At 53.1% G+C, this 52995-nt stretch carries 76 protein-coding genes (1 of these 76 only partly in view); 17 read left to right on the forward strand and 59 right to left on the reverse strand.

Annotated features, from left to right (window positions below; all coding sequences use genetic code 11):
• Window positions 1-451 precede the first annotated feature (451 nt).
• On the forward strand, window positions 452-1006 hold the full coding sequence (locus tag FNY10_RS22450) for a gamma carbonic anhydrase family protein (RefSeq protein WP_131050676.1): 555 nt from the start codon (window positions 452-454) through the stop codon (window positions 1004-1006).
• Here the strand turns inward: FNY10_RS22450 and FNY10_RS22455 are convergent.
• From FNY10_RS22455 to dprA, 6 genes are read right to left on the reverse strand one after another with little or no spacing between them, the layout of a single operon-like run.
• Complete coding sequence (locus tag FNY10_RS22455) at window positions 982-1239, reverse strand: DUF1488 domain-containing protein (protein WP_141963266.1); 258 nt, start codon at window positions 1237-1239, stop codon at window positions 982-984. The genes FNY10_RS22450 and FNY10_RS22455 overlap by 25 nt on opposite strands.
• Window positions 1236-2054 carry a shikimate dehydrogenase gene (aroE, locus tag FNY10_RS22460; RefSeq protein ID WP_100686334.1) on the reverse strand — a complete coding sequence of 273 codons (819 nt, stop codon included), beginning with the start codon at window positions 2052-2054 and terminating at the stop codon, window positions 1236-1238. Before aroE ends, FNY10_RS22455 begins: the two co-directional genes overlap by 4 nt.
• Window positions 2055-2057: 3 nt before the next feature.
• A complete protein-coding gene (gene tsaC, locus FNY10_RS22465; protein WP_141963264.1) occupies window positions 2058-2630 on the reverse strand; it encodes an L-threonylcarbamoyladenylate synthase type 1 TsaC in 573 nt (190 codons plus the stop codon).
• Entirely contained in the window at window positions 2623-3177 is a 555-nt protein-coding gene (locus tag FNY10_RS22470; protein ID WP_100686336.1) for a type I DNA topoisomerase, read from the reverse strand. Before FNY10_RS22470 ends, tsaC begins: the two co-directional genes overlap by 8 nt.
• A gap of 26 nt (window positions 3178-3203) precedes the next feature.
• Window positions 3204-3677 (reverse strand): DUF494 family protein Smg, encoded by a 474-nt coding sequence (gene smg, locus FNY10_RS22475; RefSeq protein WP_100686337.1) that lies wholly within the window; start codon window positions 3675-3677, stop codon window positions 3204-3206.
• On the reverse strand, window positions 3649-4773 hold the full coding sequence (dprA, locus tag FNY10_RS22480; RefSeq protein ID WP_160704345.1) for a DNA-protecting protein DprA: 1125 nt from the start codon (window positions 4771-4773) through the stop codon (window positions 3649-3651). The genes smg and dprA overlap by 29 nt, the downstream gene beginning before the upstream one ends.
• Before the next feature lie 128 nt (window positions 4774-4901).
• Here dprA and def point away from each other — a divergent pair, with 128 nt between their 5' ends.
• From def to mscL, 5 genes are all read left to right on the forward strand, one after another.
• Window positions 4902-5411 carry a peptide deformylase gene (gene def, locus FNY10_RS22485; protein ID WP_160704343.1) on the forward strand — a complete coding sequence of 170 codons (510 nt, stop codon included), beginning with the start codon at window positions 4902-4904 and terminating at the stop codon, window positions 5409-5411.
• A 14-nt stretch (window positions 5412-5425) separates the two neighbouring features.
• Complete coding sequence (fmt, locus tag FNY10_RS22490; RefSeq protein ID WP_131050672.1) at window positions 5426-6373, forward strand: methionyl-tRNA formyltransferase; 948 nt, start codon at window positions 5426-5428, stop codon at window positions 6371-6373.
• Window positions 6374-6425: 52 nt separating this feature from the next.
• On the forward strand, window positions 6426-7721 hold the full coding sequence (gene rsmB / locus FNY10_RS22495) for a 16S rRNA (cytosine(967)-C(5))-methyltransferase RsmB (RefSeq protein WP_141963258.1): 1296 nt from the start codon (window positions 6426-6428) through the stop codon (window positions 7719-7721).
• Between the two features lie 13 nt (window positions 7722-7734).
• The gene (trkA, locus tag FNY10_RS22500; protein ID WP_032690486.1) at window positions 7735-9111 is read left to right on the forward strand and encodes a Trk system potassium transporter TrkA; all 1377 of its coding nucleotides are present in this window, start codon (window positions 7735-7737) and stop codon (window positions 9109-9111) included.
• 142 nt (window positions 9112-9253) lie between these two features.
• Entirely contained in the window at window positions 9254-9667 is a 414-nt protein-coding gene (gene mscL / locus FNY10_RS22505) for a large-conductance mechanosensitive channel protein MscL (protein ID WP_100686342.1), read from the forward strand.
• Here the strand turns inward: mscL and FNY10_RS22510 are convergent, their stop codons facing one another.
• The 31 genes from FNY10_RS22510 to rpsJ all read right to left on the reverse strand — a co-directional run bounded on the left by FNY10_RS22510 (window position 9668) and on the right by rpsJ (window position 24497).
• Window positions 9668-9883: an alternative ribosome-rescue factor A gene (locus FNY10_RS22510; RefSeq protein WP_131050670.1), complete on the reverse strand. Its 216-nt coding sequence runs from the start codon at window positions 9881-9883 to the stop codon at window positions 9668-9670.
• A gap of 57 nt (window positions 9884-9940) precedes the next feature.
• Window positions 9941-10366: a Zn(2+)-responsive transcriptional regulator gene (gene zntR / locus FNY10_RS22515; RefSeq protein ID WP_131050669.1), complete on the reverse strand. Its 426-nt coding sequence runs from the start codon at window positions 10364-10366 to the stop codon at window positions 9941-9943.
• A 2-nt stretch (window positions 10367-10368) separates the two neighbouring features.
• Window positions 10369-10737, reverse strand: a complete 369-nt coding sequence (locus tag FNY10_RS22520) for a DUF1992 domain-containing protein (RefSeq protein WP_141963255.1) — start codon at window positions 10735-10737, stop codon at window positions 10369-10371.
• Between the two features lie 108 nt (window positions 10738-10845).
• Entirely contained in the window at window positions 10846-11232 is a 387-nt protein-coding gene (gene rplQ / locus FNY10_RS22525; protein WP_004868344.1) for a 50S ribosomal protein L17, read from the reverse strand.
• Between the two features lie 40 nt (window positions 11233-11272).
• Window positions 11273-12262, reverse strand: a complete 990-nt coding sequence (locus tag FNY10_RS22530; RefSeq protein ID WP_002919219.1) for a DNA-directed RNA polymerase subunit alpha — start codon at window positions 12260-12262, stop codon at window positions 11273-11275.
• Window positions 12263-12287: 25 nt separating this feature from the next.
• Window positions 12288-12908, reverse strand: coding sequence for a 30S ribosomal protein S4 (gene rpsD / locus FNY10_RS22535; protein WP_004868345.1), 621 nt, complete (start codon window positions 12906-12908; stop codon window positions 12288-12290).
• Window positions 12909-12941: 33 nt separating this feature from the next.
• The gene (rpsK, locus tag FNY10_RS22540) at window positions 12942-13331 is read right to left on the reverse strand and encodes a 30S ribosomal protein S11 (protein WP_004138423.1); all 390 of its coding nucleotides are present in this window, start codon (window positions 13329-13331) and stop codon (window positions 12942-12944) included.
• Between the two features lie 16 nt (window positions 13332-13347).
• Window positions 13348-13704 carry a 30S ribosomal protein S13 gene (rpsM, locus tag FNY10_RS22545; RefSeq protein WP_004106333.1) on the reverse strand — a complete coding sequence of 119 codons (357 nt, stop codon included), beginning with the start codon at window positions 13702-13704 and terminating at the stop codon, window positions 13348-13350.
• 146 nt (window positions 13705-13850) lie between these two features.
• Window positions 13851-13967 carry a 50S ribosomal protein L36 gene (gene rpmJ, locus FNY10_RS22550; RefSeq protein ID WP_000868187.1) on the reverse strand — a complete coding sequence of 39 codons (117 nt, stop codon included), beginning with the start codon at window positions 13965-13967 and terminating at the stop codon, window positions 13851-13853.
• A gap of 31 nt (window positions 13968-13998) precedes the next feature.
• A complete protein-coding gene (gene secY, locus FNY10_RS22555) occupies window positions 13999-15330 on the reverse strand; it encodes a preprotein translocase subunit SecY (protein ID WP_004868351.1) in 1332 nt (443 codons plus the stop codon).
• 7 nt (window positions 15331-15337) lie between these two features.
• Complete coding sequence (gene rplO, locus FNY10_RS22560) at window positions 15338-15772, reverse strand: 50S ribosomal protein L15 (protein WP_041142964.1); 435 nt, start codon at window positions 15770-15772, stop codon at window positions 15338-15340.
• A 3-nt stretch (window positions 15773-15775) separates the two neighbouring features.
• Window positions 15776-15955, reverse strand: a complete 180-nt coding sequence (rpmD, locus tag FNY10_RS22565) for a 50S ribosomal protein L30 (RefSeq protein ID WP_001140434.1) — start codon at window positions 15953-15955, stop codon at window positions 15776-15778.
• A gap of 3 nt (window positions 15956-15958) precedes the next feature.
• Window positions 15959-16462, reverse strand: a complete 504-nt coding sequence (gene rpsE, locus FNY10_RS22570) for a 30S ribosomal protein S5 (RefSeq protein ID WP_004106339.1) — start codon at window positions 16460-16462, stop codon at window positions 15959-15961.
• 14 nt (window positions 16463-16476) lie between these two features.
• Complete coding sequence (gene rplR / locus FNY10_RS22575) at window positions 16477-16830, reverse strand: 50S ribosomal protein L18 (protein WP_000358960.1); 354 nt, start codon at window positions 16828-16830, stop codon at window positions 16477-16479.
• A gap of 9 nt (window positions 16831-16839) precedes the next feature.
• The gene (rplF, locus tag FNY10_RS22580; RefSeq protein WP_041142965.1) at window positions 16840-17373 is read right to left on the reverse strand and encodes a 50S ribosomal protein L6; all 534 of its coding nucleotides are present in this window, start codon (window positions 17371-17373) and stop codon (window positions 16840-16842) included.
• A gap of 12 nt (window positions 17374-17385) precedes the next feature.
• Window positions 17386-17778 (reverse strand): 30S ribosomal protein S8, encoded by a 393-nt coding sequence (gene rpsH, locus FNY10_RS22585; protein ID WP_004106343.1) that lies wholly within the window; start codon window positions 17776-17778, stop codon window positions 17386-17388.
• A 33-nt stretch (window positions 17779-17811) separates the two neighbouring features.
• Window positions 17812-18117 carry a 30S ribosomal protein S14 gene (rpsN, locus tag FNY10_RS22590; protein ID WP_002919667.1) on the reverse strand — a complete coding sequence of 102 codons (306 nt, stop codon included), beginning with the start codon at window positions 18115-18117 and terminating at the stop codon, window positions 17812-17814.
• Window positions 18118-18131: 14 nt separating this feature from the next.
• Complete coding sequence (rplE, locus tag FNY10_RS22595; protein ID WP_100686347.1) at window positions 18132-18671, reverse strand: 50S ribosomal protein L5; 540 nt, start codon at window positions 18669-18671, stop codon at window positions 18132-18134.
• Between the two features lie 14 nt (window positions 18672-18685).
• Complete coding sequence (gene rplX, locus FNY10_RS22600) at window positions 18686-19000, reverse strand: 50S ribosomal protein L24 (RefSeq protein WP_100686348.1); 315 nt, start codon at window positions 18998-19000, stop codon at window positions 18686-18688.
• 10 nt (window positions 19001-19010) lie between these two features.
• Complete coding sequence (rplN, locus tag FNY10_RS22605; RefSeq protein ID WP_002919748.1) at window positions 19011-19382, reverse strand: 50S ribosomal protein L14; 372 nt, start codon at window positions 19380-19382, stop codon at window positions 19011-19013.
• A gap of 161 nt (window positions 19383-19543) precedes the next feature.
• Window positions 19544-19798 carry a 30S ribosomal protein S17 gene (rpsQ, locus tag FNY10_RS22610; protein ID WP_100686349.1) on the reverse strand — a complete coding sequence of 85 codons (255 nt, stop codon included), beginning with the start codon at window positions 19796-19798 and terminating at the stop codon, window positions 19544-19546.
• A complete protein-coding gene (gene rpmC, locus FNY10_RS22615; RefSeq protein WP_004868359.1) occupies window positions 19798-19989 on the reverse strand; it encodes a 50S ribosomal protein L29 in 192 nt (63 codons plus the stop codon). Before rpmC ends, rpsQ begins: the two co-directional genes overlap by 1 nt.
• Window positions 19989-20399 carry a 50S ribosomal protein L16 gene (gene rplP / locus FNY10_RS22620; RefSeq protein WP_002919759.1) on the reverse strand — a complete coding sequence of 137 codons (411 nt, stop codon included), beginning with the start codon at window positions 20397-20399 and terminating at the stop codon, window positions 19989-19991. The genes rpmC and rplP overlap by 1 nt, the downstream gene beginning before the upstream one ends.
• Before the next feature lie 12 nt (window positions 20400-20411).
• Window positions 20412-21110: a 30S ribosomal protein S3 gene (gene rpsC / locus FNY10_RS22625; RefSeq protein ID WP_002919766.1), complete on the reverse strand. Its 699-nt coding sequence runs from the start codon at window positions 21108-21110 to the stop codon at window positions 20412-20414.
• A 17-nt stretch (window positions 21111-21127) separates the two neighbouring features.
• Complete coding sequence (rplV, locus tag FNY10_RS22630) at window positions 21128-21460, reverse strand: 50S ribosomal protein L22 (RefSeq protein ID WP_002919773.1); 333 nt, start codon at window positions 21458-21460, stop codon at window positions 21128-21130.
• 14 nt (window positions 21461-21474) lie between these two features.
• A complete protein-coding gene (rpsS, locus tag FNY10_RS22635) occupies window positions 21475-21753 on the reverse strand; it encodes a 30S ribosomal protein S19 (RefSeq protein ID WP_001138115.1) in 279 nt (92 codons plus the stop codon).
• A gap of 16 nt (window positions 21754-21769) precedes the next feature.
• A complete protein-coding gene (gene rplB, locus FNY10_RS22640; protein ID WP_002919786.1) occupies window positions 21770-22591 on the reverse strand; it encodes a 50S ribosomal protein L2 in 822 nt (273 codons plus the stop codon).
• Window positions 22592-22608: 17 nt separating this feature from the next.
• On the reverse strand, window positions 22609-22911 hold the full coding sequence (gene rplW / locus FNY10_RS22645; RefSeq protein WP_004868363.1) for a 50S ribosomal protein L23: 303 nt from the start codon (window positions 22909-22911) through the stop codon (window positions 22609-22611).
• Window positions 22908-23513 carry a 50S ribosomal protein L4 gene (rplD, locus tag FNY10_RS22650; protein ID WP_000424395.1) on the reverse strand — a complete coding sequence of 202 codons (606 nt, stop codon included), beginning with the start codon at window positions 23511-23513 and terminating at the stop codon, window positions 22908-22910. The genes rplW and rplD overlap by 4 nt, the downstream gene beginning before the upstream one ends.
• A gap of 10 nt (window positions 23514-23523) precedes the next feature.
• Complete coding sequence (rplC, locus tag FNY10_RS22655) at window positions 23524-24153, reverse strand: 50S ribosomal protein L3 (protein ID WP_004868374.1); 630 nt, start codon at window positions 24151-24153, stop codon at window positions 23524-23526.
• A gap of 32 nt (window positions 24154-24185) precedes the next feature.
• Entirely contained in the window at window positions 24186-24497 is a 312-nt protein-coding gene (gene rpsJ / locus FNY10_RS22660) for a 30S ribosomal protein S10 (protein WP_001181005.1), read from the reverse strand.
• A gap of 379 nt (window positions 24498-24876) precedes the next feature.
• On the opposite strand from rpsJ, the gene FNY10_RS22665 reads away from it, so the two are divergent.
• The gene (locus FNY10_RS22665; RefSeq protein ID WP_160704477.1) at window positions 24877-25344 is read left to right on the forward strand and encodes a prepilin peptidase; all 468 of its coding nucleotides are present in this window, start codon (window positions 24877-24879) and stop codon (window positions 25342-25344) included.
• Here the strand turns inward: FNY10_RS22665 and bfr are convergent.
• The 11 genes from bfr to fkpA form a co-directional block, all read right to left on the reverse strand.
• Window positions 25328-25804, reverse strand: a complete 477-nt coding sequence (gene bfr / locus FNY10_RS22670) for a bacterioferritin (RefSeq protein WP_004868378.1) — start codon at window positions 25802-25804, stop codon at window positions 25328-25330. The two genes, FNY10_RS22665 and bfr, sit on opposite strands and share 17 nt — an antisense overlap.
• Window positions 25805-25877: 73 nt before the next feature.
• Window positions 25878-26072, reverse strand: a complete 195-nt coding sequence (gene bfd, locus FNY10_RS22675; protein WP_004868381.1) for a bacterioferritin-associated ferredoxin — start codon at window positions 26070-26072, stop codon at window positions 25878-25880.
• 180 nt (window positions 26073-26252) lie between these two features.
• Window positions 26253-27437, reverse strand: coding sequence for an elongation factor Tu (gene tuf / locus FNY10_RS22680; protein WP_047663733.1), 1185 nt, complete (start codon window positions 27435-27437; stop codon window positions 26253-26255).
• Between the two features lie 70 nt (window positions 27438-27507).
• Complete coding sequence (gene fusA / locus FNY10_RS22685) at window positions 27508-29622, reverse strand: elongation factor G (protein ID WP_100684399.1); 2115 nt, start codon at window positions 29620-29622, stop codon at window positions 27508-27510.
• A 96-nt stretch (window positions 29623-29718) separates the two neighbouring features.
• Window positions 29719-30189, reverse strand: coding sequence for a 30S ribosomal protein S7 (rpsG, locus tag FNY10_RS22690; protein WP_004106370.1), 471 nt, complete (start codon window positions 30187-30189; stop codon window positions 29719-29721).
• A 95-nt stretch (window positions 30190-30284) separates the two neighbouring features.
• Entirely contained in the window at window positions 30285-30659 is a 375-nt protein-coding gene (gene rpsL, locus FNY10_RS22695) for a 30S ribosomal protein S12 (protein WP_002920115.1), read from the reverse strand.
• A 124-nt stretch (window positions 30660-30783) separates the two neighbouring features.
• Entirely contained in the window at window positions 30784-31071 is a 288-nt protein-coding gene (gene tusB / locus FNY10_RS22700) for a sulfurtransferase complex subunit TusB (RefSeq protein WP_131049117.1), read from the reverse strand.
• 7 nt (window positions 31072-31078) lie between these two features.
• Window positions 31079-31438, reverse strand: coding sequence for a sulfurtransferase complex subunit TusC (gene tusC / locus FNY10_RS22705; RefSeq protein ID WP_100684401.1), 360 nt, complete (start codon window positions 31436-31438; stop codon window positions 31079-31081).
• The gene (gene tusD, locus FNY10_RS22710) at window positions 31438-31824 is read right to left on the reverse strand and encodes a sulfurtransferase complex subunit TusD (RefSeq protein WP_100684402.1); all 387 of its coding nucleotides are present in this window, start codon (window positions 31822-31824) and stop codon (window positions 31438-31440) included. Before tusD ends, tusC begins: the two co-directional genes overlap by 1 nt.
• A complete protein-coding gene (locus tag FNY10_RS22715; RefSeq protein ID WP_004868391.1) occupies window positions 31824-32546 on the reverse strand; it encodes a helix-turn-helix transcriptional regulator in 723 nt (240 codons plus the stop codon). Before FNY10_RS22715 ends, tusD begins: the two co-directional genes overlap by 1 nt.
• Before the next feature lie 357 nt (window positions 32547-32903).
• Window positions 32904-33734: an FKBP-type peptidyl-prolyl cis-trans isomerase gene (gene fkpA / locus FNY10_RS22720; protein WP_100684403.1), complete on the reverse strand. Its 831-nt coding sequence runs from the start codon at window positions 33732-33734 to the stop codon at window positions 32904-32906.
• A gap of 222 nt (window positions 33735-33956) precedes the next feature.
• On the opposite strand from fkpA, the gene FNY10_RS22725 reads away from it, so the two are divergent.
• A complete protein-coding gene (locus tag FNY10_RS22725; protein ID WP_100684404.1) occupies window positions 33957-34175 on the forward strand; it encodes a protein SlyX in 219 nt (72 codons plus the stop codon).
• A 188-nt stretch (window positions 34176-34363) separates the two neighbouring features.
• Here FNY10_RS22725 and slyD read toward each other — a convergent pair whose 3' ends face one another.
• The 4 genes from slyD to kefG all read right to left on the reverse strand — a co-directional run bounded on the left by slyD (window position 34364) and on the right by kefG (window position 37612).
• Window positions 34364-34948 carry a peptidylprolyl isomerase gene (gene slyD, locus FNY10_RS22730; RefSeq protein WP_160704341.1) on the reverse strand — a complete coding sequence of 195 codons (585 nt, stop codon included), beginning with the start codon at window positions 34946-34948 and terminating at the stop codon, window positions 34364-34366.
• Between the two features lie 94 nt (window positions 34949-35042).
• Window positions 35043-35243, reverse strand: a complete 201-nt coding sequence (locus FNY10_RS22735) for a YheV family putative zinc ribbon protein (RefSeq protein ID WP_015585624.1) — start codon at window positions 35241-35243, stop codon at window positions 35043-35045.
• Window positions 35244-35256: 13 nt separating this feature from the next.
• Window positions 35257-37062 carry a glutathione-regulated potassium-efflux system protein KefB gene (gene kefB, locus FNY10_RS22740; protein WP_160704339.1) on the reverse strand — a complete coding sequence of 602 codons (1806 nt, stop codon included), beginning with the start codon at window positions 37060-37062 and terminating at the stop codon, window positions 35257-35259.
• Window positions 37049-37612, reverse strand: coding sequence for a glutathione-regulated potassium-efflux system ancillary protein KefG (kefG, locus tag FNY10_RS22745; RefSeq protein WP_160704337.1), 564 nt, complete (start codon window positions 37610-37612; stop codon window positions 37049-37051). Before kefG ends, kefB begins: the two co-directional genes overlap by 14 nt.
• Window positions 37613-37785: 173 nt before the next feature.
• On the opposite strand from kefG, the gene FNY10_RS22750 reads away from it, so the two are divergent.
• The 5 genes from FNY10_RS22750 (at window position 37786) to FNY10_RS22770 (ending at window position 42604) form a co-directional block, all read left to right on the forward strand.
• Window positions 37786-39690, forward strand: coding sequence for an ABC transporter ATP-binding protein (locus tag FNY10_RS22750; protein WP_160704335.1), 1905 nt, complete (start codon window positions 37786-37788; stop codon window positions 39688-39690).
• Window positions 39691-39803: 113 nt separating this feature from the next.
• Window positions 39804-40256, forward strand: coding sequence for an ester cyclase (locus FNY10_RS22755; RefSeq protein ID WP_100684482.1), 453 nt, complete (start codon window positions 39804-39806; stop codon window positions 40254-40256).
• Window positions 40257-40463: 207 nt separating this feature from the next.
• The gene (locus FNY10_RS22760) at window positions 40464-41486 is read left to right on the forward strand and encodes a hydrolase (protein ID WP_100684483.1); all 1023 of its coding nucleotides are present in this window, start codon (window positions 40464-40466) and stop codon (window positions 41484-41486) included.
• Window positions 41483-41701 (forward strand): YheU family protein, encoded by a 219-nt coding sequence (locus FNY10_RS22765; RefSeq protein WP_004868412.1) that lies wholly within the window; start codon window positions 41483-41485, stop codon window positions 41699-41701. Before FNY10_RS22760 ends, FNY10_RS22765 begins: the two co-directional genes overlap by 4 nt.
• 36 nt (window positions 41702-41737) lie before the next feature.
• Entirely contained in the window at window positions 41738-42604 is an 867-nt protein-coding gene (locus FNY10_RS22770) for a phosphoribulokinase (RefSeq protein ID WP_100684409.1), read from the forward strand.
• 60 nt (window positions 42605-42664) lie between these two features.
• Here FNY10_RS22770 and FNY10_RS22775 read toward each other — a convergent pair whose 3' ends face one another.
• Window positions 42665-43069 carry an OsmC family protein gene (locus tag FNY10_RS22775; RefSeq protein ID WP_100684410.1) on the reverse strand — a complete coding sequence of 135 codons (405 nt, stop codon included), beginning with the start codon at window positions 43067-43069 and terminating at the stop codon, window positions 42665-42667.
• Window positions 43070-43375: 306 nt separating this feature from the next.
• Between FNY10_RS22775 and crp the strand changes: the two genes are divergently transcribed.
• Both crp and FNY10_RS22785 read left to right on the forward strand, forming a co-directional pair.
• A complete protein-coding gene (gene crp, locus FNY10_RS22780; RefSeq protein ID WP_000242758.1) occupies window positions 43376-44008 on the forward strand; it encodes a cAMP-activated global transcriptional regulator CRP in 633 nt (210 codons plus the stop codon).
• A gap of 51 nt (window positions 44009-44059) precedes the next feature.
• Window positions 44060-46138 carry a YccS/YhfK family putative transporter gene (locus FNY10_RS22785; RefSeq protein WP_160704475.1) on the forward strand — a complete coding sequence of 693 codons (2079 nt, stop codon included), beginning with the start codon at window positions 44060-44062 and terminating at the stop codon, window positions 46136-46138.
• Here the strand turns inward: FNY10_RS22785 and argD are convergent.
• From argD to ppiA, 5 genes are all read right to left on the reverse strand, one after another.
• Window positions 46128-47348 carry a bifunctional acetylornithine/succinyldiaminopimelate transaminase gene (argD, locus tag FNY10_RS22790; protein WP_100684413.1) on the reverse strand — a complete coding sequence of 407 codons (1221 nt, stop codon included), beginning with the start codon at window positions 47346-47348 and terminating at the stop codon, window positions 46128-46130. The genes FNY10_RS22785 and argD overlap by 11 nt on opposite strands.
• A gap of 89 nt (window positions 47349-47437) precedes the next feature.
• Complete coding sequence (pabA, locus tag FNY10_RS22795; protein ID WP_131049122.1) at window positions 47438-48001, reverse strand: aminodeoxychorismate synthase component 2; 564 nt, start codon at window positions 47999-48001, stop codon at window positions 47438-47440.
• A 44-nt stretch (window positions 48002-48045) separates the two neighbouring features.
• Window positions 48046-48636 carry a putative adenosine monophosphate-protein transferase Fic gene (locus FNY10_RS22800; protein ID WP_131049123.1) on the reverse strand — a complete coding sequence of 197 codons (591 nt, stop codon included), beginning with the start codon at window positions 48634-48636 and terminating at the stop codon, window positions 48046-48048.
• Complete coding sequence (locus FNY10_RS22805; RefSeq protein WP_100684416.1) at window positions 48626-48793, reverse strand: YhfG family protein; 168 nt, start codon at window positions 48791-48793, stop codon at window positions 48626-48628. Before FNY10_RS22805 ends, FNY10_RS22800 begins: the two co-directional genes overlap by 11 nt.
• 106 nt (window positions 48794-48899) lie before the next feature.
• On the reverse strand, window positions 48900-49469 hold the full coding sequence (gene ppiA, locus FNY10_RS22810) for a peptidylprolyl isomerase A (protein ID WP_004868429.1): 570 nt from the start codon (window positions 49467-49469) through the stop codon (window positions 48900-48902).
• A gap of 276 nt (window positions 49470-49745) precedes the next feature.
• On the opposite strand from ppiA, the gene tsgA reads away from it, so the two are divergent.
• Window positions 49746-50930, forward strand: coding sequence for an MFS transporter TsgA (gene tsgA / locus FNY10_RS22815; protein ID WP_160704333.1), 1185 nt, complete (start codon window positions 49746-49748; stop codon window positions 50928-50930).
• Here tsgA and FNY10_RS22820 read toward each other — a convergent pair.
• Window positions 50927-52252, reverse strand: coding sequence for a cytosine deaminase (locus FNY10_RS22820; RefSeq protein ID WP_131049125.1), 1326 nt, complete (start codon window positions 52250-52252; stop codon window positions 50927-50929). The genes tsgA and FNY10_RS22820 overlap by 4 nt on opposite strands.
• Before the next feature lie 240 nt (window positions 52253-52492).
• On the opposite strand from FNY10_RS22820, the gene nirB reads away from it, so the two are divergent.
• On the forward strand, window positions 52493-52995 hold the beginning of the coding sequence (gene nirB, locus FNY10_RS22825) for a nitrite reductase large subunit NirB (protein ID WP_160704331.1). The gene runs 2041 nt beyond the window's last position; the window shows 503 of its 2544 coding nt (coding positions 1-503); the start codon lies at window positions 52493-52495; the stop codon falls past the right edge of the window.

The raw sequence follows: 52995 nt of genomic DNA on the forward strand, positions 1-52995 counted from the left end.
AACTTCGTAATGAATTACGTATGTTCACTCACTGAGACTTGGTATTCATTTTTCGTCCGAGGACGTTAAGAATCCATGTCACTTTGAGTGCCCACACAGATTGTCTGATAAATTGTTAAAGAGCAGTTGCGACGGCGCTTAGCGCTCTGTCGCGAGGTGGCGTATATTACGCTTTCCTCTTTCAGAGTCAACCCTGAATTTCAGATTTTTTTCTCTGCCGACCCGGCTTACTCTGTGAACTCGTTCACATGTGCCGTGTCAGTGGGAGCGCATTATAGGGATCCCATTTTATTGCACAAGTCTTTTATCGATCTTTTTTTTCAAGTGATGGTTTTTCGCCCTTTTCGCGGCGTTATTGTTCAGATTGCTCAATTTTCACCACAATAAGGGGTTGCAGGTGGCCGCAAAAGCCACCAGAGTCTTGGTACAACCCAGGTTCATTGAGGTAACCATGTCCGCTAATTTACGTCCTTATAAAGATTTATTCCCTCAAATCGGCCAGCGAGTGATGATCGATGCCACCAGCGTAGCGATCGGCGATGTCCGAATGGCTGATGATGTCAGCATCTGGCCGCTGGTTGCGATTCGCGGAGATGTTAACTATGTAGCAATCGGTGCCCGCACTAACATTCAGGACGGCAGCGTGCTGCATGTCACCCACAAATCCGCCTCTAACCCTCAGGGAAATCCGCTGATCATTGGTGAAGAGGTCACCGTTGGTCACAAGGTCATGCTGCATGGCTGTACTATTGGCAATCGGGTGCTGGTTGGCATGGGCTCGATTTTACTGGATGGCGTAGTAGTAGAAGACGATGTGATGATTGGTGCCGGTAGCCTGGTCCCGCAAAACAAACGGCTGGAAAGCGGCTATCTCTATTTTGGCAACCCGGTGAAACAAATCCGCCCCCTGACGGAGGCGGAACGGGCAGGTCTGCTCTATTCAGCAAACAACTATGTGAAATGGAAAAACGATTATCTGGATCAGGATAACCATACCCAGCCCTGATTATCTTCCTGCTGGTCGCGGATCAATACTTCAGCTTCTTCTTCCAGATCCCAGCGATGTCCACAAAACGCGGCCAGCCACTGCCCGGGGGTATCACCACCGAAGCGCTGTTTTAACGTTACGCCTCTGATTGCGCAGGTGAGCTGCATACCATTAGCCAGTGCGGGAAAGGTGACACACTGCCGGTCGCTATCCCACTCCTCTCTGTCAGGAAACTGAATCGACTGATTCACGTATTCAGTTCCTTATGCAAGGCCTGAATAACCGGTGTAATCTCGGGCAGAACTCCATGCCAGAGCAAAACGGCGTGGGCGGCCTGCGCCACCAGCATACCCAGCCCATCGGCACACATTTTCGCACCATGCTCCTGGCACCAGTGTAAAAACGGCGTGCTGCCCTTCTGATAAAACATGTCATAACAATAGACGTGCGTGTTGATTAGGGACGCGGGAACTGCCGGCACATCGCCGCTGATACCGCTGGAAGTTGCATTAATAATGAGATCGAACTCATGCTCAGCCAGCGATCCCATCTCAAGCGCGCATACACTACCGGTATGCGCAAACAGCGTCGCCAGCTCCTGCGCGCGGGAATAAGTCCGGTTGACGATAGTGACAGCGCAATCCAGTGACAGCAGGGGTAGCAAGACACCCCGCGATGCCCCGCCAGCCCCGATGAGCAATACCCGATAGCCCGGTTTAATGAACCCCAACCGCTCCAGATCGCTCAGCAGTCCAATCCCGTCGGTGTTGTCCCCTAGCAAACGTCCATCGTCCAGCCTTTTTAGGGTATTCACCGCCCCCGCCAGAGCCGCACGTTCGGTCAGTTCATCCGCTCGGGCAAACGCTTCCTCCTTGAACGGAACGGTAACGTTAGCGCCCTTTCCCCCTTCGGCGAAGAAGGTATCCAGAGTAGAGCGAAAATCGTCCAGCGGCGCCAGAACTCGCCCATACGGATGCACAATCTGCAACTGCTGCGCAAAGCGCTGGTGAATAGAGGGGGACTTACTGTGGGCGATCGGATTGCCGAAGACAGCGTAGGTTTGCATAAATTACCCCTGGCGAAAGAGTTCGCCCGTCAGGGCATCGCGAATTTCAGACGGATTCTGACGCCCACCCGTTGCACCATCGACGACCGGGAAACTGGCGCCAAACTGAGCCAGAACTTCAGCCGTGGTGCGGCAAGGCGGCTGACCGGATAAATTCGCGCTGGTTGAAACCAGCGGTTTGCCATAAGCCTCGCACAATTCGACCACCAGCGGATGATCGCTGACGCGTACCGCCAGGGAATCAAAGCGCCCGGTCAACCAGCGTGGCGTTGTGGCGCGGGCCGGAAAGACAAACGTGACCGGTCCCGGCCAGCAGGAGAAGATCGCCGCTCGCTGTTTATCATTAAGCTGCGAATCATCAATATAAGGTGTCAGTTGTTCGTAGCTGGCCGCGATCAGAATGAGCCCCTTCTCGACGGGGCGTTGTTTAAGCGCCAGCAGGTGCATGACTGCCGTTTCGCTGTCAGGATCGCAGCCTACGCCAAAAACGGCTTCTGTCGGATAGGCGATGACATGTTCGTTAAGCAGTACCGTCACGGCATGGGCGACGGTTTCTGATTGCAGGTTCTTATTCACTGATTTGTTCCGCCGGGATCGGCTTTCCACATTGTTTACTGGCACAAAAGCGTTTTACGCCCTGCGCCGTTTTCTTTTCGATTAATAGCGGATAGTGGCATTCAGGGCATTCACCCGCTACCGGTTTGAAGTTGATAACGAACTGGCAATCGGGATAACGATCGCAGGAATGAAAGGTTTTGCCGAAACGAGAACGACGCTGAACCAGCTGCCCTTGCCCACACTGCGGGCAGGAAATCGCTGTTTCATCAGGTTTATCAATAGTTTCAGTATGTTCACATTCCGGGTAACGGCTGCAGCCAATAAACATACCGAAGCGTCCCTGACGTAACACCATAACGGCACCGCAAGACGGACATTCCTGCCCCTCCAGTACCTTTACGATATGTCCGTCCGCCTGATTTTTCAGCGGACGGACATAGTCACAGTCCGGATAGTGTGAGCAACCGAGAAACGGCCCGTGTTTCCCGGAGCGAATTACCAGTTCAGCCCCGCACTGTGGGCAGGGCTCATTTTTACGCACCGAAAACAGTGCTGATTTGGTCATAACAACTCGATGTTGCCGCAATAAGATTAGTGCAGCATACCTTCATTTACTTCGAAGAGTAATTCTTCCATTTGTTGATAGGCATTTTCGCAGCCCGGAATATTAAACAGTACCATCAGGATCACCCATTTCAGGTCTTCCAGATCGAATTCTGCTGTATCCAGCGCCAGCACGCGCTCTATCACCATTTCCCGTGTTTCGAGGTTCAACACCTGAATCTGCTCGAGGAATAATAAAAATCCCCGGCAACTGGCATCCAGACGCAGACACTCTTCTTCGGTATAAATCCGCAAAGAGAGCGGGTCAGAAGCAAGCTGCATGGGAGCAACGAGCCCCTCCTGATAGTCAGCCAGTTTCTCTAGCCACATCAACGCGTTATAAATATCTTCCCGATCGAATCCTGCATCGGTGAGATCCCGGGTCAGTCTATCCTGATCCACGCGCATTTCTGCTTCGTTTTGGATGTAAGTCTCAAACAAATACATGAGTACGTCGAACATGGCTTGCCCTCCTTAATCGGACATAGCCGCCGGGTACAGCTGCGATCCAGCCTGCTAACTCCAGTTCAAGTAGCTGAGCTACGGTCACTGGCACAGATTGGCCGGCACGTTCAGCGACAACGTCAACAGGTGTTACCTCATCTCCTACGTTAGCCAGGAGCTCTGGAAATGGCAATGCCAGGGGAGGCGGATCCATGCAATTATTTATATTGTCAGGCACATCCTGGAGCCATCGCAGTTCCTGCTGGCAATAGTCGATGATATCTGCCGCTGATGTCACGGGGATGGCACCTTGTTTAATCAGCCAGAGTGGACCTTCGGAACCCGGATTACCTACCGGCCCAGGTAGGGCAAAAACCTCTCTTCCTTGCTCCAGCGCACAGCGAACGGTCACCAGCGAGCCGCTTTTCAAAGCGGCCTCAATCACCAGCACGCCAATACTCAGTCCGCTGATAATTCGATTCCGACGAGGGAAGTTTCCCGGCCACGGGGAGGCTGAAAGAGGGAACTCAGACAGCAATGCTCCCCCGCTCTCCACTATATTCCCGGCTAATGCATGATGACGGCGTGGGTAGATTGCGCCTAATCCATTGCCAAGTACGCCGATTGTCTTCCCGCACGCCTCAAGTGCGCCGCGGTGAGCGACACCGTCAATGCCGATCGCCAGACCGCTGGTAATGGTGATACCGAGACGCGCCAGGCTTTCACTGAACAGTTTCCCCCAGCGAGCACCGTACCAGGAGTGGGAACGGCTGCCGACAATGGCCAGTTGCAAACTGCTCAACACGGTCAAATCTCCACAAACGAAAAGCGCGCCGGGATAGTCAGCAATGGCGCGCAGTCGGGGTGGGTAGAATGGATTATCAGCGAGTAACAGGTGGTGCCCGGGTTGCTCCAGCCACAATAGCGTAGACGCAAGCTCTTGTTGGCCAACGGATAGAAATTGCTTCGCTTGCGCTGCGCTCAGACCACAGGCGTACAATGCTTCGCGATCTGGCACCGAGGCCGCGCGCAGTATTCTGGCAGCCATCACCATGTTGTCACCATAAAGGTTGCTCACCTTCATCAGACGCAGCCAGATCTCCGTAGGTGTCATCCTTGTCCCCTGCCATAAGTGGCTTTAACAATCTTTGCGATTGGACAGCGAGACTGTCAATTACAGGGGGTTTTGTCTAGAATAGAGCTAATAATCTTATCAACTCCTGAATACGACTCTGGATCTTTATGGCAGTTTTGCAAGTGTTACATATCCCGGACGAGCGCCTTCGCAAAGTCGCTGAACCGGTAAAAGAAGTCAATGCAGAAATTCAACGCATCGTCGATGATATGTTCGAGACGATGTACGTGGAAGAAGGTATTGGTCTGGCCGCCACCCAGGTAGATGTTCATCAGCGCATTATCGTTATCGATGTTTCAGAAAACCGTGAAGAGCAGCTGGTGTTAATCAACCCTGAGCTGTTGGAAAAAGACGGTGAAACGGGCATCGAAGAAGGTTGCTTGTCTATCCCGGAACAGCGCGCACTGGTGCCACGTGCCGAAACCGTGAAGATTCGTGCATTGGATCGCGAAGGCAAGCAGTTTGAACTGAATGCTGACGGCCTGCTGGCTATCTGTATCCAGCATGAAATGGATCACCTGGTAGGCAAACTGTTTATCGATTATCTGTCGCCGCTTAAACAACAGCGTATTCGCCAGAAAGTTGAAAAACTGGACCGTTTGCGTACGCGTGCCTGAGGACAAGGACTAACGTGTCACAATCACTACGTATTATCTTTGCGGGAACTCCCGATTTTGCAGCGCGTCATCTCGATGCGCTGCTGTCGTCTGGGCACCAGATTGTTGGCGTATTTACCCAGCCCGATCGCCCCGCAGGCCGCGGTAAAAAGCTCATGCCGAGCCCGGTAAAAGTGCTGGCTGAAGCTAATAATTTACCGGTATTTCAGCCTGTCTCCCTGCGCCCGCAGGAAAATCAGCAGCGGGTTGCCTCGCTGAATGCCGATGTCATGGTCGTTGTTGCCTACGGATTGATTCTGCCCAAAGCGGTTCTGGATATGCCACGGCTGGGCTGTATCAACGTACACGGCTCTTTGCTGCCGCGCTGGCGCGGAGCGGCGCCTATTCAGCGCTCGCTCTGGGCGGGTGATGCTGAAACCGGTGTGACCATCATGCAGATGGATGTCGGTCTGGATACAGGTGACATGCTGTATAAACTCTCCTGTCCAATCGCTGCGCAAGATACCAGCGCCAGTCTGTATGACAAGCTGGCAGAACTTGGCCCACAAGGGTTGCTGGAAACGTTAACTCAGCTCGCAAACGGTTCGACTCAGCCGGAAGTCCAGGATGAGGCGCTGGTGACCTATGCCGAGAAGCTCAGTAAAGAAGAAGCCCGCATTGACTGGTCTCTTTCCGCTGCGCAACTCGAACGTTGCATTCGCGCATTCAACCCATGGCCTATGAGCTGGCTGGAAATTGATGAGCAACCGGTGAAAGTGTGGCAGGCATCCGTCATTGCTGAAACCCGCCGCGCTGAACCTGGTACGATCGTGGCCGCTGGCAAGCAAGGCATTCAGGTCGTAACCGGCGATGGCATCCTGAACCTCGAGTTGTTGCAGCCGGCAGGTAAAAAAGCGATGAGCGCCCAGGACTTGCTAAATTCTCGCCGGGAATGGTTTATCCCCGGTAACCGTCTCTCCTGACGGTAGTCACTGTCTAAAGCCCGGATTTACCGGGCATTTTTATTTTGCGGTTATGAAAAAAAAACTAAATTTACGCAGCCTGGCGGCGAAAGCCATTGAGCAGGTTGTCGAACAAGGTCAGTCATTAAGTAACGTTCTGCCGCCATTGCAGCAAAAGGTCGGGGAAAAGGACAAAGCGCTGCTGCAAGAGCTGTGCTTTGGCGTTCTGCGTACCCTCAGCCAGTTGGACTGGCTGGTTAACAAACTGATGGCTCGCCCGATGACTGGCAAACAACGCACCGTTCACTATTTAATTATGGTGGGGTTTTATCAACTGCTCTATACCCGCATTCCGGCCCATGCTGCGCTGGCGGAAACGGTGGAAGGCGCGGTAGCCATCAAACGCCCGCAGTTGAAGGGACTAATCAACGGTGTTTTACGTCAGTTTCAGCGCCAGCAGGAAGCTTTGTTGGCTGAATTTGCCCAAAGCGAGAGTCGTTTTCTTCATCCGGCATGGTTGCTCAAGCGTCTGCAAAAATCATGGCCGCAGCAATGGCAGGCTATTGCTGATGCAAATAACCAACGCCCGCCTATGTGGCTGCGCGTAAACCGCAATCATCATTCGCGCGATGAGTGGCTCGCGCTTCTGGAAGAGGCCGGACTGCAAGGTTTTACCCATCCTGATTATCCTGATGCGGTGCGCCTGGCAACGCCGGCACCCGTTCAGGCATTACCCGGATTCGACCAGGGCTGGGTTACCGTCCAGGATGCTTCAGCCCAGGGCTGCATGCGCTATCTGAGCCCAGAAAACGGCGAGAAAATCCTCGATCTGTGCGCAGCCCCTGGCGGCAAAACGACGCATATTCTGGAAGTGGCACCGCAGGCCAGCGTCATGGCGGTTGATATTGATGAGCAGCGCCTGTCGCGCGTCTATGACAACCTGAAGCGACTCGGAATGAAAGCGCAGGTGAAACAGGGAGATGGCCGCTATCCCGCTCAGTGGTGCGAAGACGAACAGTTCGATCGCATTCTGCTCGATGCTCCCTGCTCGGCAACAGGCGTCATTCGTCGTCATCCGGATATTAAGTGGCTACGCCGCGATCGCGACATTGCCGAGCTGGCCCAACTGCAGGCGGAGATTCTTGACGCCATCTGGCCTCATCTGAAACCTGGCGGAACACTGGTCTATGCAACCTGCTCAATTCTTCCAGAAGAGAATAGTCAGCAAATTGCTGCGTTCCTGAAGCGCACGCCAGATGCAGAGCTCAGCCTCACCGGCACACCTGAGCAACCGGGCAGACAAAATTTGCCCGACGCAGAAGAGGGTGACGGGTTCTTTTACGCTAAGCTGATCAAACATCGGAAATAATGGATCACTGCTGATGAAGATTATTATTCTGGGCGCCGGTCAGGTAGGCGGAACGCTTGCGGAAAACCTCGTCGGAGAGAACAACGATATCACCCTGGTCGACACCAATGGTGACCGCCTGCGCAGCCTGCAGGATAAATTCGACCTTCGCGTTGTTCAGGGACACGGCTCCCACCCGCGCGTGCTGCGTGAAGCGGGCGCCGACGACGCCGACATGCTGGTTGCCGTAACCAGTTCAGATGAAACCAATATGGTGGCCTGCCAGGTCGCTTATTCCCTGTTCAATACGCCTAATCGTATTGCGCGTATTCGTTCTCCGGATTACGTACGGGATGCCGAAAAGCTATTCCATTCGGAAGCGGTGCCTATCGATCATCTTATCGCGCCCGAACAGCTGGTTATCGACAATATCTACCGACTCATTGAATACCCAGGCGCACTGCAGGTCGTAAACTTTGCCGAAGGCAAAGTCAGCCTCGCGGTGGTAAAAGCCTACTACGGCGGTCCACTGGTGGGGAATGCGCTCTCGACAATGCGTGAACATATGCCGCATATCGATACTCGCGTAGCGGCCATTTTCCGCCACGACAGACCCATTCGCCCGCAGGGTTCGACCATCGTTGAAGCCGGCGATGAAGTGTTCTTTATTGCCGCATCACAGCATATTCGAGCCGTCATGAGCGAACTGCAGCGCCTGGAAAAACCCTATAAGCGCATCATGCTGGTTGGCGGGGGGAATATCGGCGCAGGTCTTGCTCGTCGTCTTGAGAAAGATTACAGCGTTAAGCTTATCGAACGCGATCAGCAACGTGCCGCCGAGCTTGCGGAAAAACTGCAGAATACGATTGTTTTCTATGGCGATGCCTCGGATCAGGAGCTGCTGGCGGAAGAACACATCGATCAAGTCGATCTCTTTATTGCCGTCACCAACGATGATGAAGCTAACATCATGTCCGCAATGCTGGCCAAACGGATGGGCGCCAAAAAAGTCATGGTGTTGATCCAGCGGAAAGCCTACGTCGATCTGGTGCAGGGTAGCGTGATCGATATTGCTATATCACCGCAGCAAGCCACGATCTCCGCCCTGCTGAGCCATGTGCGTAAGGCCGATATTGTTGGCGTGTCGTCACTGCGTCGCGGTGTCGCGGAGGCCATTGAAGCGGTGGCTCACGGCGATGAAAGTACCTCACGCGTAGTGGGACGCTCGATCGATGAGATCAAGCTACCGCCTGGTACGATCATCGGCGCCGTCGTCCGTGGCAATGACGTGATGATCGCCAATAATAACCTGCGTATTGAACAGGGCGATCATGTGATTATGTTTTTGACGGACAAAAAATTTATCTCGGATGTCGAAAGACTTTTCCAGCCCAGCCCTTTCTTCCTGTAATTCCCCAGGGCGCCATGCGAGCGCCCTTTTTATTATCCCTTATTAATCAAGGGATGATATTTTTCTGCAAATATTTACTGGTTATGGAAAATGAAAATACATTTGTTAAACTTAACGTATCAACTGACTCAAGGAGAATAGAATGAGTTTTTTAAAAGAGTTTCGCGAATTCGCGATGCGTGGGAACGTTGTCGATTTGGCAGTGGGTGTGATCATCGGTGCGGCATTCGGTAAAATTGTATCGTCATTAGTGGCCGATATTATTATGCCTCCACTGGGTTTGCTCATTGGCGGGATCGACTTTAAACAGTTCGCTGTGACGCTACGCGATGCGCAGGGAGATGTCCCGGCCGTTGTCATGCATTATGGCGTGTTTATTCAAAACGTATTTGATTTCATCATTGTCGCATTTGCCATCTTTATGGCGATCAAACTGATGAATAAACTGAATCGTAAGAAAGAAGAAGCGCCAGCTGCGCCACCGGCACCTACGAAAGAAGAAGTTTTGTTAAGTGAGATTCGCGATCTGCTGAAAGAACAAAATAAACGTTCGTAATCAGGCAACAGAAAGCAGAAGGCCAGTGGTAAAAAAGTGATTCACTCTTTTGCCACTGGCCTCCCGGTCATTCCGCCCCGCATGTTTTTCCTTACGTTGGTAGCTGCCTTTCCCCTTCCGGTTTTTCTCTACTCGCTGTCTGAATAACGGGTCATGTAGCAACGCCTCAATGGCATTGTCTTTTATTTGCCCTTTCGTGTGTTGATAGCGGCTCATAATAGCTCCTGAATGTGAATGAGATCGGCGCGAGTGTAGATCCGCGCAATGAAAAAATCAACGTTCCGCTGTGGTACTACTGGCTCCTTGTTCAAGGGACTCGAGAATAGAACAATACACGCTGCTATGAGCCGTACCGCAGCAGGCATCATTGAGTCGTTGCAATGAACGGCGCATTGTTTGTAACTCTTTAATTCGTGCTTCCACTTCGCTCAGACGCGCCTGAACAATACCTTTCGATTCCTGACAGGTATGATGCTCCGGATCGACGCGGATCGACAGTAATTCGCGGATCGCCTCCAGCGTAAACCCAAGCTGACGGGCATAGCGGATGAAACGCAGGCGCTGAAGATCGTTCTCGGTATAGAGGCGAAATCCACCTTCTGTGCGTACATCGTGAGCCATCATCTGCTGTTTTTCATAATAGCGAATGGTATCGGGCGTGACATCAGCCAGCTTTGCGAGTTCACCAATACGGTACATGCTTACCCCTCATCAATTTTGTTCTGAAGCCTGTCTGCATATTCACCACGTAAAAAATCGGTATTCAATCCCGCCTGGCGTAATTTCAGTTCCAGCAAAGCAAGTCGGCGGCTGAGCTCTGCATACTGCGGATCGTCCGGACGGACCGCTTTTAATAAATCGACCAGCGCAACGGCTTCTCTTCGTTGCTCAAGCTCAGGGGGCAGACAGCCGGCATTTTTGAGTAAGCGGTAGCCCGCGCGTAATTCGGGTGGCACATGCAGGTCATCATCCAACGTCAACGGTGTGCCGCTGCCGGGAAGATTATCAAACTCGCCTTTGCTTTGTGCGTCAAGGATATGGCGTTCTGCCCACTGGTCCAGTAACCACATTATACGGCTCCCAGGGATGAACAAAAAGAGTACAGCTATTGTAATGAAGCAGGAATCGGGGGGATATAAAAAAACCCGCCGAAGCGGGTTTTTTTACGTTACTACAGATTACTCTGCAGCAGCTTCTGCTTTCAGCTCAGCACGATCAACCAGCTCGATGTATGCCATCGGCGCGTTGTCGCCTGCACGGAAGCCACACTTCAGAATGCGAGTGTAACCACCGGCGCGGCTCGCGAAACGCGGGCCCAGCTCGTTAAACAGTTTTGCCACGATCTCGTTATCACGAGTACGGGCGAATGCCAGACGACGATTAGCAACGCTATCAGTCTTGGCAAGAGTAATCAGCGGCTCAACTACGCGACGCAGTTCTTTCGCTTTCGGCAGGGTCGTCTTGATGATTTCATGACGAACCAGCGAACCAGCCATGTTACGGAACATAGCCTGGCGATGGCTGCTGTTGCGGTTCAGTTGACGACCACTCTTACGATGGCGCATGACCTTATCCTTCTCAGTAAAACCTTAACCTGTGATCCGGTTACTCGTCAGCAATGCTTGCCGGTGGCCAGTTTTCCAGGCGCATGCCCAGAGACAGACCACGTGAAGCCAGCACGTCTTTAATCTCGGTAAGAGATTTTTTACCCAGGTTCGGCGTTTTCAGCAACTCAACCTCGGTACGCTGTACCAGATCACCGATATAGTGGATAGCTTCTGCCTTGAGGCAGTTAGCAGAGCGGACAGTCAATTCGAGATCGTCAACAGGGCGCAGCAGGATCGGATCGAATTCTGGTTTCTCTTCTTTCACTTCCGGCTGACGTACATCACGTAAGTCAACGAAAGCTTCCAGTTGTTCTGCCAGGATGGTTGCCGCACGACGAATCGCCTCTTCAGGATCGATTGTGCCGTTGGTTTCCATTTCGATGACCAGCTTGTCCAGGTCGGTACGCTGTTCTACACGCGCTGCTTCAACATTGTAGGCAATACGCTCTACCGGGCTGTAGCATGCGTCGACCAGCAGACGGCCGATTGGGCGCTCATCTTCTTCCGAATGAATTCGGGCAGAAGCCGGCACATAACCGCGACCGCGCTGAACTTTGATACGCATGCTAATCGCAGCGTTCTCATCGGTCAGGTGGCAGATCACATGTTGCGGCTTGACGATTTCGACATCACCGTCATGGGTAATGTCGGCTGCGGTCACAGGGCCAATGCCAGATTTATTCAAAGTAAGGATGACTTCATCTTTACCCTGAACTCTCACCGCAAGCCCTTTCAGGTTGAGCAGGATTTCAAGGATATCTTCCTGAACGCCTTCTTTGGTGCTGTACTCGTGCAGTACACCATCAATCTCAACCTCGGTCACCGCGCAACCCGGCATCGATGAGAGCAGAATACGGCGCAGTGCGTTACCCAGAGTATGGCCAAAGCCACGCTCTAAAGGCTCAAGGGTCACCTTGGCGTGCGTCGAACTCACTTGCTCGATATCGACCAGGCGCGGTTTTAGAAACTCTGTCACAGAACCCTGCATTGTGTCCTCTCTTTGGTACTAAGCTTTACTTGGAGTAAAGCTCGACGATCAGGTGTTCGTTAATGTCCGCAGACAGATCAGAACGTTCCGGCTGACGCTTGAACGTACCTTCCATCTTGCCAGCATCAACTTCCAGCCAGGTTGGCTTTTCACGCTGCTCAGCCAGCTCCAGAGCGGCTTTCACGCGAGATTGCTTTTTCGCTTTCTCACGAATGCTAACAACGTCGTTCGCTTTAACCTGATAAGAAGCAATGTTAACAACACGACCGTTTACCATGATAGCTTTGTGGCTAACCAGCTGACGTGATTCAGCACGAGTCGCGCCGAAGCCCATACGGTATACAACGTTGTCCAGACGACCTTCCAGCAGAGCCAACAGGTTTTCACCGGTGTTGCCTTTCAGACGTGCTGCTTCTTTATAGTAGTTACGGAACTGACGCTCCAGCACACCGTACATACGGCGAACTTTTTGCTTTTCACGCAACTGCACACCATAGTCAGACAGACGCGGTTTACGCGCACCGTGCTGGCCAGGAGCTTGTTCAATTTTACACTTGGTATCGATCGCGCGAACGCCAGACTTAAGGAATAAGTCGGTGCCCTCACGACGGCTCAGCTTGAGCTTAGGACCCAAATATCTTGCCATTTTCTTTCTCCAACAATCCTAGAAACGAGCGCGTTATACGCGACGTTTTTTCGGCGGACGACAACCGTTATGAGGGATCGGAGTCACATCAGTAATATTAGTGATGCGGAAACCAGCGGCGTTCAGTGCACGAATGGTAGATTCGCGACCCGGACCCGGACCTTTGACCATAACTTCCAGATTCTTGATGCCGTATTCTTTTACGGCTTCAGCGCAACGCTCTGCTGCAACCTGAGCTGCAAACGGAGTGGATTTGCGAGAACCACGGAAACCGGAACCACCGGCTGTTGCCCAACCCAGTGCGTTACCCTGACGATCGGTAATGGTAACGATGGTGTTGTTAAAAGAAGCATGGACATGAGCCACGCCATCAGAGACTTGTTTTCTTACACGCTTACGTGCACGAACTGGTGCCTTTGCCATTATTCAATCACCCCGATTATTTCTTGATCGGTTTACGCGGACCCTTACGGGTACGTGCGTTGGTCTTAGTACGCTGACCGCGAACCGGAAGACCACGACGATGGCGTAAACCACGATAGCAACCAAGGTCCATCAGACGCTTGATGCTCAGGGTGATTTCACGGCGCAGATCACCTTCAACGACAAATTTACCTACTGCTTCACGCAGGGATTCAATTTGTTCTTCAGACAGCTCACTGATCTTAACATTTTCAGCGATACCCGTGTCAGCACAGATGGCTTTAGAGCGGGTCTTGCCGATACCGAAAATAGCAGTTAATGCGATTACGGTATGTTTGTGATCAGGAATGTTAATGCCTGCTATACGGGCCACTATGCACTCCTACTATTTAATATGTACGCACCATGCTGAAAAGCCCGTTTTCAGGATACTCAAATGGAAACGCACAGACATACAAAAGATTGGCTGGCTAATCTAGCCAGCTCAATCCAACTTTGCAAGAAAAATATGCGAAAAAATCAGCCTTGGCGCTGTTTATGCTTTGGCTCGGCACTGCAAATCACGCGGATGACGCCATCACGCTTAACGATTTTGCAGTTACGGCATAATTTCTTGACGGAAGCACGAACTTTCATTTTTACTCTCCGTAACTTCTCGGGCGCCCTGTTAGCGGCCGTAGCCTTTCAGGTTCGCCTTCTTCAATGCAGACTCGTACTGACTTGACATCATCAGAGTTTGCACTTGAGCCATAAAGTCCATAATCACAACGACAACAATAAGCAGCGAGGTTCCACCGAAGTAGAACGGCACTTTCATTGCATCACGCATGAACTCCGGGATCAGGCAGATAAAGGTAATGTATAACGCACCAACCAGGGTCAGGCGAGTCATCACTTTATCAATATACTTCGCCGTTTGCTCTCCCGGACGAATTCCTGGTACAAATGCACCGGACTTCTTCAGGTTATCTGCTGTTTCACGCGGGTTGAAAACCAACGCCGTGTAGAAGAAACAGAAGAATATGATTGCAGACGCATAGAGTAACACATAAAGCGGTTGCCCAGGCTGCAAATACAGCGAAATTGTTGTCAGCCAGTTCCAACCGGTTCCGCCCCCGAACCATGACGCGATGGTCGCAGGGAACAGAATAATACTGGAAGCGAAGATTGCCGGGATAACCCCTGCCATATTCACTTTCAGCGGTAAATGTGTGCTCTGTGCAGCATAGACACGACGACCTTGTTGACGCTTCGCGTAGTTCACCACAATGCGGCGTTGACCACGTTCTACGAATACAACAAAGAAGGTCACGGCAAATACTAATACTGCAACCAACAGCAACAGGAGGAAGTGCAGGTCGCCTTGACGCGCTTGCTCGATAGTATGGGCGATGGCTGGCGGGAGACCCGCAACGATACCAGCGAAGATAATGATCGAAATACCGTTACCGATACCACGTTCAGTAATCTGTTCGCCGAGCCACATCAGGAACATAGTCCCTGTGACCAGACTTACAACAGCGGTGAAATAGAATGCAAAGCCTGGATTCATCACCAGGCCCTGCATACCAGGCATATTCGGCAGACCGGTAGCAATACCGATCGACTGGAATATCGCCAGCACCAGAGTACCGTAGCGGGTGTACTGGCTGATCTTACGACGACCAGACTCCCCTTCTTTCTTTATTTCTGCCAGCGGCTGATAAACAACCGTCAACAGTTGGACAATAATCGATGCCGAAATATACGGCATGATACCCAAAGCAAAGATAGAAGCACGGCTGAGAGCACCACCAGAGAACATGTTGAACATTTCAATGATGGTGCCTCGCTGTTGCTCAAGCAGTTTGGCAAGTACAGCGGCATCAATACCAGGGATCGGAATAAAAGAACCAATACGGAACACAATCAGCGCACCGATAACAAACAAAAGTCTGCGTTTCAGTTCGCCAAGTCCACCTTTGGCACTTTGAAAATCTAATCCCGGTTGCTTAGCCATCTGCTACTTATTCCTCAATTTTACCGCCAGCAGCTTCGATAGCAGCACGAGCACCTTTAGTCACACGCAGGCCACGAACAGTTACCGGACGAGCTACCTCACCAGACAGGATCACTTTCGCGAACTCAATCTGAATACCGATAATGTTAGCTGCTTTCAGCGTGTTCAGGTCGACTACATCGCCTTCTACGTGAGCCAGATCAGACAGACGAATTTCTGCAGTGATCATCGCTTTACGAGAAGTGAAGCCGAATTTCGGCAGACGACGGTACAGAGGCATCTGACCACCCTCGAAACCGCGACGTACGCCACCGCCAGAACGAGAGTTCTGACCTTTGTGACCACGACCACCGGTTTTACCGAGGCCAGAACCGATACCACGACCAAGGCGTTTACCCGCCTTTTTGGAGCCTTCGGCCGGAGACAGAGTATTTAAACGCATCTCTTACTCCTCAACTTTAACCATAAAGGAAACCGCGTTGACCATACCACGAACGGCAGGAGTATCCTCGCGTTCTACGGTGTGACCAATACGACGCAGACCCAGGCCAAGCAGCGTTGCCTTGTGTTTCGGCAGACGACCGATTGCACTGCGGGTTTGAGTAATTTTAATAGTCTTTGCCATGGTTTATTTCCCCAGAATTTCTTCAACGGATTTACCACGCTTGGCAGCGACCATTTCTGGAGAATTCATATTTTCCAGGCCATCAATAGTTGCACGAACCACGTTGATCGGGTTGGTGGAACCATATGCTTTAGCCAGAACGTTATGAACTCCAGCAACTTCCAGAACGGCGCGCATTGCACCACCGGCGATGATACCGGTACCTTCGGAAGCTGGCTGCATGAATACACGAGAACCCGTGTGAACACCTTTAACCGGGTGTTGCAGGGTGCCGTGGTTCAGCGCGACGTTAATCATATTGCGACGGGCTTTTTCCATCGCTTTCTGGATCGCTGCTGGAACTTCACGCGCTTTACCGTAACCAAAACCTACGCGGCCATTACCATCACCAACTACAGTCAGAGCTGTGAAGGAGAAAATACGACCACCTTTAACGGTTTTAGATACGCGGTTAACCGCGATCAGCTTTTCCTGCAGTTCGCCAGCTTGTTTTTCGATGTGAGCCATCTTACACCTCTACCTTAGAACTGAAGGCCAGCTTCACGGGCAGCATCTGCCAGTGCCTGGACACGACCATGATATTGGAACCCGGAACGGTCAAAGGAAACATCTTTGATGCCTTTTTCCAGAGCGCGTTCAGCAACAGCTTTACCCACAGCTGCAGCCGCGTCTTTGTTACCGGTGTACTTCAGTTGTTCAGCGATAGCTTTTTCTACAGTAGAAGCAGCTACCAGAACTTCAGAACCGTTCGGTGCAATTACCTGTGCGTAAATATGACGCGGGGTACGATGTACCACCAGGCGAGTTGCACCCAGCTCCTGGAGCTTGCGGCGTGCGCGGGTCGCACGACGGATACGAGCAGATTTCTTATCCATAGTGTTACCTTACTTCTTCTTAGCCTCTTTGGTACGCACGACTTCGTCGGCGTAACGAACACCCTTGCCTTTATAAGGCTCAGGACGACGGTAGGCGCGCAGATCTGCTGCAACCTGGCCGATCACCTGCTTATCAGCGCCTTTCAGCACGATTTCAGTTTGAGTCGGACATTCTGCAGTGATACCGGCCGGCAGCTTGTGTTCAACAGGATGAGAGAAACCTAAAGCCAGGTTTACTACATCCCCTTTAACCGCTGCACGATAACCTACACCAACCAGCTGAAGCTTTTTAGTGAAGCCTTCGGTAACACCGATAACTACTGAGTTAAGCAGGGCACGCGCGGTACCAGCCTGAGCCCAACCGTCTGCGAAACCATCACGCGGACCGAAGGTCAGTGCATTATCTGCATGTTTAACTTCAACAGCATCGTTGAGAGTACGAGTCAGCTCGCCATTCTTACCTTTGATCGTAATAACCTGACCGTTGATTTTTACGTCAACGCCGGCAGGAACAACGACCGGTGCTTTAGCAACACGAGACATTTTTTCCTCCGATTAGGCTACGTAGCAGATAATTTCGCCACCAAGACCAGCCTGGCGCGCTGCACGATCAGTCATAACACCTTTAGAGGTAGAAATAACTGCGATACCCAGACCCGCCATAACTTTCGGCAGCTCATCTTTACGTTTATAGATGCGCAGACCTGGGCGGCTGACACGCTGAATGCTTTCTACAACAGCTTTACCCTGGAAATACTTAAGAGTCAGTTCCAGTTCCGGCTTGATGTCGCCTTCAACTTTAAAATCTTCAATAAAGCCTTCTTCCTTCAGCACGTTGGCAATTGCCACTTTCAGCTTGGAGGAAGGCATGGTGACCGCAGCTTTATTCGCGGCCTGACCGTTACGGATACGGGTCAGCATATCCGCGATCGGATCTTGCATGCTCATCTGTCTTTACTCCCGTGATTCAATTGGTGACAATTACCAGCTAGCCTTTTTCAGACCCGGGATTTCACCGCGCATGGCGGCTTCACGGACCTTGATACGGCTCAACCCGAACTTCCGCAGGAAACCATGCGGACGACCTGTTTGACGGCAGCGATTACGCTGACGAGACGGGCTGGAATCACGCGGCAGAGTCTGCAGCTTGAGAACGGCATTCCAACGATCTTCGTCGGTTGCGTTCACATCAGAGATGATAGCTTTCAGTTCAGCGCGTTTAGCGAAGAATTTATCAGCTAAAGCCACGCGCTTTACTTCGCGTGCTTTCATTGATTGCTTAGCCATTAAGTAACCCTACCTTACTTGCGGAACGGGAAGTCAAAGGCAGCCAGCAGAGCGCGGCCTTCTTCATCAGATTTCGCAGTAGTGGTAATGGTAATATCCAAACCACGAACGCGGTCGACTTTATCGTAGTCGATTTCTGGGAAGATGATCTGCTCACGGACACCCATGCTGTAGTTACCACGACCGTCGAAAGACTTAGAGGACAAGCCACGGAAGTCACGGATACGCGGTACAGCAATAGTGATCAGGCGCTCAAAGAACTCCCACATGCGTTCGCCACGCAGAGTTACTTTACAGCCGATCGGATAGCCCTGACGGATTTTGAAGCCTGCAACTGATTTGCGTGCTTTGGTGATCAACGGCTTTTGACCGGAGATTGCTGTCAGATCAGCTGCTGCGTTATCCAGCAGTTTCTTGTCAGCGATCGCTTCACCAACACCCATGTTCAGGGTGATCTTCTCGACCCGAGGGACTTGCATGACAGAATTGTAGTTAAACTCAGTCATGAGTTTATTAACTACTTCGTCTTTGTAGTAATCATGCAGTTTCGCCATCGTACTACTCCAAATTACTTGATAGTTTCGCTGTTAGACTTGAAGAAACGGACTTTTTTGCCGTCTTCGAATCTAAAGCCTACACGGTCAGCCTTGCCGGTTGCCGCATTGAAGATTGCAACGTTAGAAACCTGAATAGCAGCTTCTTTTTCAACGATGCCACCCGGTTGGTTCAGAGCCGGAACCGGCTTCTGGTGTTTCTTAACCAGGTTGATACCTTCAATAATGAGCTTGCCGGAAGACAAGACATTCTTAACTTTACCGCGTTTACCTTTATCTTTACCGGTTAACACGATAACTTCGTCATCACGACGGATTTTCGCTGCCATGATTCGCTCCTTAGAGTACTTCTGGTGCCAGAGAGATAATTTTCATGAACTTCTCGGTACGAAGCTCACGAGTTACCGGCCCAAAAATACGCGTACCGATGGGCTGCTCGCTGTTATTGTTCAGAATAACGCATGCATTACCATCGAAGCGAATGACAGAACCGTCCGGGCGACGAACACCCTTCTTGGTGCGCACCACTACCGCCTTCAGCACATCACCTTTTTTGACCTTACCACGCGGAATTGCTTCCTTGATGGTGATCTTGATGATGTCGCCTACGCCTGCGTAGCGACGGTGCGAGCCACCCAGAACCTTGATACACATTACGCGACGTGCACCGGAGTTGTCGGCGACGTTCAGCATAGTCTGTTCTTGGATCATTTTAGTGCTCCGCTAATGTCAACTACTACTGAGACCCAAAGTCGGGCCGTTAAAAATCCCCATATCGAGGGCGCGGCATTATAACACCGGAAATCGGATATGGGTAGAAAAAATAAACGGCTCATCGCTGAGCCGTTTATCCGTTGAGAATACAGGCTCTATTACAGAACTGCTTTCTCTACAACGCGAACCAGCGTCCAGGACTTGGTCTTGGACAGCGGACGGCATTCGCGGATTTCGACCACGTCACCGATACCGCATTCGTTGTTCTCGTCATGTACGTGCAGTTTGGTCGTACGCTTGATGAATTTACCGTATACCGGGTGTTTCACCACACGTTCGATAGCAACAACAATGGATTTCTCCATTTTATTGCTAACTACGCGACCTTGCAGAGTACGGATTTTATCGGTCATTACGCACCCGCCTTCTCAGTCAGTAAAGTCTTAACGCGTGCAACATCACGACGCACTTGCTTCAGCAGATGAGTCTGTTGCAGCTGGCCACTTGCAGCCTGCATACGCAGGTTGAACTGCTCGCGCAGCAGGTTCAGCAGCTCAGCGTTCAGCTCTTCAACGCTTTTTTCACGCAGCTCTTTTGCTTTCATTACATCACCGTCTTAGTTACAAAGGTGGTTTTGATAGGCAGTTTCGCTGCTGCCAGGCCGAAGGCTTCACGGGCCAGCTCTTCCGGTACGCCGTCCATTTCATAAAGGACTTTACCCGGCTGAATCAAGGCAACCCAGTACTCCACGTTACCTTTACCTTTACCCATACGAACTTCCAGCGGCTTCTCGGTGATCGGTTTGTCCGGGAATACACGGATCCAGATCTTACCTTGACGCTTAACTGCACGGGTCATAGCACGACGTGCTGCTTCGATCTGACGTGCAGTCAGACGACCACGGCCAACAGCTTTCAGACCGAAAGTGCCGAAGCTAACATCCGTACCCTGCGCCAGACCACGGTTGCGGCCTTTGTGCACTTTACGGAATTTTGTACGCTTTGGTTGTAACATCAGCGACGCTCCTTATTTACGGCCTTTACGCTGCTGCTTTTTAGGTTGAGCAGCCGGTTCCGGTTGTTCAACAGCAGCCATACCACCCAGGATCTCGCCTTTGAAGATCCATACCTTAACGCCGATTACACCGTAAGTGGTGTGCGCTTCAGAGGTGTTGTAGTCGATGTCAGCACGCAGAGTGTGCAGCGGTACGCGACCTTCACGGTACCATTCGGTACGTGCGATTTCCGCGCCGCCCAGACGGCCGCTAACTTCAACTTTGATACCTTTAGCGCCCAGACGCATTGCGTTCTGTACAGCACGCTTCATCGCACGACGGAACATAACACGACGTTCCAGCTGAGAAGTGATGCTGTCAGCAACCAGTTTAGCGTCCAGTTCTGGCTTACGAACTTCGGCGATATTGATCTGTGCAGGAACGCCAGCGATATCCGCTACGACCTTGCGCAGTTTTTCTACGTCTTCGCCTTTCTTACCGATAACGATGCCCGGGCGAGCAGTGTGAATGGTCACACGGATGCTCTTAGCCGGACGCTCGATAACGATACGAGATACGGACGCTTTAGCCAGTTCTTTAGTCAGGAACTGACGTACTTTAAAATCGCTGTCCAGGTTGTCAGCGAATTCTTTGGTGTTCGCGAACCAGGTAGAGTTCCATGGTTTGACAATACCCAGGCGAATACCATTAGGATGTACTTTCTGACCCATTGCTAGTCTCCAGAGTCTCAGCGATCGGACACAACCACAGTGATGTGGCTGGTGCGCTTCAGGATGCGATCTGCACGACCTTTCGCACGCGGCATAATGCGCTTCATGCTCGGGCCTTCGTCTACGAAAATTTTCGCAACTTTCAGATCGTCAATGTCAGCGCCATCGTTGTGTTCAGCGTTAGCAATGGCAGATTCCAGTACCTTCTTGACCAGTACAGCAGCTTTCTTGTTGGTGTAGGTCAGAATATCCAGGGCCTGCGACACTTTCTTACCGCGAATCAGGTCTGCTACGAGGCGAACCTTCTGAGCAGAAGAACGAGCATGGCGATGTTGAGCTAAAGTTTCCATCTCTTCCTCCTACCTTATTTCTTCTTCGCTTTTTTATCAGCAGCGTGGCCGCGATAAGTACGAGTCGGTGCGAATTCACCCAGTTTGTGACCAACCATTTCGTCGGAAACAAAAACTGGAACGTGCTGACGACCATTATGGACAGCGATGGTCAAACCGATCATGTTAGGAAAGATCGTTGAACGACGGGACCAAGTGCGCAGGGGCTTCTTGTCTCCGCTTTCCACCGCTTTCTCTACCTTCTTCAGCAAGTGCAGGTCAATAAAAGGACCTTTCTTGAGAGAACGTGGCATGGCTTATCCTCTAAAATTATTTGCTACGGCGACGTACGATGAATTTATCAGTACGCTTGTTGCTGCGGGTCTTCTTACCTTTGGTCTGCAGGCCCCACGGGGATACCGGGTGCTTACCAAAGTTACGACCTTCACCACCACCATGTGGGTGGTCGACTGGGTTCATCGCAGTACCGCGAACGGTAGGACGAACACCACGCCAGCGTGCAGCACCTGCTTTACCCAGTACGCGCAGCATATGCTCAGCATTGCCAACTTCGCCCAGAGTAGCGCGGCAGTCTGCTTCGACTTTACGCATTTCACCAGAACGCAGACGCAGGGTGACATAAGCACCGTCACGAGCAACGATCTGAACGTAAGTACCAGCGGAACGAGCCAGCTGACCGCCTTTACCTGGTTTCATTTCTACGTTATGAACGGTAGAACCAACCGGGATATTGCGCATCGGCAGGGTGTTACCTGCTTTGATTGCAGCATCAACGCCAGACTGAATCTGGTCGCCAGCTTTCAGGCCTTTAGGGGCCAGGATGTAACGGCGTTCGCCATCTTTGTACAGAACCAGCGCGATGTTCGCGGAACGGTTCGGATCGTACTCAAGACGCTCAACAACTGCCGGGATACCATCTTTGTTGCGTTTGAAGTCAACAATACGGTAAGCCTGCTTGTGGCCACCACCGATATGACGGGTGGTGATACGGCCATTGTTGTTACGACCACCGGATTTGCTGTTTTTTTCCAGCAACGGAGCAAAAGGTTTGCCCTTGTGCAGCTCAGGGTTAACCACTTTAACAACGTGGCGACGACCCGGAGATGTCGGTTTACATTTAACAACTGCCATTGTATTACTCCTCCGACTTACTCAGCGCCGCCAACGAAGTCCAGATTCTGGCCTTCTTTCAGGGTGACGTAAGCTTTTTTCCAGTCGCTACGACGACCGATACGCTGTCCGTGACGTTTAACTTTCCCTTTAACGACCAGGGTGTTAACGACTTCGACTTCGACTTCAAACAGTTTCTGCACAGCAGCTTTGATTTCTGCTTTGGTCGCGTCTTTAGCAACTTTGAGAACGATGGTGTTTGTTTTTTCCATCGCAGCAGACGCTTTTTCAGAAACGTGCGGTGCACGCAGCACCTTCAGCAGACGTTCTTCACGAATCATGCCAGCATCTCCTCAACTTGCTTAACAGCATCAGCAGTCATTACGACTTTGTCGAAGGCGATCAGGCTAACCGGGTCGATACCAGTTGCATCGCGTACGTCAACCTTGTGCAGGTTGCGCGCAGCCAGGAACAGGTTCTCGTCCAGCTCACCGGTGATGATCAGCACATCTTCCAGAGCCATGTCTTTCAGTTTCTGTGCCAGCAGCTTAGTTTTAGGCGCTTCAACAGAGAACTTCTCGACAACGATCAGACGATCCTGACGTACCAGTTCGGACAGAATGCTTTTCAGCGCGCCGCGGTACATCTTTTTGTTAACTTTTTGACTGTGGTCCTGCGGACGAGCAGCGAAGGTTACGCCACCGGAACGCCAGATCGGGCTCTTGATAGAACCTGAACGCGCACGGCCGGTACCTTTCTGGCGCCACGGCTTTTTGCCTGAACCAGTTACTTCAGCACGAGTCTTCTGAGCACGAGTACCCTGACGAGCACCAGCTGCATAAGCAACAACAACCTGGTGTACCAGCGCTTCGTTGAAATCACGACCGAAGGTAGTTTCGGAAACAGTCAGCGCGCTCTGCGCGTCTTTCAATACTAATTCCATTGCTATCTCCTCACGCCTTCACAGCTGGTTTAACGATCAGGTCGCTACCGGTTGCACCCGGGACAGCACCTTTAACCAGCAGCAGGTTGCGCTCAGCGTCAACACGTACTACGTCCAGGCTCTGAACGGTGACACGCTCATTACCCAGCTGACCTGCCATTTTCTTGCCTTTGAACACTTTGCCCGGAGTCTGGTTCTGACCGATAGAACCCGGAACGCGGTGGGACAAGGAGTTACCGTGAGTCGCGTCCTGGGTACGGAAGTTCCAGCGCTTAACGGTACCAGCAAAACCTTTACCTTTAGAGGTACCGGTTACGTCAACTTTTTTAACGTCAGCAAACAGTTCAACGCTAATGCTCTGACCTACGGTGAATTCTTCGCCGTCAGCAAGACGGAATTCCCACAGACCACGGCCAGCTTCTACGCCAGCTTTAGCGAAGTGACCAGCTTCCGGCTTGGTTACACGGTTAGCTTTTTTAGCACCGGTGGTAACCTGAATTGCGCGGTAACCATCGTTAGCCAGGTCTTTGACCTGAGCAACACGGTTTGCTTCAACTTCGATTACGGTTACTGGGATAGATACGCCATCTTCAGTGAAGATGCGGGTCATGCCCACTTTTTTACCGACTAAACCAATCATTGTTTCAACCTCTCAATCGCTCGATGACCTGATTAACCCAGGCTGATCTGCACGTCTACACCGGCAGCCAGATCCAGACGCATCAGAGCATCAACGGTTTTCTCAGTTGGCTCAACGATGTCAACCAGACGCTTGTGAGTGCGGATTTCGTACTGATCGCGCGCATCTTTGTTGACGTGCGGAGAGATCAGAACGGTAAAGCGCTCTTTGCGGGTCGGCAGCGGGATCGGACCACGAACCTGCGCACCAGTGCGCTTGGCAGTCTCGACGATTTCCGCGGTTGATTGATCGATCAGACGATGATCAAACGCTTTAAGACGGATACGGATTCTTTGGTTCTGCATGAGACCAGAGCTCCAATTATTTATAGACGAAATGGTTACTCCTCATACCCATTACGATTGATGGGAGAGTGTAACCGTTCTTACATAGTTCCCCAATTGGGAACATTGTTTGATAGCTAAAAGCTCTATCAGGGTTCATATCGAACCAGCCAGCCAATTTTGACAGGCCCGCGCATTATACGCAAATTCGCGCCAGACGCAAGTGCTGCATACAAAATCAGCAAGCATTTTTGCGTGCCGCGGCGGACAGGCATAGAAAGTAATGAAAACCGAGCGAATACCGTGGATGACGCCTCGCGATACTGAAGGTAGGGCTTTGCCATTCATCCCTTTTTCGACCAGACTCCGCGCATATTCCCCATTGCAGGCAGCCTCACCGATGATGCACCTCTCATTACTTGTCTATAGCGGTTTATCCCTCACCCTCTGCTGGTACGATCTGCGCTACGGTCTGCTTCCCGATCGCCTGACCTGCCCTCTGCTCTGGAGCGGGCTGCTCAGTTGTCTTTACTATGCCCCGCTTCAATTAGAATATGCCGTTGGCGGCGCCATCGGTGGCTATCTGGCTTTCGCGTTGCTCTATTGGCTTTACCGGGGTATTCGTGGCTATGAAGGGTTAGGCTATGGGGATGTCAAATTGCTGGCCGCACTAGGCGCGTGGCACGGCTGGCAGATGCTGCCGCAGTTGGTTTTTATGGCGACTGTCTTCGCCGGTGGAGTCATGCTGCTATTGATTATTCTCGGGAAAGTGCAGGGGTCATTAAACAACCCGCTGCCTTTTGGCCCTTTTTTGGCTGCAGCGGGTTTTTGGTGCGGGTGGCAAACGCTTGTCAGTCAGCCACTTTGATTTGTGACTGGAGATAGTTTTGCAACCCTAATTTACCAATCAGATCCAGTTCCGTTTCCAGCCAGTCAATATGGCCTTCTTCGTCTGTCAGGATTTCAATAAGCATGTCGCGACTGACATAGTCATGGACGCTGTCGGCATAAGCAATCGCTTCACGTAGGTCTTTTGCGCCTTCGAGTTCCAGTCGTAAATCAGATTGCAGCATCTCTTCGACATCTTCACCGATGCCCAGCTTGCCAAGATCCTGCAAATTGGGGATACCTTCAAGAAAGAGAATTCGCTCGATGTACTTATCGGCGTGTTTCATTTCATCGATGGATTCATGATATTCAACGTCATTGAGACGCATCAGGCCCCAGTTCTTGAACATTCTGGCGTGAAGAAAATACTGATTTATTGCGACCAGCTCATTTCCCAACAATTTGTTGAGATAACTTATGATTTTGACATCACCTTTCATTATATAGTCCCTCCGCTTCCACTTATTGAAGCGTAGTTCGGGCTATAAAGATGTCAAAGAAAAGCCTGAGCTCTTAAGCGCTCTCCTGGTATTCCGGCATACGAGTTAATTCATCTTCCATAATCTCACGGGCGGCGCGGACACATTTACCACATTGATTTCCAACAGGAATGAATTTGCGCAATTGCTGAAAAGACTGTGGATGAAATTGACGTACGGCCTGACGAATTTTTTTATCGTTTACACCATTACACAAACAAACGTACATACCGACTCCCGTTCGATTTATGCTCAAAAGTGTAAATGAGAATAGTTATAATTACAATAGTGTGTTGCTTAAATAATCAAAGAGAAGCTCTTTTTGCGTCTCAACGTCATTCTGGTCGACGTTAAATGACGGGCAGCAAAAAGGGCGCCGAAGCGCCCTTTTTAATTCAGAACTAAAGAATTAGCTCAGAACTTTAGCAACAACGCCCGCACCAACGGTACGGCCGCCTTCACGGATTGCGAAACGCAGACCGTCGTCCATCGCGATCGGGTGAATCAGGGTAACAACCATTTTGATGTTGTCGCCCGGCATTACCATCTCTACGCCTTCCGGCAGTTCGATGGTGCCAGTCACGTCAGTTGTACGGAAGTAGAACTGCGGACGGTAGCCTTTGAAGAACGGAGTATGACGGCCGCCTTCGTCTTTGGACAGAATGTACACTTCAGATTCGAACTTGGTGTGCGGCTTGATTGAGCCCGGCTTAGCCAGTACCTGACCACGTTCGATTTCTTCACGTTTGATACCACGCAGCAGAACACCTACGTTCTCACCAGCACGGCCTTCGTCCAGCAGTTTGCGGAACATTTCAACGCCAGTACAGGTAGACTTAGCAGTGTCTTTGATACCAACGATTTCAACTTCTTCGCCCACTTTGATGATACCGCGCTCTACACGACCGGTAACAACGGTACCACGACCGGAGATGGAGAATACGTCTTCGATCGGCAGCAGGAACGGCTTGTCAATCGCACGCTCTGGTTCCGGGATGTAAGAATCCAGGTAGCCAGCCAGTTCGATGATTTTCGCTTCCCAGTCTGCTTCGCCTTCCAGCGCTTTCAGCGCGGAACCGCGAACGATCGGGGTGTCGTCGCCCGGGAAGTCGTACTGAGACAGCAGCTCACGAACTTCCATTTCAACCAGCTCCAGCAGCTCTTCGTCATCAACCATGTCGCATTTGTTCAGGAACACGATGATGTACGGAACGCCTACCTGACGACCCAGCAGGATGTGCTCACGAGTCTGCGGCATCGGGCCGTCAGTCGCAGCAACAACCAGGATCGCGCCATCCATCTGAGCAGCACCGGTGATCATGTTTTTAACATAGTCGGCGTGGCCCGGGCAGTCTACGTGTGCGTAGTGGCGAGTCGGGGTGTCATATTCAACGTGGGAAGTGTTGATGGTGATACCACGAGCTTTTTCTTCCGGCGCGTTATCGATCTGGTCGAATGCGCGAGCAGAACCACCGTAGGTTTTAGCCAGAACGGTAGTGATTGCAGCGGTCAGAGTAGTTTTACCATGGTCAACGTGGCCGATAGTACCGACGTTGACGTGCGGTTTTGTACGTTCAAATTTTTCTTTAGACACGGCTATATTCCTTACTATAGCGCTCTCCCCTTCAGGAGAGAGCACGGGATTTTGGTTTTAACCCTACGGCTTATTTACCACGGGCTTCAATTACGGCCTGAGCAACGTTGTTCGGCGCGTCATCATACTTCAGGAACTCCATGGAGTAAGAAGCACGGCCTTTGGTCAGGGAACGCAGCTGAGTTGCATATCCGAACATTTCAGACAGCGGAACTTCAGCGTGAATCACAACGCCAGTAACGTTGGATTCTTGACCACGCAGCATACCACGACGACGGCTAAGGTCACCGATGACGTCACCAGTGTTCTCTTCCGGAGTTTCTACTTCAACCTTCATGATCGGCTCAAGCAGAACTGGTTTCGCTTTCTTAAAGCCATCTTTGAAGGCAATAGAAGCGGCCAGTTTAAACGCCAGTTCAGAGGAGTCAACGTCATGGTAAGAACCGAAGTGCAGACGCACACCGAGATCAACTACCGGGTAACCTGCCAGCGGACCAGCTTTCAGCTGTTCCTGGATGCCTTTATCAACGGCCGGGATGTATTCGCCAGGAATTACACCACCTTTGATGTCGTTGATGAACTCGTATCCTTTCGGATTTGAGCCCGGCTCCAGCGGGTACATGTCGATAACAACATGACCATACTGACCGCGACCACCAGACTGCTTGGCATGTTTACCTTCGATATCGGTAACTTTCGCACGAATCGCTTCGCGGTAAGCAACCTGAGGTTTACCGACGTTCGCTTCAACGTTGAATTCACGCTTCATACGGTCAACGATGATGTCGAGGTGCAGCTCACCCATACCGGCGATAATGGTCTGGTTAGATTCTTCGTCAGTCCATACGCGGAATGACGGGTCTTCTTTCGCCAGACGACCCAGAGCCAGACCCATTTTTTCCTGGTCAGCTTTGGTTTTCGGTTCAACAGCGATGGAGATTACCGGCTCAGGGAATTCCATACGCTCCAGAATGATCGGGTGATCCGGGTTACACAGGGTGTCACCAGTAGTCACGTCTTTCAGACCGATAGCAGCAGCGATGTCGCCCGCGCGAACTTCTTTGATCTCTTCACGTTTGTTAGCGTGCATCTGTACGATACGACCGAAACGCTCACGTGCAGATTTCACGGAGTTCAGGATGGTATCACCAGAGTTAACCACACCGGAGTAAACGCGGAAGAAGGTCAGGTTACCCACGAACGGGTCGGTAGCGATTTTAAATGCCAGAGCAGCAAACGGCTCGTCATCGCTAGCATGACGCTCAGCCGGAGTATCTTTACCGTCGTCCAGAATACCGTTGATCGCAGGTACATCAACCGGGGATGGCAGGTAGTCAACTACCGCATCCAGCATCGCCTGAACACCTTTGTTCTTAAATGCAGAACCACAGGTTACCAGGATGATTTCGTTGTTCAGAACACGCTGACGCAGAGCTTTTTTGATCTCTTCTTCAGTCAGTTCTTCACCACCCAGGTATTTCTCCATCAGCTCTTCTGAAGCTTCTGCAGCGGACTCGATCAGGTTCTGGTGCCATTCGTCAGCCAGGTCCTGCATGTCAGCCGGGATATCTTCATAGGTGAAGGTGACGCCTGCGTCTTCTTCGTTCCAGTTGATGGCTTTCATTTTCACCAGGTCAACAACACCGGTGAAACCTTCTTCAGCACCAATTGCCAGCTGCAGCGGAACCGGGTTCGCGCCCAGACGGGTTTTGATCTGACCAACAACTTTCAGGAAGTTCGCACCCATGCGGTCCATTTTGTTAACGAACGCAATGCGCGGAACTTTATATTTGTTTGCCTGACGCCATACGGTTTCAGACTGCGGCTGAACACCACCAACTGCGCAGTAAACCATTACTGCACCATCAAGCACACGCATGGAACGTTCTACTTCGATAGTGAAGTCAACGTGCCCCGGGGTGTCGATGATGTTAACGCGATGCGGTTCATACTGCTTAGCCATACCAGACCAGAATGCAGTAGTCGCTGCGGAGGTGATAGTGATACCACGCTCCTGCTCCTGCTCCATCCAGTCCATGGTTGCTGCGCCGTCATGAACTTCACCGATTTTGTGGTTTACACCGGTGTAGAACAGAATACGTTCGGTAGTAGTAGTTTTACCGGCGTCGATGTGCGCACTGATACCGATGTTACGGTAGCGTGCGATGGGTGTTGTACGAGCCATTTGATTCCTCGTTTATTTCTTTAGGCGTTCAGTTAAGTTATCCAGCACGGGCGACTTACCTGAAGCGCCCGCCTGGTGACTATGACTCCGAAGGGATTACCAACGGTAGTGAGCGAACGCCTTGTTGGCTTCTGCCATACGGTGAACGTCTTCACGTTTCTTAACTGCAGTACCTTTGTTGTCTGCAGCATCAGAAAGTTCGTTCGCCAGACGCAGAGCCATGGATTTATCACCACGTTTACGAGCAGCTTCTACGATCCAACGCATTGCCAGGGCATTACGACGAACCGGACGGACTTCAACTGGAACCTGATAAGTAGAACCACCTACGCGGCGGGACTTAACTTCGACGGTCGGACGAACGTTGTCCAGAGCGACTTCGAAAGCTTCCAGTTCATTTTTACCAGAGCGCTGAGCCAGGGTCTCCAGCGCGCTGTATACGATAGCTTCTGCAGTAGATTTTTTACCATCTACCATCAGGATATTTACAAATTTTGCCAGCAGTTCTGATCCGAACTTAGGATCTGGAAGGATTTTACGCTGACCAATGACGCGACGACGTGGCATGGAAATACTCCGTTGTTAATTCAGGATTGTCCAAAACTCAAAGAGTTTAGTTTGACATTAATATAAAACGTTTGGCCTTACTTAACGGAGAACCATTAAGCCTTAGGACGCTTCACGCCATACTTGGAGCGAGCTTGCTTACGGTCTTTAACGCCGGAGCAGTCAAGCGCACCACGAACGGTGTGGTAACGAACACCCGGAAGGTCTTTAACACGACCGCCACGGATCAGGATCACGGAGTGTTCCTGCAGGTTGTGACCTTCACCGCCGATGTAGGAGGTGACTTCGAAACCGTTAGTCAGACGAACACGGCAAACTTTACGCAGTGCGGAGTTCGGTTTCTTAGGAGTGGTGGTATATACGCGAGTACATACGCCACGTTTCTGCGGGCAGGCTTCCAGTGCAGGCACGTTGCTCTTTGCAACTTTGCGTGCGCGTGGTTTGCGTACCAGCTGGTTAATTGTTGCCATTAAATAGCTCCTGGTTTTAGCTTTTGCTTCGTAAACACGTAATAAATCGCCTCATATAATATGAGGACGCAGAATTTTAGGGCGGTGCCGAAAAGGTGTCAAGAAATATACAACGATCCCGCCATTACCAGGACAACTGTCCAGGATGTTTGACCGACATTCTGACGAAATCAGTATAGCCAACCCTGACGACACTGTCCGCAATTTGACCAGCCAGCCCGCGGGCATCGATATCGTCTTGCAGAGCATGAATGGTTATGGGGGCAGACTGCAGGATTTCAAGGAAGGGCCCGCCGGCGATGGCCGCAATCACGCCATCGGAAAGCAGCAGGAGATCGTCGCCATCCTTTACCAGGCGCAGCATCGTACGGAGATCGGTATGCCACGGGGACGTGCTGAGTGTGTGGAGCATTCAGTCCTCAGAAACGCAAAATCACGTTGAAATCATCAAGCCGGGCGCGCAGCGCTTCGGGCTCAAGCCACCCGGCGTCCACGACCCACGACGTCCCGGCATTCAGGCCGCGTTCGCGGGCGGACGCTGCGCATATCCAGCACGCGTCAATATCGTACAGCGGCAAGAGTTTAAAGGTCGCGATGTAATCGCGGGCAAGCACCGCCGACGGCTGTTGCCCGGGCAGCAGTTGAAAGACGCCGTCGCCGACAAAGAACACGCCGATCTCATCGCTCAGCGCTGAAGTCGCCAGCAGCGCATCCAGGCCTTCCCGACCCGCAGCAGAACCATGCGGGGCAGAAGAAAAAACAAAGGCAACGCGTTTCATCAGAACTGCACCATCCGATCGCAGGTTAATGAGGCTTCGGCCAGCGCACCCAATCCGCTCAACGTGAATCCAGGCTGCAGATTATGACCAGGCAACCCCGCCTGCTGAGCTTCTTGTTCATCGGTGACACCGCGACGCAGGGCTGCCGCCACGCAGATGTGCAGCGCGACGGCATGATCGTCATGTAGCCGCTGCCATGCGCGGACAAGGTCAAATTCATCGCTGGCGGGCGCAGTCAGCTGGTTTGCGTTGTAGACGCCTTCACGATAGAAGAAGACACAGGCCAGCTCATGACCCTCTTGCAACACGGCCTGGGCAAACTGCCAGGCGCTGCTGGCCTGCTGCGTACCGTAGGCAGGGCCCGTCACCGTAATGGCAAAACGCATTACTTATCCAGCCCCTGGAAATCGCCGCTCTTAAACTGACGAATATAGAGATAGACCGTATGTTTGGAAATATTCAGCCGATCGGCCACCTGGTTGATGGCATCTTTGATATCAAAGATCCCTTTCTCGTAGAGATTCAGGACAATCTGGCGATTTTTAGCATTGTTGGAAACATTGCGGTCGGCATTGACTTCTTCGATAGTGAACTCAAGAGTCTGAGCGACCAAATCATCAACGGACGAGGCAAAGTTAACCTGAGAGTTCACTTCCGGCGTTTCCGGCGGAATAAAGGTGCTCATTATCTGTGAGAACGGCACATCCAGGTTCATGTTGATGCACAGCAGGCCGATGACCCGGTGTTCACGGTTGCGAATGGCAATCGTGACGGACTTCATCAGGACACCGCTTTTGGCCCGCGTAAAGTAGCACTTGGATACGCTGCTGTCGGCCCCCGTCATATCATGCAGCATGCGCAGCGCAAGATCGGTAATCGGCGAGCCGATTTGGCGCCCGGTATGTTCACCGTTGGCGATGCGGATGGCGGAGCATTTCAGATCCTGTAAAGAATGCAGCACTATCTCGCAATGGGAACCAATGAGCATCGCTAACCCGTCCACAACCGCTTCATAGGATTTGAGGATATCGAAGTCGGTCTGGTCAAAAGGACGTTGATCCAGCAGGTCAAGCTCACTGGTTTCGTTGGTTAAAAGCGACCTGGACATGAAAAAAAGCACTCCTTTTCAGGAGCCTGTCATTTTTTACACAAAACCGTTCAAGGTGCGCCACGGTGCACGTCCGAGACATTCGTCACAACGAATTTGACCAGCCGTAAGCTGGCGCGGCAAGAGGCAAACCTGTCTCTTATCCCGTCTCAGGGCTGACTCCAGTGCGTAACTGGAATAAGCGGATGCAGCCAATGCAGAGGCAGCTTGAAGGATGAGGTGTAGCTTGTCAGGGCAGGCTCATCATCATTATTAAGCTAACTAAAGTAATACAGCGCTTGAGGCACTTTCCAGTTTTAATTATATCTGCCCCAAATAAAAAAGCCGCCGCCTTTAACGGCGGCGGCGTAAACCAGATTACTTCTTCGCGTCTGCGCTTTGCGCGTCAGCTTTGGCATCAGCCGCCGCTTCAGGCTTGGCATCGGCTTTCGGCGCCGGTTTGATATCCAGCAGTTCTACGTCGAAGACCAGCGTGGAGTTAGCCGGAATACCCGGGACGCCAGTTTTGCCGTAAGCCAGATCCGGCGGGATAACCAGCTTGATTTTGCCGCCTTTCTTGATGTTTTTCAGACCTTCAGTCCAGCCCGGGATAACGCCGTCCAGACGGAAGGAGAGCGGCTCGCCGCGGGTGTAAGAGTTATCGAACTCTTTACCGTCAATCAGCGTACCTTTGTAGTTCACGACAACCGTGTCACTGTCTTTCGGTGCGTCGCCGGTCCCTTCTTTCTCAACTTTGTACAGCAGGCCAGATTTAGAGGTTTTTACGCCCTTCTCTTTTGCGAAGGTGTCGCGATAGGCTTTGCCTTTCGCATCGTTTTCAGTCGCGTCTTTTTCCATTTTCTGCTGAGCAGCAGTTTTTACGCGGGTTTCGAAGGTTTGCAGGGTCTGCTCGATTTCTTGATCGGACAGTTTACTTTTATTCGCAAAAGCGTCCTGAACACCGGCGATCAGCTGATCTTTATCCAGCTTGATACCCAGTTTTTCTTGTTCTTTCAGGGAGTTTTCCATGTAACGTCCCAGTGAAGCACCCAGCGCATAAGCAGATTTTTGATCGTCATTTTTAAATGCCGCTTTGCTATCCGTTGCAGGTGCCGTCTTCGCGGCAGCATCAGCCGCAAAGGTCAGCGGTGCATTCAGGGCGACAGCCATCGTGGTCGCCAGCAGCGTTACTTTAAACAGTGATTTCATCCATTTCTCCAGGGCCGGGGCATCTCACCCCAGGGTTATCGTAAAAAGCAAAAAAGGTACTATAAAACGTTGCAGAGCAAATCTACATACAGACCTTCCTGAATATCGCCAGTTTTCAGACTATTTTTGTATAAATAAGTTTCCTGTCTTACGCGAGGTTGCTGCGCGAAGGGTGAAAGTTGAGTAGAATCCGCTCGCGAGATAAGACAGAAGAGGTTACTCATGCACGACAGTACACTGGAGACTCGCCTGGCGGAGCTGGAAAGCCGGCTGGCGTTTCAGGAAATCACCATTGAAGACCTCAACAAGACCGTCACCGCCCATGAGATAGAAATGGCGAAGATGCGTGAACATATGCGCCTGATGGTTGAAAAACTGAAAGCCACCCAGGCATCGCATATCGCATCACAGGCAGAAGAAACGCCCCCGCCACATTATTGAGGCGTAAAAAAAGCGGGTTTCCCCGCTTGATTGTCTCCGGCAGCGCTATGTCTACCGGATTAAATACCCTGAGAATTTCGAGTCGCAGAACGGCGGCAGGCTTGAGAACTCCCGGCAGCATAGAGAACGATGTCACCGGGGTTTGAAAGCCAGGCTAACGCGCCTGCGGCTTGAAAGGCAGACGGGTATTAGTGACAGCCGCAGCCGCCGTTACCACAACCGCCTTTGCCATGTTCATGACCGTGGTCGTGATCATGGCCGTGACCGCCGCAGCAACCTTCATGATCGTGGTCATGCTCGTGGCCGTGGGCACCGTGCACGTGACCATGCTCCAGCTCTTCTGCAGTCGCTTCGCGAATCGCAACAACTTCAACGTTGAACTTCAGATTCTGGCCAGCCAGCATGTGGTTACCGTCAACCACGACGTGCTCGTCATCCACTTCGGTGATTTCAACCGGTACCGGACCCTGGTCGGTTTCCGCCAGGAAGCGCATGCCAACCTGCAGTTCATCAACGCCCATGAAGACGTCTTTAGGAACACGCTGAACCAGATTTTCGTCGTACTGGCCGTACGCATCGTTCGCGCCGACTTCTACGTCAAATTTGTCGCCCACTGCATGGCCATCCAGCGCATTTTCCAGGCCGGAAATCAGGGAGCCGTGACCATGCAGGTAGTCCAGCGGCGCGCTTACCGGAGACTCATCAACCAACACACCGTCTTCTGTACGTACCTGATAGGCCAGGCTGACCACCAGGTCTTTTGCTACTTTCATGATATCTCCTGAGCATGGGAAGAATAGTGGCGCAGATTGTAGCGGAATTCTGCAGCCGTGTACCCTCTAGCTTAAAAAAAGGCGACGGATAACGCTAGTCCGGATGAAAAATGCCAATCACTTGCTCATCTTTGCGTACGTGCTCCTGCGCCTCTTTATCCGCCTCACGCATCTGGTGGCCACACTTAACACACTCAACAATATCGACATTATTCTCACGCCACATTGCCAGAGAATCCTGCGCCTGACACGCCGGACATTTTGCGCCGGCAATAAAACGTTTACGCACTGCCATCATGATTTGCCCCTTATTCAAACTCATCCCAACCGTCAAGCTGCCTGCTCTCTTTCTGCATCTCGCGCTGGAAAATCTCTTCCAGCTCGCGGCGAGCCTCCCGCACGCGTGATATCTGCAGCGTATCAGTATTCACGGGCATTAACTCACGCAGCATACGCATATCCAGACGACGGAAGTGCAGCTGAGCACGCTGCGCCTGATGCGGATGCATGCCCAGGGTAATCAACGCTTTGCGCCCAAGCTCCAGCGCGCTGGAAAACGTTTCACGCGAAAATTGTTTCACGCCGGCCTGCAGCAATTCATGCGCCTCAACACGACCCCGGGCGCGCGCCAGGATATTCAGATGCGGAAAGTGTTGCTGGCACATCTCCACCAGCTTCATGGTATCTTCCGGCTCGTTGCAGGTGATAACAATCGACTGCGCATCCTCCGCCCCCGCCGAGCGCAGTAGTTCCAGCTGCGTCGCATCGCCAAAATAGACCTTATAGCCATATTTCCGCATCAGGTTAACCGCGCTGATATCGCGCTCCAGCACGGTGATCCGCATCTTATTGGCCATCAGCAAACGGCCAATAACCTGTCCGAAGCGGCCAAAGCCGACAATAATCACCTGCGGTTTATCGTCCTCAACCCACGGCGCTTCATCTTCCTCTTCCGGCTGGTTAAAGCGTCGGGAGAGAATTTGATCGATAAGCGTCATCAGCAACGGCGTCGTCATCATCGAGAGCGTGACCGTCACCAGCAGCAGCGCCATCTGATCGTCTTCGAACAGCCGCAGCGAGGCCGGAAGTGAAAACAGCACAAACGCAAACTCGCCCCCCTGGCTCAACACCCCCGCAAACTGCATCCGTTCCGAGCTACGCACCCCGTATACCCGAGCCAGACCGTACAGCACGAAGCTTTTTACCGCCACCAGCACGGCAACGCTTGCCGCTACCCACAGTAAGTGGGTGTAGAGCACGCCCAGATTCAATGCCATGCCGACGGAAATAAAGAACAGCCCGAGCAAGAGCCCTTTAAACGGCTCAATGGCGATCTCCAGCTCATGGCGATACTCGCTTTCAGCCAGCAGCACGCCGGCAATGAAGGTACCGAGCGCCATAGACAGACCGAGCGCGTCCATAAACAACGCCGAGCCCAGCACCAGCAGCAGCGTTGCGGCGGTGAAGACTTCCCGCACCCCGGAGCCAGCGATAAATCGAAAAACAGGTCGTAGCAGAAAACGGCCGCCAATCAGCATCCCACCGAAGGCCAGAACCTTCAGCCCGACGGTCACCCAGTTAAGATGGCCATCCCCGGAGCCAGCCAGCAGCGGTACCAGTGCCAGCGCAGGGATCACGGCCAGATCCTGAAACAGCAGCACGGAAAAACCCAGCTGCCCGGACTCGCTGCGACTCATTCCTTTCTCACGCATCAGCTGCAGCGCCATTGCCGTGGACGACATCGCCAGCCCAATACCGCCGACCACCGCCGCCTGCCAGGAAAAGCCGGTCGCCATCAGTAATCCGCCGAGAATACCCGCGCTGAGCATGACCTGCGCCGCCCCGACGCCAAAAATGGAACTGCGCAGGCGCCAGAGCTTCGCCGGATTCAGCTCCAGCCCGATGATGAACATCAGGAACACGACGCCCAGTTCGGAGAAGTGCAAAATCTCATCGACATCGCTAATAAATCCCAGCCCCCACGGGCCAATGGCAATTCCGGCAAGCAGATAGCCTAATACCGCGCCGATGCCCAGCCGGGCGGCCAGCGGTACCGCCACTACGGCAGAAAACAGAAATAATACCCCCGCTAACAGCAGATCAGCGCCCTCCATTTATGCCTCCTGCCGCGATAGGGTTCGCCAGCCAGTCGCGATACGCGCGCGCGTGATTTTTCAGGTCATCAGGCGATTGCCGGCGAGCCCAGTAGACAATAATCGGGCTCATCCAGTGCATCCGGCACATGCCGGCAGTCAGTTCAAATGGACGCAGGACATCGTTCATGGGATAGCGATTAGCATCACGTCGGTAGGCGCTCTCGGGCTCACCGGTGGTGATCACGCTACGCCAGTACTTTCCCGCCAGCTGGTTCCCTCCGGCGCCGCTGGCAAAGCCGCGGGTCAGCACCCTGTCCAGCCACTCCTTCAGCAATGCCGGGCAGCTCCACGTGTAGAGCGGATGCTGGAAAACAATCACCTCATGCTGGCGCAACAGCTCCTGCTCATGGGCAATATCGATAAAAAAATCTGGGTAGTGTGCATAGAGATCGTGCACGGTGACATTAGGCAACTGTAAAGCCGGTTCAAGTAAAACCCGGTTGGCCACGGAATCCTGGGATTCTGGGTGGGCATACAGCAGCAAAACCTTCGCTGTCTGAGACATCATTCCCCTCCCGAACGTCTTCTGGTGGCCTGTACAACGGCTGCGTCCCGACGCAACCAGAATGACTTTGTGTATCATCTTCGTTTTGGGCTACCATTGCGGCCCGGTGGAGCAATTTGCTACCACATTACATTATCATAATGACAAACTAACATAGTCAGAACATACGGCTCCTTATGATTGTTTTCTCCTCGTTACAAATTCGTCGCGGCGTACGGGTCCTTCTGGACAACGCCACCGCTACCATCAATCCTGGCCAGAAGGTCGGCCTGGTGGGCAAAAACGGCTGCGGCAAATCCACGCTGCTAGCGCTTTTGAAAAACGAGATTAGCGCCGACGGCGGCAGTATGACCTTTCCGGGTAACTGGCAGCTGGCGTGGGTTAATCAGGAGACTCCTGCGCTGGCGCAGCCAGCCATTGATTATGTTATTGATGGCGATCGCGAATATCGCCAGTTCGAAGCCGATTTACACCAGGCCAATGAGCGCAATGACGGCCACGCTATCGCGACGGTGCACGGTAAACTGGACGCCATCGATGCCTGGACTATCCGTTCGCGCGCCGCCAGCCTGCTGCACGGGCTGGGATTCAGCAATGAACAGCTTGAAAGCCCGGTCAGCGACTTTTCCGGCGGTTGGCGGATGCGTCTGAACCTCGCCCAGGCGCTGATTTGCCGTTCCGATCTGCTGCTGCTCGATGAACCGACCAACCACCTCGATCTCGATGCGGTCATCTGGCTGGAGAAATGGCTGAAAGGCTACACCGGCACGCTGATTCTGATCTCTCACGATCGTGACTTCCTCGATCCGATCGTCGATAAAATTATCCATATCGAACAGCAAACAATGTTCGAATACACTGGCAACTACAGCTCATTTGAAGTACAGCGCGCAACCCGCCTGTCACAGCAGCAGTCGATGTATGAAAGCCAGCAGCTGCGCGTCGCGCATCTGCAAAGTTATATCGACCGCTTTCGCGCCAAGGCTACCAAAGCCAAGCAGGCGCAAAGCCGTATTAAAATGCTGGAACGCATGGAGCTTATCGCCCCGGCTCACGTCGATAACCCGTTCCACTTTAGTTTCCGCGCGCCGGAGAGCCTGCCAAACCCGCTGCTGAAAATGGAAAAAGTCAGCGCTGGCTATGGCGAACGGGTGATTCTGGACTCTATCAAGCTAAACCTGGTGCCCGGTTCGCGCATTGGCCTGTTAGGGCGTAACGGCGCCGGCAAGTCGACGCTTATCAAGCTGCTGGCCGGCGAACTCCAGCCGCTGCACGGCGATATTGGCCTCGCTAAAGGCATTAAGCTCGGCTACTTCGCTCAGCATCAGCTGGAGTTCCTGCGCGCTGACGAATCGCCATTGCAGCACCTGGCTCGCCTGGCGCCTCAGGAGACAGAGCAGAAGCTGCGCGACTATCTCGGCGGGTTTGGTTTCCAGAGCGATAAGGTCAACGAAGAGACGCAGCGTTTCTCCGGTGGCGAAAAAGCCCGTCTGGTGCTGGCGTTAATCGTCTGGCAGCGCCCTAACCTTCTGCTGCTCGATGAACCGACCAACCACCTCGATCTCGATATGCGTCAGGCCTTAACCGAAGCGCTGATTGATTTCGAAGGCGCGCTGGTGGTGGTCTCGCACGATCGTCACCTGATCCGCTCTACCACCGACGATCTCTATCTGGTGCATGACGGCAAAGTCGAACCGTTCGATGGCGACCTGGAAGATTATCAGCAGTGGCTCAGCGACTCGCAGAAGCAGGAAAGCTCGTCGTCTGACGTGGCGAAAGAGAGCGGTAACAACGCCCAGGCCCGCAAAGACCAGAAACGTCGGGAAGCGGAGTTACGGACGCTCACGCAACCGCTGCGCAAAGAGATTACCCGTCTTGAGAAAGAGATGGATAAGCTCAACGCGCAGCTCGCTCAGGCGGAAGAGAAGCTCGGCGACAGCGGGCTGTATGACGCCTCGCGCAAAGCGGAGCTGACCACCTGTCTACAGCAACAGGCCAGTGCCAAATCAGGTCTGGAAGAGTGTGAAATGGCCTGGCTGGAAGCACAAGAGCAGCTGGAGCAGATGCTGCAGGAAGGCTAGAGCCGGTTATGCTAAAGCAGGGGGCATAAACGCAGCGGCGCCGGGTTATGGGAATGCGCCGTTATCTGCCCCCGGCTAAAAACCGTAACACTCATCTGCGAAGAGGCATTGCCATGGTAAAAAACACGCTTATCTCCCTCTCACTGCTTTGCGCCCTGACCCACTCCGCCTTTGCCGCCTACACCGCGAGCGAATTAAAGAACAAAGAAAACGTCATCGCTTTTTATAATAAAGCGCTGAACGATAAAGACTTTGATGCCGCAAAAATCTACCTCGGAAAGGAGTATATCCAGCATAATCCTGGCGCGAAGGATGGGCCCGAAGGCTTTCGTCAATTCATCGCCTTTCTGAAAGACAAATTCCCCGACTCTCACAGCGAGATTAAACGCGTGATTGTCGACGGCGACTATGTCGTTCTGCACGTTGCGTCCACCGGCCGCGAGCCGGGCGTCACCCGGGCGATTATCGATATTTTCCGCCTCGATGCGCAGAACAAGATCGTTGAACACTGGGATGTTATTCAGACGGTTCCGGAAAAAACCGCCAGCGGCAACAGCATGTTTTGAGCCGGTCTCACAGCCATTTGCGCCGGGCGGTGGCTGTGCCCCCTTATCGCCTTCCCGGGCTGCGGACCCTCCTTATCCCGTAAGCACTCATCATCCGGCGGCAATTTCGTGTAACCTATAGCACAGGCCGCAAGACCACATATTGGATAACCTGCGTACTTCATGCGCGGTATACTGTTTTATAAGATGATTAACTGCTCTGGTGCTATGGTAGAAATCACCCCCACAGAAATGACGCCCCCCGAAGACGACTCGCGCGAGTTCCACCCTATGCGCGGCGTGGGCAATCGTCATCTGCAGACCATGCTGCCGCGCCTGATTCGCCGTAAGCTGGGATTCACGCCGCACTGGCAGCGCCTTGAACTCCCGGACGGTGATTTTGTCGATCTGGCGTGGAGCGAAGACCCCGCCGGGGCGCAACACAAACCGCGACTGGTCGTGTTCCACGGGCTGGAAGGCAGCCTGCACAGCCCCTATGCTCATGGTCTTATCCATGCGGCCATGCAGCGCGGATGGCTGGGCGTGGTGATGCATTTTCGCGGCTGTAGCGGCGAACCCAACCGCAATAACCGCATCTATCACTCGGGTGAAACCGAAGATGGCAGCTGGTTCCTGCACTGGCTACAACGCGAATGGGGCACGGCGCCGACCGCCGCCGTCGGCTATTCGCTGGGCGGCAATATGCTGGGCTGCCTGCTGGCCAAAGAAGGCGATAATGTCCCGCTGGATGCCGCGGTTATCGTCTCAGCCCCGTTCATGCTCGAAGCCTGCAGCTATCATATGGACAAGGGCTTTTCCCGGGTTTATCAACGTTATCTGCTCAATCTGTTAAAGGCCAACGCCGCGCGTAAGCTGAAAGCCTATCCCGGTTCGCTCCCGGTCGATCTGCGCCAGCTTAAAGGCATGCGCCGCATCCGCGAGTTTGACGATATGATCACCGCCAGGATTCACGGTTTTGCCGATGCGCTGGACTACTATCGCCAGTGCAGCGCCATGCCGCGGCTCAGCGACATTACGAAACCGACGCTGATCATTCACGCGAAAGACGATCCGTTTATGGACCACCACTCCATTCCGCCACAAGAACAGCTCCCGGCAAACGTCGAGTATCAGCTGACAGAAAATGGCGGACACGTCGGATTCGTTGGCGGCACGCTGCGCAAACCGGAAATGTGGCTGGAAAGGCGTATCCCGGACTGGTTAACCCGTTGGTTGGGAGCACAAAAATGATTATTCCCTGGCACGATCTGGATCCCGAAACGCTGGATAACCTGATCGAAAGCTTTGTGTTGCGTGAAGGCACCGATTATGGTGAACATGAACGCTCGCTGGCGGATAAAGTCGCCGACGTCAAACAGCAATTGAAAAGCGGAGAAGCCGTACTGGTGTGGTCAGAACTGCACGAGACGGTCAACATCATGCCCCGCAAGCAGTTTCACGGCTAAGGCGGCACCACACATCGTTTTAATCTGGGAGTTGTTATGTCTGCCAAACATCCGGTGATTGCCGTCACGGGCTCCAGCGGCGCGGGAACCACGACCACCAGCCTCGCCTTTCGTAAAATTTTTGCCCAGCTAAACCTGCGTGCCGCTGAGGTGGAAGGCGACAGCTTCCATCGTTATACCCGCCCGGAAATGGACATGGCGATCCGCAAAGCGCGCGATCAGGGCAAACACATCAGCTATTTCGGCCCGGAAGCCAACGACTTTGGTCTGCTGGAAAACACCTTCCTTGAGTACGGGCGTAACGGTAGCGGCCAGTCGCGCAAATATCTGCACACCTATGATGAAGCGGTGCCGTGGAATCAGGTGCCGGGTACATTCACACCGTGGCAACCGCTACCGGAACCGACCGATGTCCTGTTTTATGAAGGGCTGCACGGCGGGGTTGTCACGCCGCAGTATAACGTTGCGCAGAATGTCGACCTGCTGGTCGGCGTGGTGCCTATCGTTAACCTGGAATGGATTCAGAAGCTCATCCGCGATACCAGCGAACGCGGCCACTCCCGCGAAGCGGTGATGGATTCCGTGGTCCGTTCAATGGAAGACTATATCAATTTCATCACACCGCAGTTTTCGCGCACCCATATCAACTTCCAGCGCGTTCCCACCGTCGATACCTCCAACCCGTTTGCGGCGAAGGGCATCCCGTCATTGGATGAAAGCTTTGTGGTGATCCACTTCCGCAACCTGCGGGATATCGATTTTCCCTGGCTGCTGGCGATGCTGCAGGGTTCGTTTATCTCACATATCAATACGCTGGTGGTGCCGGGCGGGAAAATGGGGCTGGCGATGGAGCTCATCATGACGCCGCTGGTGGAGCGCTTGATGGAAGGCAAAGCGATTTAAATTGAGCGGCACGACAAAACGGTGTCAACCCGGTACGCTCGCGCCACCGGGTATCTGGCATTACGCCTCCACCACCTCAAACGAGTGGGTGATGTTCACCGCTTTTTGCAGCATCAGCGCCACCGAGCAGTATTTCTCCGCCGACAGATCCACCGCACGGGAAACGGCCGCCTCTTTCAGCTCTTTGCCGGTGACGATAAAATGCAGATTGATATGGGTAAACAGGCGCGGCGCCTCTTCCCGACGTTCAGACGTCAGCTTGACTTCACAGTTAGTCACGTTGTGGCGACCTTTCTGCAAAATAGACACGACATCAATAGCGCTGCATCCGCCCGCCGCCATCAGCACCATCTCCATCGGGCTTGGCGCTTTATCTCCGGAGTTGCCGTCCATCAGAATCTGGTGACCTGACGCCGACTCTCCGATGAAGGTTAACCCTTCCACCCATTTAACACGAGCTTGCATAAAATTTAACTCCAAGGTTGCAATTTTCCTGACAGATTACGCGTACATAACAATTCTCGCAACGGAAGGCGACCTGCATCATGCTGAAGCGAGACACCAGGAGACATGCGGCAAAAGCTATGCTAAAACAGTCGGGATGCTACAGTATTACATTGATGTACTGCATGTATGCAGAGGAGTTCACATTACAGGCTGAAGAAAAATCACCAGCCCGTTTCCCAGGCATAGGGAAACAATACGATTGCATGCCCGGATGCCGTGTAGTGTCGGCACCCGGAGATAGCTTATAACAGAGGATAACCGCGCATGGTGCTTGGCAAACCGCAAACAGACCCTACCCTCGAATGGTTCTTGTCTCATTGCCACATTCATAAGTACCCATCTAAAAGCACGCTGATCCACCAGGGTGAAAAAGCAGAAACGTTGTACTACATCGTCAAAGGCTCTGTGGCTGTGCTCATCAAGGATGAAGAAGGTAAAGAGATGATCCTCTCTTACCTCAACCAGGGCGATTTCATCGGTGAATTAGGCTTGTTTGAAGAAGGCCAGGAGCGTAGCGCCTGGGTACGTGCGAAAACCGCATGTGAAGTGGCCGAAATCTCCTACAAAAAATTCCGTCAGCTCATTCAGGTTAACCCGGATATCCTGATGCGCTTGTCATCGCAGATGGCTCGCCGTCTGCAGGTGACCTCAGAAAAAGTGGGTAACCTTGCCTTCCTCGACGTCACCGGGCGCATCGCTCAGACGCTGCTGAACCTGGCAAAACAGCCGGATGCGATGACCCACCCTGATGGTATGCAAATTAAAATTACCCGCCAGGAAATCGGTCAGATCGTGGGTTGTTCCCGTGAAACCGTTGGCCGTATCCTGAAGATGCTGGAAGATCAGAATCTGATCTCCGCCCACGGTAAAACTATCGTCGTATACGGTACCCGTTAAGTCGATAAAAACGGCGTGTTGCGTCCGCAATACGCCGTTTTTGTTTCCCCTATGTGGCGCAGGCTGATTTACCACCCGGAAGTCAACTATGCACTGCGGCAAACGCTGGTGTTGTGCTTGCCGGTTGCAACAGGCCTCCTCCTCGGGCACTTACAGCAAGGTCTGTTGTTCTCGCTGGTACCCGCCTGCTGTAACGTCGCCGGTCTGGATACCCCGCACAAACGCTTTTTTAAGCGTCTGATTATTGGCGGTTCGTTATTTGCCGGCTGTAGTCTGGTTGTCCAGCTTCTTCTTCAGCAGGACATCCCGCTGCCCTTGATTCTCAGTGGCCTGACGCTGCTGCTCGGCGTAACGGCGGAGATCAGCTCTCTGCACGCCAGGCTACTGCCCGCTTCGCTCATTGCCGCTATCTTCACCCTGAGCCTCGCCGGCAATATGCCCGTCTGGGAGCCGCTGCTGATCTACGCCCTCGGGACGCTGTGGTACGGCCTGTTTAGCTGGTTCTGGTTTTGGCTATGGCGCGAGCAGCCGCTGCGTGAATCGCTGAGCCTGCTCTATCGGGAGCTGGCTAACTACTGCGAAGCCAAATACAGCCTGCTGACCCAGCACATCGATCCGGGCACTTCGCTGCCGCCGTTGCTCACGCGCCAGCAGAAGGTGGTGGACCTGATCACCCAATGCTACCAGCAGATGCATATGCTGGCGGCAAACCAGCGCAACGACCACAAGCGCCTGCTGCGGGTGTTTCAGATGGCGCTGGATTTACAGGAACATATCTCCGTCAGCCTGCACCAACCGGAAGAAGTACAAAAACTGGTGGAGCGCAGCCATGCCGAAGCGGTGATCCGCTGGAACGCGCAAACCGTTGCCGCCCGCCTGCGGGTAGTGGCCGATGACATTCTCTACCACCGCTATCCGCAACGCTTTCATATGGATAAGCAAATCGGCGCACTGGAGAAAATTGCCTGGCAGCATCCCGACAACCCGGTAGGGCAGTTCTGCGCCTGGCACTTCAGCCGAATAGCCCGGGTGCTGCGCACCCAGCGCCCGCTGTATGCTCGCGACCTGATGGCGGATAAAGAGCGCCGTCTGCCGCTACTGCCCGCGCTAAAGAACTATCTCTCGTTGAAATCGCCGGCGTTACGTAACGCCGCCCGTATCTGCGTGATGTTAACGGCCGCGAGCCTGATGGGAAGCGCCCTGAACCTGCCCAAACCTTACTGGATCCTGATGACAGTGCTTTTTGTGACCCAGAACGGCTATGGCGCGACGCGGGTACGTATTGTCCATCGGGCGGCAGGTACCCTTGCCGGTCTGGCCATCGCCGGCCTGGCGCTGCACTTTCACGTCCCGGAGGGCTATACGCTCTCCGCGATGCTGCTCGTCACGCTGCTGAGCTACCTGATTATTCGCAAACATTACGGCTGGGCGATGGTTGGCTTTACCGTGACGGCGGTGTATACCCTGCAGCTTCTGACGCTCAACGGCGAGCAGTATATTGTCGCCAGGCTTATCGATACGCTTATCGGCTGCCTTATCGCCTTTGGCGGCATGGTCTGGCTGTGGCCGCAATGGCAAAGCGGGTTGCTGCGTAAGAATGCTCACGACGCGCTGGAAGCCGATCAGGAAGCGCTCCGGCTGATTCTCAGCGACGAGCATCAGGCCCCGGCGCTGGCCTATCGCCGGATGCGCGTCAATCAGGCACATAACTCGCTGTATAACTCGCTGAATCAGGCCATGCAGGAACCCGGGTTTAACACTCATTATCTTGACGATATGAAGCTATGGGTTACCCATAGCCAGTTTATTGTTGAGCATATCAACGCCATGACCACCCTGGCCCGCGAGCATACGATGCTGACGCCGGAGCTGGCCCGACGCTATCTAGAATCTTGTGAGATTGCGCTCCAGCGTTGCCAGCAGCGGCTGGATACCGACGGCCCCGGCAGCGCTGGCGATGTGAATATTATGGAGTCGCAGGATGTGGGAGTGAGCCGTGGCCCATTAAGTACGATGGAGCAACATCTGCAGCGGATCCTCGATCATCTGAACACCATGCACACCATCTCCTCGGTGGCATGGCGTCAGCGCCCGCATCACGGCATCTGGTTACGCGCAGTTAAGCGCTAAGCACCTGCTGTACCGCCTGGGCAAAGCGGGCCATGCCTTCGGCAATATCCTTCTCGTCAATGACCAGCGAAGGGACGAAACGCATCACATCCGGCCCGGCATTCAGCACCATCACGCCCGCCTCTGCCGCGGCATAAAGAAAATCGCGAGCCCGGCCTTTGTGCTGCGGCTTAAGCTCCGCGCCAATCAACAGTCCCATACCGCGAATATCGCTGAACAGGTCAAACTGGGCGTCAATTTGCTGGAGATGCTGCACAAACAGCGCGCGCTTCGCACTCACCCCCTCCAGTACCTCCGGGGTATTAATCAGGTCAAATGCCGCCCCGGCCACGGCGCAGGCCAGCGGGTTACCGCCATAGGTCGAACCGTGGGAACCAGCGTGGAATGCGCTGGCAATATCGTGGGTGGTCAATACGGCGCTGATCGGGAAGCCGCCGCCCAGCGCTTTGGCGCTGGTAAGGATATCCGGCGTCACGCCATAGTGCATGTATGCAAACAGCGAACCGGTCCGCCCCATCCCACACTGAACTTCATCAAATACCAGCAGCGCCTGATGCTCATCGCACAGTTCGCGTAATCCTTTCAGAAACTCCGGCGTTGCCGCCATCACGCCGCCTTCTCCCTGAATCGGCTCCACGACCACCGCGCAGGTATGATCGTCCATTACCGCTTTAACCGCATGCAGATCGTTAAACGGCACATGGATAATGTCCGCCGGTTTCGGGCCGAAACCATCAGAATATTTTGCCTGCCCACCCACCGATACCGTGAACAGTGAACGACCGTGGAAGGCATTGTGGAAGGCGATGATTTTGGTCTTATACGGGCTGTGACGGGTAATGGTGTAGTGGCGCGCCAGCTTGAACGCCGTTTCGTTCGCTTCGGTGCCGGAGTTCATGAACACCACGCGCTCGGCGAAGGTGGACTCCACCAGCTTGCGACCCAGACGCAGCGCCGGCTCGTTGGTAAAGACATTGCTGGTGTGCCACAATGTTTCGCCCTGCTCATGCAGCGCCGCGACCAGAGCCGGATGACAATGACCTAACGCCGTCACCGCAATCCCGCCCGCGAAATCAACGTACTCTTTGCCCTGCTGATCCCATACGCGGCTACCTTTACCTTTGACCGGGATGAATTCTGCCGGTGCATAAATCGGCAGAATAACTTCATCGAATGTGGCGCGGGTAATTACCGGTTGCTCAGTTGCCATGTCATGCCATCCTTCTTCGTTATGCGGTCATTATTGTGATAATCTAATCACAAAATATGCATAAAAAATCAGTCAATGGCAACTACAAATCACCGATTGAGGAAGTTTGCCAGCAGCTGATGCCCCTGCTCGCTGAGAATACTCTCCGGGTGGAACTGTACCCCTTCGAGATCCCACTCCCGATGACGAATCGCCATAATCTCACCGCTTTCGCTGCGAGCCGTCACCTCAAAGCATTCGGGAAGCGTCGCGGGATCAATCAGCAGAGAGTGGTAGCGAGTGACGGTCAGCGGATTATTCAGCCCCTGAAAGACCCCCCGCCCGTTATGATGGATGGGGGAAGTCTTGCCGTGCATCACTTTCGCCGCTCGCACGATAGTGGCGCCAAAGACCTGGGCAATAGCCTGATGACCAAGGCAAACGCCGAGCAGCGGGATCTGACCGGCATAATGGGCGATCGCCGCCAGCGAAATGCCTGATTCATTCGGCGTGCAGGGTCCGGGAGAGATCACGATTTTCTCCGGCTTCAACGCCGCTATCTCCTCTAGCGTCAACTCATCATTACGCCTGACCTGCACTTGCGCCCCCAGTTCACAGAAGTACTGGTACAAGTTCCAGGTGAAAGAATCATAGTTGTCGATAAGCAGGATCATAGCGGCTCCGGAAAGAATAAAACCGGGCTATTCTACTCAGATTCTCACGCTTCGCTTACCACTTTGCGAAAGATCCGCTCAAGGGGTTCGGGATCGCCCATCGCCCCCAGCTGGTTAGCCTGGCTCCAGCTATCGGGGTCAATATCCCGCCAGTCGAGGACATAGCCGGCGTGAAGCGCCAACTGCTCAAAGAAAATCCGCTGAACCAGGCCGCTACCGATGCGAAACGGGTGCAGGACGTTGATTTCCCCGTAGTACCAGCTCAGACGCGTAACGAACGTCGCGCGACTGACTCCGCTGAGATAGTCCTCTTCCTCCAGCGCCCGCATCAGCGCATTGCCCTCTTTCTCAATCCACGCAAAATGGCAGAACGGGGTATCGCCCTGATAAATATCGACGTCTCTGAATTGCCCCGCCCAGTCGAAGATATCCTGATAAAGCTGATGATGAATAAAACAGAGGTAGGGTAGTCCGCGGCCGCGCGGTCCCAGCGGCAGCGTCGCCGCGCGCAGGGAGGTGATTTCCCAGACCGTTTGCTCCAGACGCTGCGCCTGACGAATGCCGAGGCGGTTACGCATCACATCGAGCGCAGGATAGAGGTAAGGATCGCGCTCGTCGCCATATTTACTGCTCATGGCGCCTCCCGATTTCGGCAAGACGCGCCAGTGCTTGCCCGGCAGTCAGCGTTACCAGCGGGATCGCTGCGCCTTCCAGGCGAAGGCTGGCCTGAAAATTCATATTGCGGGTCTGTTCCCAGAGTTGGGATTTTTGCTTATCGGTGAGTGAACGCATGGTCGCCTCCCTTATCGTCCCCCGTTTGCCACAAGTATAAGCAGCAATTTCAGGTTACGCAGAGAGGCCGACGAGGCGCGGGTGTGTCACCCGCGTACAGAAAGGCTTATGGCAGCACTTTCGCTGAGAGGATCACGACAGGTTTCGACGGTACATTCTGGTACGGTCCGACATTGTGCGTCTGAACCTGAGAAATCTTATCCGCCACGTCCATGCCTTTCACCACTTTGCCGAAGACCGCATAGCCAAAATCACGCTGCCCGTGATCAAGGAAGGCGTTGTCCGCAATGTTGATGAAGAACTGGCTGGTGGCGCTGTCCTGATCGGCGGTGCGTGCCATCGCGATCGTACCGCGGGTGTTGCGCAGACCGTTATCGGCTTCGTTTTTAATCGGCGGGTTCGGCTGCTTTTGCTGCATCTGTTCGTTGAAGCCGCCGCCCTGCACCATGAAGCCCGGGATCACGCGATGGAAGGTGGTGTTGTTATAGAAGCCGCTATTCACGTACTTCAGGAAGTTATCCACGGAAATCGGTGCTTTCTGGCTATTTAACTCCAGCTCAATATTGCCCGCAGACGTCGTCAGCAGGACATGAGGATCGCCTTTCGCTGCCATTGCCGGAGAGAAAGCTGAAATGGCGAAAACGGCAACCACCGCCGCCAGAGTTGATTTGAGCATGGGAATTCCTTAACGGAGCAGAATAAAAAGCAAGTGCTTTGATTCTAAAGAGCCTTGGCATCCTGGGCCAGCCTTTTACCTAATTTTACGTAGCTGAAATAGTTGTTACGACGTATGCATTGACCAGTACGCCAAATAAAAGCGATCTACATCACATTAATTAATGCAAAAAGTATTTAATTGCATAATAAACGTTTGCTTACATCACTTGAATGAATAAAATCTGTCCGCCCTGGCGCAGTCAATGCGCTTTACATTCCTATTCACAGGCCAGTCATGACTAACAGCAATCGTATCAAGCTCACATGGATCAGCTTCTTTTCCTACGCCCTCACCGGCGCGCTGGTGATCGTCACCGGAATGGTGATGGGAAATATCGCCGATTATTTCCATCTGCCCGTCTCCAGTATGAGTAACACCTTTACCTTCCTCAACGCCGGTATCCTGATCTCTATCTTCCTGAATGCCTGGCTGATGGAAATTGTGCCGCTGAAAACCCAACTGCGTTTTGGCTTTATTCTGATGGTCCTGGCCGTTGCCGGGCTGATGTTTAGCCACAGCCTGGCTCTGTTTTCCGCGTCCATGTTCGTTCTGGGGCTGGTCAGCGGGATTACCATGTCGATCGGGACCTTCCTGATCACCCATATGTATGAAGGCCGCCAGCGTGGCGCGCGTCTGCTGTTTACCGACTCCTTCTTCAGCATGGCAGGAATGATCTTCCCGATGGTCGCCGCATTCCTGTTGGCCCGCAGCATCGAGTGGTACTGGGTTTATGCCTGCATTGGTCTGGTCTATGTGGCCATCTTTATTCTGACCTTCGGCTGTGAGTTCCCGGTCCTCGGCCAAAAAGCGCAGCACAACAGCCAGCCGGTCGTGAAAGAAAAGTGGGGCATCGGCGTGCTGTTCCTCGCGATTGCGGCGCTGTGCTATATCCTCGGTCAGCTGGGCTTTATCTCCTGGGTACCGGAATATGCCAAGACCCTGGGCATGAGCCTCGCCGATGGCGGTAAGCTGGTGAGCGATTTCTGGATGTCGTACATGATTGGCATGTGGTCATTCAGCTTCATCCTGCGCTTCTTCGACCTGCAGCGCATCCTGACCGTCCTGGCGGGTCTCGCCACCGTACTGATGTACCTGTTCATCAACGGTTCGCCGGAACATATGCCGTGGTTTATTCTGACCCTCGGCTTCTTCTCCAGCGCGATTTACACCTCGCTTATCACGCTGGGTTCGCTACAAACCAAAGTCGCGTCGCCGAAACTGGTGAACTTTGTACTGACCTGCGGCACCATCGGCACCATGCTGACCTTCGTGGTAACCGGTCCGATTGTGGCTGCCAGCGGCCCGCTGGCAGCGCTGCACACCGCTAACGGCCTCTACGCCGTGGTCTTTGTGATGTGTTTAATCCTTGGCTTCGTCTCCCGCCACCGCCAGCACAACGCGGCAACGGCCTCCCACTAAGCCTTTGTTGGCCCCTTTGCCTCAGTGAAGGGGCCGTTTCGGCTAAAGCACAGCTCCTCTCCCCCTCTGTCGGTCTGAATCCAGGTCTGCGCCAGTTGCGTTGTGGCAATGACCCGTCCCTGGCGAATCGACCAGCGCACCGGCACCTGGCAGCGAACCGCTTCAAAGCCATTCTCCGCTGGCAGAATAACCAGATTCGCAGGGTTGCCCGGCGCAATGCCGTAATCGTGCAGACCAAAGGTACGGGCGCTGTTGTCGGTAATCAGCTTCAGGCCATCGTTAATCTGCTGATAGCCCATCAACTGACAAACATGCAACCCCATATGCAACACCTGCAGCATATTGCCGGTACCCAACGGGTACCACGGGTCGAAAACATCATCGTGGCCGAAACAAACGTTAATGCCCGCCGCCATCAACTCCTTCACCCGGGTAATGCCGCGGCGCTTTGGATAGTCGTCAAAGCGCCCCTGGAGGTGAATATTCACCAGCGGGTTGGCGACAAAGTTGATTCCCGAGAGCTTCAGTAACCGGAACAAGCGCGAAGTATAGGCGCCGTTATAGGAGTGCATCGCGGTGGTATGGCTGGCCGTAACCCGTGGGCCAATACCCTCTTTCAACGCCAGAGCCGCCACCGTTTCGACAAACCGCGACTGCTCGTCGTCAATTTCATCGCAGTGAATATCCAGCGGGCGCTGATACTGCTGCGCCAGACGGAAGGCGATATGCAGCGATTCCACGCCATACTCGCGGGTAAACTCAAAGTGCGGAATGGCGCCGACCACATCGGCCCCGAGCCGCAGGGCCTCCTCCAGCAAGGCCTCGCCATTGGGGTAAGATAAAATCCCCTCCTGGGGGAAGGCGACTATCTGCAAATCCACCCACGGCGCGACCTCCTGCTTCACCTCCAGCATCGCCTTTAATGCCGTCAGCGTCGGGTCAGACACGTCAACGTGCGTGCGGACAAACTGAATCCCGTTGGCGATTTGCCACTTCAGCGTCTTCCATGCCCGGGCCTTCACATCTTCGTGACTCAACAGCGCCTTACGTTCCGCCCAGCGCTCAATTCCCTCAAACAGCGTCCCGGACTGATTCCAGTTTGGCTCTCCGGCAGTTTGGGTGGTATCGAGATGGATATGCGGTTCAATAAATGGCGGAATCGCCAGCCCACCGCGGGCGTTGAGCACCTCATAACTTTCGCTGCTGGCATCGCCCATCGGGGTGATATCACCGAAGCAGCCTCTGTCTATCGCTATCTGCCAGAGCCCTTCGCGGTCAGGCAAACGTACGTTCTCAATCAACCAAAGCGGAACTGCTGTCATCTTGATGACTCCCGTGAATAGTGCCGATTTTTCGCCCAACCCATGAACATTCTCCCGCGTCCATTTTGTACACAAAAGCAACAGAAAGGAAAAGCCTGAGTTTTCCATAACTTATAAAAATCCAGTAAAATCATAACCATACCCATTAAGTGGTAGGCGCTGGCGATCTTGATTTGTATCAATAAGTGTCCTGGCTGAATCGTTAAGGTAGGCGGTAATAGAAAAGAAATCGAGGCCAAAATGAGCAAAGTCAGAATCGCTATTATCGGTAACGGCATGGTTGGCCATCGCTTTATCGAAGAGCTTCTTGATAAGGCGCCTGCCGGACAGTTCGACATTACCGTGTTCTGTGAAGAACCCCGTATCGCTTACGACCGCGTCCACCTGTCGTCTTACTTCTCCCACCACACCGCCGAAGAACTCTCGCTGGTCCGTGAAGGTTTTTATGAGAAACATGGCGTTAAGGTCCTGATCGGTGAACGCGCGATTACCATTAACCGCCAGGAGAAAGTGATTCACTCCAGCGCGGGACGCACCGTGTTTTACGATAAGCTGGTGATGGCGACGGGCTCCTATCCGTGGATCCCGCCAATCAAAGGCGCGGAAACTCAGGACTGCTTTGTTTACCGCACCATTGAAGATCTGAACGCAATTGAATCCTGCGCGCGGCGCAGCAAACGCGGCGCCGTCGTCGGCGGCGGTCTGTTGGGTCTCGAAGCCGCCGGCGCGCTGAAGAACCTCGG

Origin of the sequence: Klebsiella sp. Lac1, assembly GCF_009825425.1 — a bacterium.
In the GTDB taxonomy this organism is placed as follows: Bacteria; Pseudomonadota; Gammaproteobacteria; order Enterobacterales; family Enterobacteriaceae; genus Klebsiella; species Klebsiella electrica.

Coding starts and splice junctions, on each gene's coding strand:
- FNY10_RS22450 (WP_131050676.1), top strand. CDS start 452: ATGTCCGCTAATTTACGTCCTTATAAAGATTTATTCCCTCAAATCGGC.
- aroE (WP_100686334.1), bottom strand. CDS start 2,054: ATGCAAACCTACGCTGTCTTCGGCAATCCGATCGCCCACAGTAAGTCC.
- FNY10_RS22470 (WP_100686336.1), bottom strand. CDS start 3,177: ATGACCAAATCAGCACTGTTTTCGGTGCGTAAAAATGAGCCCTGCCCA.
- smg (WP_100686337.1), bottom strand. CDS start 3,677: ATGTTCGACGTACTCATGTATTTGTTTGAGACTTACATCCAAAACGAA.
- dprA (WP_160704345.1), bottom strand. CDS start 4,773: ATGACACCTACGGAGATCTGGCTGCGTCTGATGAAGGTGAGCAACCTT.
- def (WP_160704343.1), top strand. CDS start 4,902: ATGGCAGTTTTGCAAGTGTTACATATCCCGGACGAGCGCCTTCGCAAA.
- rsmB (WP_141963258.1), top strand. CDS start 6,426: ATGAAAAAAAAACTAAATTTACGCAGCCTGGCGGCGAAAGCCATTGAG.
- trkA (WP_032690486.1), top strand. CDS start 7,735: ATGAAGATTATTATTCTGGGCGCCGGTCAGGTAGGCGGAACGCTTGCG.
- mscL (WP_100686342.1), top strand. CDS start 9,254: ATGAGTTTTTTAAAAGAGTTTCGCGAATTCGCGATGCGTGGGAACGTT.
- FNY10_RS22510 (WP_131050670.1), bottom strand. CDS start 9,883: ATGAGCCGCTATCAACACACGAAAGGGCAAATAAAAGACAATGCCATT.
- zntR (WP_131050669.1), bottom strand. CDS start 10,366: ATGTACCGTATTGGTGAACTCGCAAAGCTGGCTGATGTCACGCCCGAT.
- FNY10_RS22520 (WP_141963255.1), bottom strand. CDS start 10,737: ATGTGGTTACTGGACCAGTGGGCAGAACGCCATATCCTTGACGCACAA.
- rplQ (WP_004868344.1), bottom strand. CDS start 11,232: ATGCGCCATCGTAAGAGTGGTCGTCAACTGAACCGCAACAGCAGCCAT.
- FNY10_RS22530 (WP_002919219.1), bottom strand. CDS start 12,262: ATGCAGGGTTCTGTGACAGAGTTTCTAAAACCGCGCCTGGTCGATATC.
- rpsD (WP_004868345.1), bottom strand. CDS start 12,908: ATGGCAAGATATTTGGGTCCTAAGCTCAAGCTGAGCCGTCGTGAGGGC.
- rpsK (WP_004138423.1), bottom strand. CDS start 13,331: ATGGCAAAGGCACCAGTTCGTGCACGTAAGCGTGTAAGAAAACAAGTC.
- rpmJ (WP_000868187.1), bottom strand. CDS start 13,967: ATGAAAGTTCGTGCTTCCGTCAAGAAATTATGCCGTAACTGCAAAATC.
- secY (WP_004868351.1), bottom strand. CDS start 15,330: ATGGCTAAGCAACCGGGATTAGATTTTCAAAGTGCCAAAGGTGGACTT.
- rplO (WP_041142964.1), bottom strand. CDS start 15,772: ATGCGTTTAAATACTCTGTCTCCGGCCGAAGGCTCCAAAAAGGCGGGT.
- rpmD (WP_001140434.1), bottom strand. CDS start 15,955: ATGGCAAAGACTATTAAAATTACTCAAACCCGCAGTGCAATCGGTCGT.
- rpsE (WP_004106339.1), bottom strand. CDS start 16,462: ATGGCTCACATCGAAAAACAAGCTGGCGAACTGCAGGAAAAGCTGATC.
- rplR (WP_000358960.1), bottom strand. CDS start 16,830: ATGGATAAGAAATCTGCTCGTATCCGTCGTGCGACCCGCGCACGCCGC.
- rplF (WP_041142965.1), bottom strand. CDS start 17,373: ATGTCTCGTGTTGCTAAAGCACCGGTCGTTGTTCCTGCCGGCGTTGAC.
- rpsH (WP_004106343.1), bottom strand. CDS start 17,778: ATGAGCATGCAAGATCCGATCGCGGATATGCTGACCCGTATCCGTAAC.
- rpsN (WP_002919667.1), bottom strand. CDS start 18,117: ATGGCTAAGCAATCAATGAAAGCACGCGAAGTAAAGCGCGTGGCTTTA.
- rplE (WP_100686347.1), bottom strand. CDS start 18,671: ATGGCGAAACTGCATGATTACTACAAAGACGAAGTAGTTAATAAACTC.
- rplX (WP_100686348.1), bottom strand. CDS start 19,000: ATGGCAGCGAAAATCCGTCGTGATGACGAAGTTATCGTGTTAACCGGT.
- rplN (WP_002919748.1), bottom strand. CDS start 19,382: ATGATCCAAGAACAGACTATGCTGAACGTCGCCGACAACTCCGGTGCA.
- rpsQ (WP_100686349.1), bottom strand. CDS start 19,798: ATGACCGATAAAATCCGTACTCTGCAAGGTCGCGTAGTTAGCAATAAA.
- rpmC (WP_004868359.1), bottom strand. CDS start 19,989: ATGAAAGCAAAAGAGCTGCGTGAAAAAAGCGTTGAAGAGCTGAACGCT.
- rplP (WP_002919759.1), bottom strand. CDS start 20,399: ATGTTACAACCAAAGCGTACAAAATTCCGTAAAGTGCACAAAGGCCGC.
- rpsC (WP_002919766.1), bottom strand. CDS start 21,110: ATGGGTCAGAAAGTACATCCTAATGGTATTCGCCTGGGTATTGTCAAA.
- rplV (WP_002919773.1), bottom strand. CDS start 21,460: ATGGAAACTTTAGCTCAACATCGCCATGCTCGTTCTTCTGCTCAGAAG.
- rpsS (WP_001138115.1), bottom strand. CDS start 21,753: ATGCCACGTTCTCTCAAGAAAGGTCCTTTTATTGACCTGCACTTGCTG.
- rplB (WP_002919786.1), bottom strand. CDS start 22,591: ATGGCAGTTGTTAAATGTAAACCGACATCTCCGGGTCGTCGCCACGTT.
- rplW (WP_004868363.1), bottom strand. CDS start 22,911: ATGATTCGTGAAGAACGTCTGCTGAAGGTGCTGCGTGCACCGCACGTT.
- rplD (WP_000424395.1), bottom strand. CDS start 23,513: ATGGAATTAGTATTGAAAGACGCGCAGAGCGCGCTGACTGTTTCCGAA.
- rplC (WP_004868374.1), bottom strand. CDS start 24,153: ATGATTGGTTTAGTCGGTAAAAAAGTGGGCATGACCCGCATCTTCACT.
- rpsJ (WP_001181005.1), bottom strand. CDS start 24,497: ATGCAGAACCAAAGAATCCGTATCCGTCTTAAAGCGTTTGATCATCGT.
- FNY10_RS22665 (WP_160704477.1), top strand. CDS start 24,877: ATGATGCACCTCTCATTACTTGTCTATAGCGGTTTATCCCTCACCCTC.
- bfr (WP_004868378.1), bottom strand. CDS start 25,804: ATGAAAGGTGATGTCAAAATCATAAGTTATCTCAACAAATTGTTGGGA.
- bfd (WP_004868381.1), bottom strand. CDS start 26,072: ATGTACGTTTGTTTGTGTAATGGTGTAAACGATAAAAAAATTCGTCAG.
- fusA (WP_100684399.1), bottom strand. CDS start 29,622: ATGGCTCGTACAACACCCATCGCACGCTACCGTAACATCGGTATCAGT.
- rpsG (WP_004106370.1), bottom strand. CDS start 30,189: ATGCCACGTCGTCGCGTCATTGGTCAGCGTAAAATCCTTCCAGATCCT.
- rpsL (WP_002920115.1), bottom strand. CDS start 30,659: ATGGCAACAATTAACCAGCTGGTACGCAAACCACGCGCACGCAAAGTT.
- tusB (WP_131049117.1), bottom strand. CDS start 31,071: ATGCTCCACACACTCAGCACGTCCCCGTGGCATACCGATCTCCGTACG.
- tusC (WP_100684401.1), bottom strand. CDS start 31,438: ATGAAACGCGTTGCCTTTGTTTTTTCTTCTGCCCCGCATGGTTCTGCT.
- tusD (WP_100684402.1), bottom strand. CDS start 31,824: ATGCGTTTTGCCATTACGGTGACGGGCCCTGCCTACGGTACGCAGCAG.
- FNY10_RS22715 (WP_004868391.1), bottom strand. CDS start 32,546: ATGTCCAGGTCGCTTTTAACCAACGAAACCAGTGAGCTTGACCTGCTG.
- fkpA (WP_100684403.1), bottom strand. CDS start 33,734: ATGAAATCACTGTTTAAAGTAACGCTGCTGGCGACCACGATGGCTGTC.
- FNY10_RS22725 (WP_100684404.1), top strand. CDS start 33,957: ATGCACGACAGTACACTGGAGACTCGCCTGGCGGAGCTGGAAAGCCGG.
- slyD (WP_160704341.1), bottom strand. CDS start 34,948: ATGAAAGTAGCAAAAGACCTGGTGGTCAGCCTGGCCTATCAGGTACGT.
- FNY10_RS22735 (WP_015585624.1), bottom strand. CDS start 35,243: ATGGCAGTGCGTAAACGTTTTATTGCCGGCGCAAAATGTCCGGCGTGT.
- kefB (WP_160704339.1), bottom strand. CDS start 37,062: ATGGAGGGCGCTGATCTGCTGTTAGCGGGGGTATTATTTCTGTTTTCT.
- kefG (WP_160704337.1), bottom strand. CDS start 37,612: ATGATGTCTCAGACAGCGAAGGTTTTGCTGCTGTATGCCCACCCAGAA.
- FNY10_RS22750 (WP_160704335.1), top strand. CDS start 37,786: ATGATTGTTTTCTCCTCGTTACAAATTCGTCGCGGCGTACGGGTCCTT.
- FNY10_RS22755 (WP_100684482.1), top strand. CDS start 39,804: ATGGTAAAAAACACGCTTATCTCCCTCTCACTGCTTTGCGCCCTGACC.
- FNY10_RS22760 (WP_100684483.1), top strand. CDS start 40,464: ATGGTAGAAATCACCCCCACAGAAATGACGCCCCCCGAAGACGACTCG.
- FNY10_RS22765 (WP_004868412.1), top strand. CDS start 41,483: ATGATTATTCCCTGGCACGATCTGGATCCCGAAACGCTGGATAACCTG.
- FNY10_RS22770 (WP_100684409.1), top strand. CDS start 41,738: ATGTCTGCCAAACATCCGGTGATTGCCGTCACGGGCTCCAGCGGCGCG.
- FNY10_RS22775 (WP_100684410.1), bottom strand. CDS start 43,069: ATGCAAGCTCGTGTTAAATGGGTGGAAGGGTTAACCTTCATCGGAGAG.
- crp (WP_000242758.1), top strand. CDS start 43,376: ATGGTGCTTGGCAAACCGCAAACAGACCCTACCCTCGAATGGTTCTTG.
- FNY10_RS22785 (WP_160704475.1), top strand. CDS start 44,060: ATGTGGCGCAGGCTGATTTACCACCCGGAAGTCAACTATGCACTGCGG.
- argD (WP_100684413.1), bottom strand. CDS start 47,348: ATGGCAACTGAGCAACCGGTAATTACCCGCGCCACATTCGATGAAGTT.
- pabA (WP_131049122.1), bottom strand. CDS start 48,001: ATGATCCTGCTTATCGACAACTATGATTCTTTCACCTGGAACTTGTAC.
- FNY10_RS22800 (WP_131049123.1), bottom strand. CDS start 48,636: ATGAGCAGTAAATATGGCGACGAGCGCGATCCTTACCTCTATCCTGCG.
- FNY10_RS22805 (WP_100684416.1), bottom strand. CDS start 48,793: ATGCGTTCACTCACCGATAAGCAAAAATCCCAACTCTGGGAACAGACC.
- ppiA (WP_004868429.1), bottom strand. CDS start 49,469: ATGCTCAAATCAACTCTGGCGGCGGTGGTTGCCGTTTTCGCCATTTCA.
- tsgA (WP_160704333.1), top strand. CDS start 49,746: ATGACTAACAGCAATCGTATCAAGCTCACATGGATCAGCTTCTTTTCC.
- FNY10_RS22820 (WP_131049125.1), bottom strand. CDS start 52,252: ATGACAGCAGTTCCGCTTTGGTTGATTGAGAACGTACGTTTGCCTGAC.